Here is a 47,485-nt window from a genome sequence, read left to right as displayed (position 1 = left end):
CGAGCGAACCAGGCAGCCGCGTGAGAGAGTATGTCGCGCTCCATCTCGAGTTGGCGGACTTTACGGCGTAGCCGCGTTAATTCCTGCCTCTCGGCCGTGGTCAGTCCGTCCTGGCGCATTCCCGAGTCGCGATCGGCCTGAGCGACCCAGTTGATGATGCTCTGCGCCGTCGGCTCGAACTCGCGCGCCAATTCCTCAGGCGTACGTCCTGCCTTCACCAGCTCTACCATCTGCGCCCGGAACTCCGCCGGGTACGGCTTCCGATGCTTGCCCATGACGGCACCTCCTCTTCAAAAAGAATAGGTGTCCGTTGAAGCGGGTCAACTTCACCCCGGTTCCAAGCGCCCCATCGTTACCGACGCCAACGGTACGCCGCTCGCCGCGATCCTGACCGGTGCGCATGTCAACGACGTCACGCAATTGCTGCCTTTGATCGACGCGATTGCGCCGATTCGCGGATTGTGCGGTCCCCCATTGTGCCGACCGCGTGTGGTCTACGCCGATTGAGGTACAACTCCGAGCGACATAGACGAGCGTTGCGCAAGCGCGGTATCGAGCCGGTGGTCGCCAGGCGCCGTACCGAACACAGCGGTGGCCTTGGCAAATATCGTTGGGTCGTTGAACGCACGCATGCCTGATTGCATCACTTCCGCCGCGTCCGTATTCGTTTCGAGCGCCGTGCTGACATTCACAGCGCGTTCCTCAAATTCGGTTGTTGCCTGATTCTGCTGGAATACCCTCCAGTGCGCCGAGCAGCATTTTCGAAACCGTCTCTATGACTGGTGCCGTGATTTAAACCTCGATGACGAGATCCGTGTATTTCGCTAGATTCCCGTCTGCTGTTACGAGCCGCAGCGGCTCCGTCATGGCCTGCGCGATGAGAAGCCGGTCGAACGGGTCGCGATGAAGGTCAGGCAGGTCCCGAACCATTGCAGCGTGTGCGACGCGAACCGGCAGCTCTACGAAGCCGGCGGCCGCGATCTCGGCGACAAGTTCGTTCACGTCGACGTCGAGCTTCCCGAGGCCAGCTTTGATCGACGCTTCCCATATTGTTGCGGCGCTGACAAAGACCTCGTCGGCTTCCATGATTAGCTTGCGCGCGCGCTGGGACAGCTTAGGGTCGTCAAGAACAGACCAAAGGTAGACGTGCGTATCCAGTAGCAGGCGCATCACCGGCCCTCGAACGAAGCCAGCATCTCGTCAGGCAGCGGCGCATCGAAGTCGTCCGCGATCTGCATCTTGCCCTTGAGGCCGCCGAAGCGCCGTTGCGGCTTTGCCGGTTCGATGGGAACAAGGCGGGCGGCGGGTTTGCCAGCCTTGGCAATCACAATCTCTTCGCCGGCGGCCGCAGCGTCGACGAGCCGTGAGAAGTTGGTTTTCGCGTCATGGATATTGACAGTGCGCATGACATGCTCCGTGTGGACTAGTATGGACTAACAGCGATGTTGGTCCATATTAGTCCAATGGTCAATAAGAGCGATCCTTCCGTCATGCTGGACTTCCGCGGGGGGGTCTCGATCTTCTTTGGTGTTCTGCAACTTCATGATTTTGCAAGAATTTTGCGGGTAATGACGTGCCTGCGACGTCAGACCTCGTCCCCCAATTTTCCGCTCGAGAAGGTACGCTTATCCGGTGATCGGTACCATCTGGGTGCGTGACATCGACACGGCGGTGACCGTGCGGATCCTTCAGCCGATCTGGACGAAGAAGGCCGAGACCGCGCGGCGGGTACGCGGGCGCATTAAAGCGATTCTCGACGCGGAAACGGTGTTGGGTCATCGCACGGGCAGCAACCCGGCACGGTATGTCGACCATCTCGAACTCGTGTTACCTCGGTCGAAGACGCGTTCACACGTGAAACACCATGCCGCGCTGCCTTGGGAGGATCAGCTGGACATTGTTCGAGAACTCGAAACCCGTCCGCGCCGCGAGAGTTCTGCACCTGCTGATTCTCACGGCAACCCGCACGAACGAGGTGCGCTTCGCGCGACCGGATGAGTTTGACCCGGCCAACCGCATCTGGACGATTCCCGGCGATCGGACGAAAAGTGGCCGACCGCTTCGCGTGCCACTTTGCGAGCGCGCCGTTGAAATCGTGCGCAGCGCGCTGCCCCGATCGAAATACGGCTACCTGTTTCCCGGCTGCAAGGAGGGACGTCCATTATCGAACATGGCGATGCTTACGCTGTTAAGGCGCATGTCGCGGCACGGGATGACGGTCCATGGTTTCCGTTCGACGTTCCGCGACTGGGTGGCTGAATGCACGGAATATCCCGATTCGCTGGCTGAAGAGGCGCTGGCGCACACGATTGCGTCGCTGACCGTGGCGGCTTACCGGCGTCGCGATCAACTCGAGCGTCGACGCCGAATGATGGAGGACTGGGGGCAGTATTGTGGTAGTGGTTGCCAGACGAGCACGCCGATGGCGTTGTCGCTGCGAGAATCGGTCGCCGCATAGCGGCGCGTTTGAGCGCCGGAGGTCGAAACGCTCGCCAGACTCTCAACCATCGTTCGCGGGGATTCGATGATGGTTAGGGTTTCGTGCGTTGTTCAGATCGTCACTCGCACGATTCGATCGAACTTGACTCACCACGCCAGTGATGGCCGACTGCCGCAACCCTACTGGGTTTCATAGTTGACATTGCGCCTGACAGGGACGAAAAAATAGACATGCAGATTCAGGCGAGCAGCACGTTGCTGCTGCCTGGGCCCGCTGAAACCGTGATTCGAGCTTGCGCAATAATGGCCGCCTATTGTCGGTTGGTGTGGCCTGCGCACTCGCGGCTAAAGTTCTTGCGGCGATGTATGCGTTGTGTGCAAGGCGAGGCATACCATGGACGAATGGCAAGCGAGCAATACGACAACCTGCTCGGCGCCATCGTGTGATTGCGCGGCTGTGCAGCATCGGTTGCGGGGCGCGGAGGCCGAAATCCGTCGCCTCACAAGATGCCTGCAACTGAAGGATCAGAAACTGTGTGAGCTCAGGAAAGTGCTGGCGCATTCGGCGACCGTGCACTATTGCGTCGAAGATCGCCTGCAGCGCGAGCTCGACGCGCTGCGGATCAACATGCCAGCCGATGGGATGGACACTCCTTTCGATCGGACCGACCGTGGTCCATCTATAGATGGCGTGGTTGTCAAGCTGCCTTACATGACCGCGATTCTGTCGGTGTTGTTCGATACCATGGTGACATTTTGGGCGGATTGTGACCGTCATCGGCTTCCGAAATCGTCGACCGTCGCGCGTGCAATCGACGAGCGTCTGGGACTGAGCGGGCAGTCAAATGGTGACGCGTCGCGCAGTAGCCAGGCATACGCGTCTGCAATCAGGCCGGACTGGGTGAAGGACGCGGACATGCGTCATCATCGAAACACGAGTGTGAGGCGGTATCCATGATCAGCGGGATCATGGCGGCACTCTAGGCGTTCGATGTGAACGCGTGATTTGCGCCGTCGCATTCGGAAAGGTCGGACAGAGATGGCGGCATTGCGGCTAATCCTATTCCGGGCGGCGTTTCCGATGCGTCCGGTCCAAACCACGTGACCGTACTCAATAGCGCGTTAGGATCAAGATCGAGTTCGACGAACGTTGTGGATGTGAGGTCAATCGTGCAAACCAGAAACGGAAATCCGGATATCTCGGGTTCAGGTCCAATGCATTGGAGATCGAGCCCGAATCGACGATACAGTCGCGCGATGGCGCGCGTTACGACACCGATGATGCGTGTCGCGCCCAGTGACATCGCGATGGCCAATACGTGGGGAAATAGCAGCATGCCAGACGTCATATCCGTCGACCGGTTATGAGCAATCGATCCCGCGAAGCGCGAGAGTTCCCACACTGTCGGCGAAGAAGGTAGCGTGAGGCCCGATGAGATGGGGAGCAAATGCTGGAGCAGATATGGAGCCGAAGTGGGCAACAGCCGGGCGCTGCCGCATATCTGGCGCCTGGCATCGAGCGCCACAACCTGAACCGTATCTCCGTCGTCGAATTGATCCCATTCAGCGGTGGCGTGTTCTATCGCGTTTGGTAATGCCCATCCAAGTCGCCGCATGAATACATCGTAACGGTATGCGCCCAATGTGTGGCGGATCTCGAATGGCAGATCATTTAGTTTGCCGGCGACAATGACGAACATGGCACATTCTCCCGTATATCGATGAGTGCCACGCTAGCAACGCGAAGCCTTGGGAGAAACTAGTCCGTATGGGAGGGGGCGCTACCGGTCGACTCGGATGCGAACCCGCCGGCAACAGGCGAGGCCGCTCGTGATAGGGCGAAGCGATCTGATCAGGTTGCGGTGCACACTACTTTTCGGACTCGGGTAGAGCAGGGGTAATGGCGGTTGAGTAGGTTGTTTGTAGCGGCCAAGCTTATTTCGGGACAGGAGTATGCGGTCGTCAGTGCGGGATCAATCCATAAACCGAGGCGTAAACAGCAGCCTTCGTTCGACTATTGACGTTCAGGATTTTCATGGCTTCAGTGATGTGATAGTCGACCGTGTGGTGCGATATGCCCATAATGATGCTGATTTCCGGCGACGTTTTTCCTTGTCCCACCCAATAAAGACATTCCTGCTGACGGGAGGAGAGGCGAAGGGTCGGCGGCTCAATATGTGGGATCGACGTAAGGCGCTGCAATTCGACATGGAAGAGCGAACTGGTCAAATGGGCCAGTCGTGAATTCAGGGGAGCGTTGACGCGAGACGACGGGCCGGAAAAGTTGAAGAGCAGCACGCTGCCGTCCGACTCGTGAATCGGAATGCTGAGACCGTGCGTCAGTCCAGCATCGTGGGCTTCCCAAAGCACACGCCGCTCGAGCTCGCTCAAACCAAAAATCTCGCTCCAGCGATAAGGCGAATCGTAAGTAAAAGCCGCTCGGTGCACCGGGTCAATGAATCCGTAGTCGTGTTGCTGATAGTGCTTCGTCCAACTATTGGGATAATGCGCGTAGATTGTCTCAGCGAAAATGCGAGGGCTGGAGCGGGAGCGAAGTCTTGATACTCGGCTGATGGCATAGCAAGGAAAACCCAACGAATGTGCAGTGTTGGAAAACGAGTTGATGAGCGATCGAAAACTATTGGCCTTTAAGAAAGGGCCAAGAAAGGGAGCAATGCGAGTCGTCAATTTCTTGTTTGGCGGTAACAATTTCGATGATATGCCGCTCGCGCGATATCGGAAAACGCGACACACTTTTACCACCTCGAACCTGCCGCATGGCATTCGGCGAGCATGATACCCAGCCTAGACAGTGAATTTGTCATCTCGGTCGATTCTCTGTGGGACGCCATAATCGTGGAATTTACCATTTTAATTTTGATGTCTTGAGCGGTGATCAATTAATTGTAATTTTTTAATACTGAAATCTGCTTGCAGTTCATGTTTTTTGAACTGGTGGTCCGATCCAATCCCGGTGGACGTCGCTTGTGCAAGCGGAGAGTGCGACGCAGACCTGCTCCCGGTATCCGACAAAATTAGCGCATTAGTAGGGCTGCCGCAGAAAATCCGCCCACTCCTTGTGCGAAGAGCAGGAAAGATTTGCCTGACATCAGATCATGGCAGTCGGCGAGATTGATGAAGGGATCGCTCACGGTCACATGTGCGACGCGTGGAAAATTGTCGACGAACAGGCATGTCGATGCCAGTCCGAGGGATTCGACGATGCGGCGCCACGCGGGCAGGTCGAGATGGGATGGCAGAACACGCTGTACCTCGGCCAACGGGACGTGTGCTTCGTCAGCAACTCGTTTGATCAGTTGTCGAGCCGCAAGAAAATACTGGGCCGCAAAGCGCGGCTCTCCTTGTCCGAGCGTCCCTCGCCAGCCGTTTCCGGTTGCGTGGCTCGCCAACGCGAGCACGCGATTGACCCTGGCGTCGCGCTCGACAAGCGCGGCGAAAGCGCCATCGCTCAGTAGTCCGGCTGCTTCGATGCGTCGGTCGATGTCGATCGGCATGACATCGGCCCCGACCAGCAACACCCGATCGATGACCGGGCGCGCGATCAACATTGCACGAATAATGCGCAAGGCGCCGAGCGAGGATGCGCAATGCTGCTGAGCTAACGAAAACGCCGCAGCTTTCACGAAACCGAATCGTTTGCACAGGAGCTGTGGCAGGGAGAGCGGAGGCGGTGCAATGCTGCCTTGAAGCGTATGGACATAGACGAGGCAATCGATCGTGTCGGACGAGAACGTGCCAGTGTCCAGTAGCGTCTTGATCGCGTTCGTCGCGAGCGACAACGCGGTCTGTCCGGCGGCGTCATGGAAACATCGCACACCGGCTTGTTCGAGGCGCGTAATGGTCGCATCCGACTGTCCCGTTATCCGACCCCAGTGTCGAACGTCGTTGACTTGATCGGGCAGATAGTAGGCGACATACGGTATGCCGAATTGCATGGTCACGATGACGGATCTCGGGTGTTGAGATTGTGATGCAGAGACACGGTGCCCCGGATCGCGAGCAACGCACAGCCGAGGTGACCACTGAGTCCGATTCCCCACACAAGCAGCCGGGATTGCGGGGGCGGCGCGTTTGTGCGGAGGGTGTCGACCAGTTGCACGATGGATTCAGCTGCGCCCAGATACACGTGGTGGCCGCGGCCGGTTGGCGGGAAACCGAGATATCGAGACACAAGGTCATTCAATCGACGGTCAACGTTGTGCCCGACCACGGCCGAGAGATCAATTGAACGAAGGTGGTGCCGCGTCAATATGTCGTCGATCATGGTCAGAAGCGCAGACGCCCAGTTCGCGTCGAGCGCTGCACCGGCGTATGTCGGCTGAATCGGGATCGGGTGAAGCGAACAGGTTGCCGCGTCGATTATCGCCAGTCCGCTGACGGCATCGGCGTGCCGCTCCACCAGGATGGCCCCGGCTGCGTCACCGTGCAGGATGCCGGGGCCGATCCAGCGCGAAAATGGTGGGCACCACTTCTCGGCTGCGACGATCAGAATGGCGTGGGTATCGGGTTCCGCGGCCAGGATGTCGGTGGCCAGTTGCAGCGCTGTAAAGAGCGATGCGCCCTGCTGTTGCGACACGGAGCACGGAAAGGACGCGGCGCCCACCAATGCGCCCAGGCGGCCGGCCGTTGTCGTTGAAACATGTTCGTTGAGACTGCAATGGCAGAACATCACGATGTCGATGGGCGCCGCACGCGGATCTCGCCTGCTGCAGATCACTTGCGCCACGCGCGCTGCGAGCCCTGATTGATCGACGTGTTGTTCGACCGGGATTCGAAATGTCCGAGGTTTTTTTGATCGTCTGGTGGTGAGATTATCTATCGCTGTCGCTGGCGATTCTTCGACCGCATCGTATTCCGGATGCCACGATTGGATCCACGCTGTCCAGCCAGAGGGTGCTGTCGCGAGAAGCGTGGCCTCGATCTTTTGCCAACGCTTGAGTGAGATGGCGGGGGGCACGTAGGCAGCGAGCGCCGTGATGGCGGGCGCATTCACGATACACCTGACGAGTCAGCTAAATCGTCTGGCAACAAATCGTAAAGGAGCCGACCGACTCGTACATCGTTGACGAGATGGCAGTCACGTTGCAACCCGATCAGGCGAAAGCCGAGTCGTGCGAGCAGACGCTGAGACGGTACGTTACTGTGGACGGCCCACGCCGTGATGCAATGCAGTTGATCGCGGTCGAACGTTTCATGCAGGAGTTGTCTTGAAGCATCGTACGCCATATCGGGGTAGGCGGGACGTTGCTTGTCCCGCAGTACCCAGAACGAACCCGTCGCGAAGCGGTGCGTGACATCGCTTACAGCGACCAGGCCACTTGGCGAGCGGCATCCGTCTGGCCCGAACATGCGTATGCGGTGTCGTCCAGTATTGAGCATCGCGTGCAGCGCAAGCGATGGCAAATCCTGTCGACCGAGCCCGAAATCGAACCATTGATTGATATCAGCTCGCGCAAACCACGCGGCGATTGCACCGACATCGTCGGAATCGGGTTCGCGCAACCAGCATCGCTCCGAGGCGTCGTTCGCCGCGTTCAGGCGAGGCCTTGGCGCGCTCATGCGATCGTTCATGCGCATGCTCCGTTCGCTCATCATGACTGCGCGGATGTCGTAAACGGCGCCAGTGCCGAATCGATTCGCATCAGCAACCACGCAAACCAATGATTGGTCTGGAAACGCGCGGCAGGCGGAAGTCCTTCGACGTACCCATGACCGCCGCAGAACTGGACCAGTTTGCGATTGACATCAGCCGATGTGGCGACGATGTGCCGCACGAGCTGGCGCACCAGCGATACCGGCAGCGGTGCACGCGCACTGGCCACGGAACGCAGAAATAGATGACTGCCGTGGGTCGCGATCAGCATATCGGCCAGGCGCGTGGCGACGAGCTGATGCGCCATCAGCGGCTTTTTAAAAGCTTGGCGAGATGTGCCATAGTCGAGTGCGAACTGCACACTATGCTGCATCGCGCCGATGGACAGTGCGCACAGGTAGAGGCCGATTTCGGTGAGCCATGTCTGCACGGGGCAAACGCCGTGTGGATCGCGTTGTTCGAGTGTCATGAGCGTCATGCACGGCGCGGTGGCCCCAAGCTCATCGACGCCGACTCGTTCGAGACAGAGCGTGCCCAGCGTCGCGACGCACTTGCCTTGCGAAAGCTTCGGATCGTTGAGTTGCTCGATCAGCGCGAGCTTTTGGCCATCGATACTGCTCCACAGCGTTTGCCCCCGTGTTACGGCTTTCGAGCGCAACCGCCAGAGTGTGGCGGATGCGCTATCCGGTACGGTCCATGCGATCGATGATTTGCCGTCGAAATAGTCCTGGATGTCGTGTACGGCAAGCCAGCCGAGCGCGTCATGCGCGCGCATCGTCATCAGTGCGGGCACACTTATGGTCAGCTCGGCCGCCCGCTCCAGGGGGCCCGCCGCGAGTGCGCTCACCACGAGTGCCAAGTCGTGGCGATCGATTGCCATGCCCCCGAGGTGTGCAGGCAGGATCATCGTGCCGAGTTCGAGCGTCGCGGCGAGCCGGATGGTTTCCTGCCACACCTCGTCCGATGCAGGCGCCGACAACAGAGGGACCAGTCGATCGCGCGCGAAGCGCTGGCTGGCTGCATAGAGATCGCGTTGCTCGTCGGTCCATGCCCACGATTCGGGTATCGGCTGCGGCGGCCGGGATGCAAAAGGCTGCATGGTGATTCTCCACGGGAGTGACGGCTGTCAGACGAGCATTTCGATCGCGTCGGGATGACCGAGGAAGCGGCTGGGGCTGGCCGAGCGTCCGTATGCCCCGGATTGCAAGACGACCACGAGATCGCCGATGTGGGCCTCGGGAAGCGGCACGTCGTGGGCGATTCGATCCAGCGGCGTGCACAGGCATCCGACAATGTGGCATCGCTCTCGTGGTGCTTCGCCCAGGCGATTGCCAAGCATCACGGGAAAATTGCGGCGCAGTACTTGCCCGAAATTCCCCGAAGCCGCGAGATGATGGTGCAGGCCGCCGTCGGTCACGAGAAACGTTTTGCCGCGGGAGACCTTGCGGTCGATGACGCGGCACACATAGATGCCAGCTTCGCCAACCAGATATCGACCCAGTTCGAGGATGAGACGGGTTCCCGGCAGATTTTCCGTGAATTGCGGCAGCCAGCTGCGCATCGCTTCGGCAATCGCCCCCAAGTCAAGCGGTGTCTCGCCCGGGAAATAGGGAATGCCGAAGCCGCCGCCCAGATTCACGAATCGCGGGGCGACGCGCCGCTCGGCCGCCAGTTTCATCACGAGGTCCGCACTTTGTCGTTGGGCCTGGATCACGGTTGGGGCGTGCAGGCATTGCGAGCCCCAGAACACGTGAAAACCGGCGAGGGCCGCATCGCGCGCATCGAGTTCACGCAGGAGCGCGGGCACTTGCTCCACATCAACGCCGAACGCAGCGGCGCCACCCCCCATGCGCATCCCGCTGCGATCGACGTGGAAGTCAGGGTTGATGCGAATGGCGATGTTGGGCTGCACACCGAGCTCCCAGCCGAGCGCTGTGACGAGATGCAATTGGGTGAGGGATTCGACGTGGACGTTCACACCGCTTGCGACGGCGCGACGTAATTCATCGCTCCCCTTGCCTGGACCCGCAAAGCCGATCCGATCGGCCGGCATGCCTGCATCGAGCGCAAGTGCCATTTCGGCTGCCGAGGCCACATCGAACCCGTCGATGCGTGTCGAAAGATGGTGGACAACAGCGGGCATCGGGTTGGCTTTGATCGAGTAGTGCAACAGGACGCCAGGCGGCAGCGCGTCGCGCAATGCGCGCACGCGAGCATCAATCGTTGCGCGATCGTACGCGAAGAAGGGCGTGCGTCCTGCGCGATCGGCAATGCGCCCGATCGTTGCGCCGCCGACGACCAGCACGCCGTCGCGCTCACTGAACGGATGGTTCACGAGCGCCTCCCTTCAATTCCATTGTTCGCCGCCGAGAATGAGGCGCGAAGGGCGCTGCGATCGAACTTGCCGTTCGGGTTGCGCGGAATGCTTTGCCGCACGACGATCTGATGCGGCACCATGTAGCGCGGCAGGTGCTGCGTGCACCAGTCTAGAAGCTTTTGGGCATCGAACAAAGCGTGAGCAGGCACGACGAGCAGGACGATTGCTTCGCCGAGTTCGTCATCGGGAACGCCGATGGCCAGCGCTTCCGCCACGAGATCGCTACCGTGGACGGTGTTCTCGATCTCTTCGGGGCTGATCCGGTATCCGGAGCTCTTGATTTGCGCGTCGTTGCGCGCGACGAAGTAGAGAAACCCCTCTTCGTCGCGCCGGACGAGGTCGCCGGACCAGACGGCGATGTCGCGTGGCGCGCCGCCCGGTTTTGGCTCTGGAGAGGGGCGATAGCGCTGCGCCGTGCGTGCTGCATCATTCCAGTAACCCAGTGTGACGCACGCGCCGACATGCACCAGCTCGCCGGTCTCGCCGGGTGCACAGGGCGAGCCGTCGGGACGAACGACCAGGATGCGGGCGTTCGGCACGGCTTTGCCGATCGAGTCGGGGCGGTGGTCCACCTCGCCAGGATCGAGAAACGTCGAGCGAAACGCTTCTGTCAGGCCGTACATCAGATACGGCAGTGCCTGCGGAAACAGCGTGCGCAATTGCTGCAGGACAGGGACCGGAAGCCGGCCACCGGTATTGGCGAAATAGCGCAGCGTGCTGCGCGCCGTTTCTGGCCACGTGGCGCGCGCCAGTTGCATCCAGAGTGGCGGCACGCCGGTGATGGCCGTAATGCGCTCGCGCTCACACGCGTTGACGACATCCTGCGCGCTCAGATAGTTGACGAGAACGGTCGCGGCACCGGCGGACCAGGCCGACGTGAGTTGACTCAGACCCGCGTCGAAACTGAGCGGCAGCACAGCGAGGATGCGGTCGGTGGCGGTGTGGTGAAGATAGTCGGCGACGCTCCAGGCCCCCTCGAGCAGGTTGCGGTGGCTGAGCATCACGCCTTTGGGAAGCCCGGTTGAGCCCGACGTATAGAGGATCGCGGCCAAATCGGTATCGATGCTGGATACCGCAGGAGCCACCGGCGCCGCCACGTCGATGTCCGTGTTTTCAGCGTCGCGCATGAAGTCGGGCCAGCGATGGACGTTGCTCGTGCTCGCCATGGACGGCTCTGCGGCGCCTGGGGGATCGACGATGATGATGTGTGGGACGTCGGGAACGCCGTTGTCGTGCAGCATGCGCGCTCGTAGCGCGGTCGTCACCAGGCAGCCCGCATCGCAGTCGCGTAGCACGTGCGCGACCTGCTCGGGCTTGAGCAGCGGATTGATGGGCACGAACACATGTGCGGCGGCAGCGGTGCCGAGCATCGATACGACGGTTTCGATGCGCTTGTCCAGAAAGATCGCGATACGCGCACCGGGCGCGCTGTCAAGCGACCAGAGCATACGCGCGAGCGCGTGCGCACGGCTTGCCAGCGCTCGATAGGTGACGCGCGTCGACCCGTACACCAGCGCCTCGGCATCTGGCGTCCGATGCGCGGCTGCATGAACAAGATCGAGGATATTTTTCATGGCGGTATAGGGGGAGCGTTGAAGGGACCTGCTGGACGGTTAGTGCCGTATCACCATGGCACCGAAGCAGCCGGAAAGACCGCAGGAAAACAGCAGCGACCAACCTCCGACATCCCGGTCGGCACAGGTGTGGAAATTGATGAATGGATCGGCGCCAAAGACGTGACCGATGCGGGCGAAGTTCGCGGTGTAAAGCCACTCTTCGGGGATGGAGAGCATTGCCATCAGTCGTGTCCATCCGGGCAGATTGACGTGATGGGGCAGTACGTGAGTGACATCGCCGGGCGTGATGCCGGCTTGCCGAATCGCGCTGCGCATGGTGGAAAATGCGGACCAGTAGTAGCGGTCGTCGGGTATGGGCTGCAGTTCGTCATCTGTGCCGCGAAAGAAGCGACCATCCGTGTACAGGTGCAAACCGGCAATGACGTCGTGAGTACCGTTTCGCTCCAGCAGCATGGCGCATGCGCCGTCGCTGTGCAGCGCGAGGTCCTGGATCGCCCGCAGTCGATCACATTCGGAGCCGATCACGTCGGCACACACGACGATCGCGCGCTCAACGGGGCGCGGCCGGGCACTTAGCGCATGGAGGACATGGATAGCCGCCATCGGCGAAACACAGTGCTGCTGTGCAATCGAGAAGGCCAGCGCTTGGCGCAGGCCCGTTTCGGACTGAATCTGTTGCAGCGTGCTGGCGGGCGGTGCGATGACGCTGGTCTGGATCGTGTGGGTATAGACGAGCGTGTCGACGGTCTCGGGTGCCGTGCCGGGTTGGCGCAGCAGGGCGGCAACAGCGCGGACGGCCAGCGCCACTGGCGACTCTCCCATCGCATCATGGAATTGCATCACACCGTTATCGATCAGGGCGCGGGCTCGGGCATCCGCATCCGGCAAGCGGCAGCGGGCCGCCCAGCGGTGCGTGTCGACGGTCTTTTCCGGCAGGCTGACCGCGACGCCGGAGAGCGAGAACTCGCAGGTTCCTACCGGCGCCATCATGGCGCATCTCCGCAGAATTCGAGCAGGGCGCAGCCGACCTGCCCCTGAAAGCCCGCCGACCAGACGAGCATGTGCTGGTGGCTCACGGGTGCGATCGAGCGCAGCAGACCATCGAGACGCACGGGAAGGTCCGCGACGCCGAAGCAGCCTGGCGCGTCCTCGTCGGCCCAGACGCGTTCGGCAGGCAGTGCGCAACGTACGCTGACTTCATGTATCAGTCGTGGGTTGATGGCGGCGGGCACAATCCAGTCAAGTTCCGCGGGACCCAACTCAACACGCGCGCAGGTCTCGCCGATGACGTGCGCGAGCGTCACCGTGTCGACGTAATTCGTTTCTGTCGCCAGCGGGTAAGCGCCGCATGGTGTCTGTATCGACAGGTGGCGCACGCACCATCCGGGACCCGGGCGCCGTGCGACCAACAAGGCCGCGGCACCGTCGCTCAAGACGGCGAGCGCGCCGACCCGGCGCGAGAAGGGTGCGCGCCAGCGCTCTGCCGCCACGATCAGGATCGTGCTCAATTGGGTGTCGGCCGCCATGAGAGCCATGGCTGCATCCAGCGCCATCAAGGGCGATACGCCATGAAGCAGACCGATGGCGAAGGGTGATCGGTTGGATCCGAGCGCGTGATGCAGGCGGCACGCACAGGAGAGCGCCAGGTCGTGTTCAAAACTATTGGCGCATACGATAATTTGGTCTGGCGGCGCGGTTTGCGCCGGAGGCAAGGCCGCGATCAGCGTCTGGGCGGCAGTGAGCGCCATGTCCGAGAGCGACAGGCAAGGCTCCGCGGCGACTACGCCCCCGGCTGCGAAACCGGCTCCGGATCGCGAGTCGCTGCTTGTAGCGGCCGGCGCGACACTATCGCGCCAGCGCAGCGTATCGGCATAGACGGCCTGCATGACGGTTTCCCGAGCCCTGTGCGTCGACGCGTGCAATTCGATGCGTGTGTCTGGCGAGAGGCGCGTGGACGGGATGTATCGCGCTGTCGCGACGATGCGCGGCTCGATACCGGCGAGGTCAATGGGATGAGACATGGGATTGGACGAACGCGACCAGATTATCGAAACGCAGGAACAGATCCGAGGACAGATCCTCCGGATTGAGCGTGAAACCGAAGCGCTGCTCGAGTTGCAGCAGCAGTTCCGTCATGTTCATCGAATCGATGCCGAGGTCGAACAGATTCGTGTCGTCGACGACGAGATCGGCGCTCAGGTTGCTGCCGAGCACCGACAGCAGGCAGGCTTTCACGGCGGCAGGAACGTCGGAGCGGGATGAGGCAGGATTCGAAGCCATGAACGATCTCCGGTAAGGGCATCAAAAGGTCGGGGACGTGCCGGATGGTGCGGGACACTGGGAGGTACCGGAAGCGACGTCCCAAGGCAGAGCGCTTGCCCGCTGCAGGGCACGGGCGATCATGAGTCGCTGCAGATCGCCGGTGCCTTCCATGATGTCGAAGGCCTTGGCGTCGCGATAACTTTGTTCGAGCGACGGGTAGGCGGCGATGCCGTCGAGGCCAGCGAGCTCAAGGGCTGTGTGGGTAATGCGGGCGGCCACGCGCGAGGCATAGGCCTTGGTGATCGACGCATCCATCGACGAAGCGACGCCGTAATCGAATTTCCAGGCAGCGTGGTGGCACAGCAAGTGCGCCGCGGTAATTTGCCGGTCGATGTCAAGAAGATGATTATTGACGTCCGCGGCGCGTAGGTGGATGTCGCGGGGATATCCGTCGGCGTCGAAGTAAGCCGCCAGGTCGTCGCGTACCCGTCGACATGTGCCGATCATGATCGACGAGAGTAGCGGCCGGAAATAGTCCCACGCATGCTGGGCGCCCGCGAATGCGTCGTCGAGCGGTCTTTCGTCGCCTCGGCAGAGAAGCGCGTCGTCCGGCACCTCGCAGTCGGCGTAAGTGAGCACGGCGAGCTGGCTCACGCGCAGGCCCGCCATTCGCTCGATACGGGTAACGCAGAAGCCGGGGGTATCGCTATCGACGCAAAATGCGCGAATGCCAAAGCGGCCCAATTGCCTGTTGACCGTGGCGAATGTGATCACGTAGTCGGCGCGGGCGCCATTGGTGATGAAGCACTTGGTACCGTTGAGCACCCAGCCGCGCGCGGTTTTGCGTGCCGTAGTCCGCATGGCTGTTGCATCGGATCCGCAGTCGGGTTCCGTGATGGCAAATGCTCCCCAGCGCGGGGTCGGGCTGTGAAAACGCTCAAAGAAGCGCGCCTGTTGCTGCGGGTGGGCAAGGGCCACGACCGGTGGCATCGCGAGTCCCGGCCCAGGCAGCGCGAGGGCGAGGCCCGCATCCGCATAACCGAGATACGCCATGACTGCGGTGCGCGACACCAGCGACTGAACCTCGGGACAGCCGCCATACGCGGACGGCACGAGGTTCAGGTTCAATGCGTGGATCTCGTCCGGCACCCAGAACGCGTCCGGGATGTGCCCGGTCTGATCGGCTTGCGTGCCATGCGCGCGCATGCGGGCTGCGAGCTGATCGAGGTGCAGACCGTGGGCGGCGAGCTTCGTTGCGAGTGCCGCGCACTCGGGATGCAGTCGTAGCGGTTGCACATACTGGGACATCGCGGATTCCCCCAAACATCGCGCGCGAGCGCCGGATGATCGACCTGCACGGGAACCCAGCGGGAGCCGTACCGATCGTTTGACCAGCAGCGTAGGGGGTTGCCGCGGGCATGGCTACCTCCGAACATGGGGAGGGTGCGGCTGGTAAGGCGCGGTTTGCTGCTCGCGTGGGATGCGGATATCCGATAATGGCGCCGGGATCAAACGAAGCACGACCAACGACGGACGTAACAATATGGCAGGGCGAAAGAAGACAACTGAGACGACGCCGCCGGTGCAGCCGAACAAACGGGGGCCGCGCGCCGTCAAGCGTGGCGATCAGGTCGCCGAGATGATCAAGCAATGGATCAATGATGGGCAGTTGCGGCCGGGCAAGCGCCTGAGCAAGGAGGCTGAACTGCAGCAACTATTCAATGTCAGCCGAGGCTCGATGCGTGACGCGCTCAAGGCCCTGGAGGTGCAAGGACTGGTGAGTCTGAGCACGGGCCCCGAGGGTGGTGCAACGATCACCCGCGTGCCTATTGCCCGAGCGTTTCAGTCGCTCCAGAACTTCCTGTTCTTTGAGAACATCACGCTCGAGGATCTCTACGCGGTGCGCCGCGTACTCGAGCCGCTGATGGCCGCCGGCGCAGTTGGTCATCTGACCGATACGGATTTTGAAGCACTTGAGCGTAGCGTTTCAGTTTGCGAGCCATTCATGGCCCGCCATGAGGACGCGCTCGATCAGCGCCACGAGGATATTCACTTCCATGATGTGTTGGCGGCGGCGCATCCCAACGCGTTTTTGCGTAGCTTGTGCCAGATCATCAATCAGATGCTTCACTCGTTGGTGATCGTCGCGGGGAACGTGACGCAAGCCGATTATCAGGCGTTTGGGCGACGGACCGTTGTTGCGCACCGTGCGATTCTGGATGCGGCGCGGCGGCGGGATGTCGAAGCCGTCCAACAGCTTATGGCGGCACATATGGAAGAAGCGGAGGCGCAGCTGCGCAAGGTTCATGCTGCTTTGCGGCAAAAGCTGGTGCTGGATTCGGAACTGGATTTGAATGCAGGGCGCGGTGCGGATTGAATGTTTCGGGAGAGTCGTTCGATCCGTCCCGAATATCGATGCTTCGCTTGGACGGGCAGACCCACGATCCGGCAAATTTCCGTACAAATCTTGATTTGACCGGCAAATTTCCGTACAATCGGACCAAGGAGGTGCTTTGTTATGGCAACAACCAGGTTTGAAGCTCGGATCGAATCGGACGTGCATGCCACGATCCGGCGCGCCGCCGAAATGCAGGGACGTACGATGACGGATTTTGTCATTTCCGCGGCTCGCGAGGCTGCTCAACGAGCGATTGCCGAAGCGGAAGTCATCCGGCTGTCCTTGTCAGATTCGCAACGGTTCGCCGATGCGCTCATTTCGCCGCCGGAGCCAGCAGACGCGCTCAAACGAGCGATCGCTAGTCACGACCGACTGTTGCGTGACGAATGAGTGGCGATCAATTCGTTGTCTCGGCTCTGGCTTCTCTTCATGACCGCTCTCAGTTCGAGTGCGGGTCAATCGCGCTCGATCGTTACCTTCGAGAACTGGTCACGCAAGATGTTCGTCGTCGGGTAGCAGCGTGTTTCGTGATGCTCGATGACAACGTGGTGGCCGGCTACTACACACTTTCCGCAGCAAGCATTGCACTTGCCGATTTGCCGCGAGACGTGGCTCGAAAGTTGCCGCGCTATCCCGCGGTTCCGGCGATACGCATGGGGCGACTGGCCGTCGATCTGAAATATCGTGGTCGCGGGTTAGGTGCCGCGCTACTCGTCAACGCATTGCGTCGCGCGGCGCAATCGGAGATTCCGGCTGTTGCATTGGCGGTCGATGCGAAAGACGAACGGGCCGCGGATTTCTATCGGCATTTCGGGTTTATCCAACTCGGTAGCGACCCGCTATCGCTCTTTCTTCCGCTGGCGACCGTCCGATAACAGCGACCGCATGCATGGACGGAGCGCGGGCGACCGGTTTCGATTCGCCCTTGATCAAGTCGAGGTCGCGCCGACGACGGACGTGGACAGAGCGCGCGTCATTTCCGAGAGGGGGGCACGTCCGAATGCGAGTTCGAGCACGTGACTTGCCCATAGGACTAATGCGTCTGCATGGCGCCCCCCGATAATCTGGATGCCAATGGGCAGATGCGTGGCTGTCATGCCGGCATAGAGGCTGGCAGCGGGTAGCCCCAACTGGTTACACCATGCCGTGAAGTGAGGAAACAGCTCGTTGCCCGACGACACTTCGGCGAGCGGCATGGCCACACGCGGATACACCGGGCAGATGAGGATGTCGTGTAGGTCGAAAAATGCATTGACCGCGGCACCGAGGTCGCCGCGCTCGATCAGCGCGCCTAGCAGGGCCTCCCGTGAGACGTCGTCTCCCGCGCGAGCATACGCCTGCAGCGACGGATCGAGCTCATCCCCGCAATTTGACAGATTCGACACGAGTTGCCGGCAACTCGCGCGCCACAGGGTGGTGTGGACGGCGTTGCATCGGTCGACGCCAGGCGGGTCGGCCGCCTGAACCTGCGCACCCAGTTCGCGGAACGTTGCTGCGGCGCGTATCACGGCGTCGTGAACCTCCGCTTCTACCGTGACGGGTAGACCAAGTGTGGAACTGCACGCAATGCGGATGCCGTTGGGGACTGGCTGGCACTGCAGCGCGCGTGCGTAATCGCCGCCGTCGTATGGCAGCGCGTACCAGTCGCGGCTGTCCGGGCGGCTGATCACCGTCAGGATGCGGGCTGCATCGTCGACGCAACGGGTCATGGGCCCGACATGGCTGAGCAACCCGAATGGGCCGCGGGGCGCATGGGGCACGCGCCCAAAGCTGGGTTTGAATCCGAAGATTCCGGTGAATGCGGCGGGGATGCGAATTGAACCACCGCCATCTGTTCCGATGGCTGCGGGGCCCATTCCGAGCGCGACTGCCGCCGCGGCGCCGCCACTGCTTCCGCCGGGCGTACGAGTGAGATCCCAAGGGTTGTGCGTGGTGCCCGTGAGCGGGCTGTCGGTGACGATCTTGTGCGCGAAGTCGGGCAAGGTGGTCTTGGCAAAACAGATTGCGCCAGCCTCGCGCAGTCTGGCAACGCAGGGGCTGTCCGACTGGGCCGCTTCGCGGGTGGTAGCGCGCGAACCAAAACGCGTTGGTACGCCGGCGATGGAAATGTTGTCCTTGATGCTGACAGGGATGCCGTCGAGTGGACTGAGCGGCACACCTTGTCGCCATCGGGCTTCCGATGCGCGCGCCATATCTAGCGCGGTGTCTGAAAGCTGGCAGAGCGCGTTGACTGCGGGATCGAGCAACTGGCTGCGTTCGAGCACGTCGCGCATGACCTCGACCGGCGATATCTCGCCGTTTTCGTAAAGCATGCTGAGCTCACGCACAGTCAGCTCGCAAAGGTTACCGTCCATGGGATCTCAAATTAATTATAATAAATTAACGGTAGGCGCGATCGCGACGGATGTCAAGCGAAGGTGTAGCTTGGTCATTCTACGGAAATTATGGGGTAAACGCGATGCAGGTTCGCGTTGACAGGAGATTTCTGGGCTCGTAGATTGATGATAATAAATTGGAGTTGATTCGGAATCGCTGGATGATGGTTTGCGGTGCATGAGCATGACCGGACGCTCCATTTGCGATGGGGCGGCGAGTGTTATCGTTTCGGATAGGGGCTTTGATGCGCGTGCGACGCGATGGCCGCGGGAAATGCCGATGCGCTGAGGCAGCTGATTAGACGCGTACGAAACTGACCGATGAGTGTGTCACTCTTGCGTGAGTGCTTCAGCACTGGCGATGAGTGCTCGTTTCTTTTCCTTGCTGAGTCGACCCGCGATGGCAAGCAGACTGGCGAGCAGGTCGTCTTCCTCATAGAGGAAGCTCGTGGGTACAAGCAATGCGCGGGCGAGACGCTGGCTGGTCTGAATCGTAGGGGTATGCTTGCCCTTTTCGTACTGGTTGACTCGGGCGCTAGCAGAAAACTCGTCGATTCCTGCTTGGATGCCGAGCTGTTCCTGCGTGAGGCCCGAGCGCAGGCGCGCCTGTTTCAGGCGCTGGGAAAACACGGAGGGTATCGTTGTGTCGCCGGGCATTCTCGAAGTTTCCAAGAATTGCTCGCCGTTTTTGCTAAGTAACTCTTAGTCTGTGTGCTAAGAGTTACTTGATCTTTGTAGGAGGAACAGGAGCTTGTACTAATGCTTCAGCGCATTTGAGAAGGGCTTTCTTTTTTTCACGGGGCAACTTTGCTGCCGTGGCGAGGAGATTCGCGAGCAGGTCATCGTCTTCGTAAAGAAAGCTGGTCGGGACGTGCAGCGCACTGGCAAGCCGTTGGCCCATCTGCAACTTGGGCGTATGCTTACCTTTTTCGTATTGATTGATACGCGCACTAGCTGAAAATTCGTCAATTCCCGCCTCGATACCGAGCTGCTCTTGAGTGAGGCCCGAGCGTAGTCGAGCCTGTTTCAGGCGCTTTGAGAAAGTCGAGGATGTCGATGTGTTCCGAGGCATCCTAAGAGGTTCTTTGTTTTTTTTGTGCTTTTTACTAAGCTTTTCTTAGTCTATAAACTAAGAAAAGCTTAGCTTTGGGGCGGAGGTATGGTTCGTCGATCTGATATGGCGATCGTCAGGCAGCTCTTCGAGCCGGACAGGATTGGCGCAGCGGACACGGAAAGAGGACTGGTAGCGATGACAACAATCTTCAACATTCTTGGTTATGTAAGCATTCTGGCTCTGGTGGCGCTCGGGCTCGCGATCATATTCGGCATGATGGACATCGTGAATCTTGCGCATGCCGAATGGGTCACGATCGGTGCCTATACGTTAGCGATTGTGCAGTCGATAGGCGGGCCGCAGGCATTCTGGTTCGCCTTGTTTGCGGCGCCTGCGGTCGGTGCAGTACTCGGATGGTGCCTGGAGCGCCTGGTCATCCGATTGCTCTATGAAAGGCCCCTCCATACGCTGCTGGCGACGTACGCGGTCAGCTTGATCGTTCAGAAGGCGCTGGAGCTTGTGTTCGGCACGCAGCCGATGCGGGTGTATGCGCCAATCAACGGGGCACTTGCCGTGCCCGGCGGCAGCTACCCGATGTATCGGCTGTTCGTAATTGGCGTGGCGTTAACGGTGACTGCGGGATGCTGGCTGATTTTTGCTTGTACGCGCTTCGGTACCCAACTACGCGCCGTGATCCAACATCCTGCGATGGCCGAGGCAGTCGGCATCGATACCCGGTACCTGAATCGAATGGCCTTTTGCGGTGGCGCTGCGCTGGCCTCGCTGGCAGGCGTGCTGGTCGCTCCAATGGTTTCCGTGGAGTCCCATCTCGGCGTGGCCTATCTCGCCAAGGCATTTTTCGTGATCGTTCTGGGCGGCATCGGATCGATCGTTGGCAGTCTGGTCGGCAGTGCGTTCGTCGGCACCGTGGAAACGTTGCTTAGCTATCGCGTCGACCCTTCACTCGCCTCGGCTCTGGTGTTGGTTCTGTCCATCGTTTTGATCCGTTTCAGGCCGCAGGGTCTGGTTCCTGGATTCAGCGCCGCTCATCAGCTCCTCGGTAAAGGTTAAGTCATGCTTCGACATTCCCTTGCTCAAATACGCCTCATGCAGCGTCATCGGACGCTTGGCCGCGACGACTTCTCGCCTATCACAACATGGGTGGCAATTGCCGTAGCGGCGGTGATCCTCCCGCTGTGTTTGGGATCGTATCAGCTATCGACAGTGCGAGATGCACTGATCATGGGGCTCCTCGGACTCAGCTATGACTTGCTCTGGGGTAGAGCGGGTGTCCTCACACTGGGGCACACCACGTTCTTCGGCTTGGGTGCCTACGGTTTCGCGGTCGCCACGACGCAGTTTGGCCAGACGCCGGCCGTCGGGATGGCTGTTGGATTGGTATGTGCGATGTCGGTCGCGGCGGTGCTGGGGTACTTCCTACTTTTTGCGGGCGTCAGGCTGCACTTTTTCGCGATTATCAGCATGGCGGTCCTGATCATCGCCCAGCAACTGGCGACGAGCTGGCAGTCGGTGACAGGGGGCGACACAGGCATGCTGGGCATTCCGGGCTTGTCCTTCACGCTGGCCGGCTTCGCGGTTGATCTGAGCGGCTCAAGGAAATCCTGGTACGCCGTTGCGACGGTTCTCTTGGTGGGCCTGTTCGTGACATGGTTCGCCTGCCGCAGCCAGTACGGCAAGATCCTCGCTGCGATCGCAACCAACGAATGGCGTGCGCAAGCCTGTGGGTATCACACATCGTGGCATTTGTTGCGTGTGTTCGTCGCATCGGCGGCGATGGCGGCTATCGCAGGAGCGCTGATGGCCGCATGTTCGGGCGTGGTGGCACCGGACGTGTTTTCTCCGGTGCTGGCCACCGAGGTCATTCTCTGGGTCGCCGTCGGTGGTCGCGGCACCCTCGGCGGCCCGATGGTGGCGGCAGTAGCGCTCACGCTGTTCAAACAGTCCGTCTCGAGTTTCAGCACCGAGTGGTGGCCCCTGATGCTCGCGGCGCTCTTCCTCGGTTGCATTCTGTTCCTGCCGAACGGTGTGCGCATGCGCGGCATAGCCACACACGCATACCGGATTGCTCGCCGGTGCGCGGCGCGTATGACCTTGCGCCGCACAAGCCACGTAGAAGGGGGACGAGGATGAGCGAGCCGTTGATGAAGGGTGTTGGGCTGCAGCGCGCATTTGGCGGCATCCACGCGGTCGACGATATCGATGTGTCGATCGGAGCGCGTGACCTGCTCTGTGTGATCGGGCCGAACGGTGCCGGCAAAAGCACATTGGTCGGGCTGTTGTCAGGCGCAATCCGCCCCGGGGCAGGCGAGCTGTATTTCGACGGCGAACGTATGACGGGTCGACCGATGCATCAGTTCTGCCGGCGCGGCGTCGTGCGCAAATTTCAGGGGACCAATACATTCCTGTCGATGAGCGTGCGGGACAACCTGCTCGTGGCAGGGCTTGGGGTGACGCGTTACCGGAAGTCACCGATGCCCGATCCCGAGGCGATCCTCGAAGAAATCGGGCTATCGGTTCAGGCAGACCTGCCGGCCGCAACTTTGCCGCACGGTGAGCGACAGTGGCTCGAAATCGGCATGACATTGATGTGCCAGCCGGCGTTGCTGCTGCTCGATGAACCGGCTGCAGGCTTGTCGGGAAACGACACGAAACGCCTGGTGCGCCTCATTCACCGATTACGCGAGCGTTGCGCCGTGCTGGCCATCGAACACGATCTGGCGTTTGTGCAGGCGCTTCAATGCGAAACCTGGGTCATGCATCGCGGGCAGATCGTGCGGCAGGGTACTTACGACGATATCGCGCGAGACGAGGAAATCCGACGAATCTATCTGGGGCAAGGGGCGACGTATGCTGCACATTGAGCAACTGTCTGGTGGCTATGGTGATGCGGATGTCCTTCACCAGATCGACCTCGACGTGCTGCCCAACGAGGTCGTGGGCGTGCTGGGATGCAATGGAGCGGGCAAGACGACGCTGGTCAAGGCAATCATGGGCTTGCTACCCCGCGTGAGCGGCCAGGTGGGCTTTCTCGGGCAGTCCATCATCGGCCTGCGTACCCATCAGATTGCGCGTAGCGGGATTGGGCTGGTTCCCCAGGGGCGCTGGATTTTTCCGAAACTGACCGTGCGAGAGAATCTCGTGATGGGCACGCAGGCTGCCGGCGGCGGCGACATCCTGGACGAGGTGTTCGAGTACTTTCCCGTGCTGAAGTCCCGGCTTGCCCAACAGGGCGGCACGCTATCGGGCGGCGAGCAGCAGGTGCTGGCCATTGCGCGCGCCTTGTGCGGCAGACCGAAATTGCTGCTGCTCGACGAGCCCTCTGACGGCGTGCAACCAAATCTCGTCGAACTGATCGGCGAGATCATTCCGACGCTGTGCCGCCGATCGCAACTGGCCGTGCTGCTGGTCGAACAAAACCTCGATCTCGTGCTGCGCAGCGCGCAGCGATGCATCGTACTCAAGAGCGGGCGGCTCGTTCACGCTGGCGACGTCGGGCCTCGGCGCGGTGACGTGGATGCGCATCCACTTGCCCAATATCTGGCGCCGGCCGGCGACACTGAACCAAATTTCCACCTGGACGAGCTCCGATGAAGACCATCCTGACCCGCCGTGACTTTTCTAGAACCATATTACGAGGTGCTGCCAGCGCGCTGGCAGTGTCGGTCGTCCCGTCATTCGCACGCGCTGCGACGCCGCTCAAAATCGGACTGCTCGCGCCATTAAGCGGTCCATTGACACGAGTGGGTGAAACGAACCGTAATTGCGCGGGGTTGGCCATTGACGAGATCAATGCAGCAGGCGGATTGCTCGGCCGGCCGCTGGAGCTGAAGATCGAAGATACGCAGATGTCGACAGCTGTCACACTCCAGAAAGCGCAGCAACTCTTCATGCGCGATGAGGTGGCAATGGTCACCGGCATGGTGTTGCCATCGGAGCGGGAGGCTGCGCTGCAGGCGGCCAAAGCCGCCGGCCGTCTCGTCGTCTATCCCAATTTCGACGAGGGGCGCTGTCATCCTCAGCTCATTACTACTGGCTTGACTACCAACCAACGGGTGGATGCGTTGATCGCGTGGCTGATGCGTGGGGGCGGACGAACCGTGTGTGCAGTGGTGTCGGATATCGGCAGCAACCGCAAGGTGCTGGTGCCCCAACTGCAAGCCGCGGTGGCACGTCACGGTGGGCGGGTGCTCAGCGTGTATTGGCTGCCTTTCGGCACGCGCGACTACGGGGCGGTTCTTCAGCAGGTCGCCAATCAGTCGCCCCAGGTCGTGTGGCATAGCATTGGCGACGATCCCGTGACCTTCGTCAAGCAATACCGGTCTTTTGCGATGAAGCCGCAGCTCGTGACCGATATCGCACACGAGTCGCTGTCAATTGCAACCACGGGGGCGTCAACCGACATCATCGGCGTGTCCTCGTACTTCATGAGCATCGACAATCCCGAAAACCGGAGTTTCCTCGCACGCTATACCGAGCGCCATGCGAGTGCACGGGACCCGCGACTGGGGCGGTATGCGGTCGTCATGCCGCACGGCGAAAACACGTATGCGGGTATTTGCCTGTTTGCACAGGCAGTGCGAATGGCAGGCAGCATCGATGCCGCTCGCGTGAAGGCGGCGCTGCCCGGCGTTTCGCTTGCCCTGCCGCGCGGGAAAACCGGTGTGAGTCAGGACGGAGGCCACGTGCTGTGTCTGACACGCATCGGACGAGCATTGGCGGATGACAGCTTTGCGCTTCTTGACTCGATGGGGCCCATCAAGCCGATTTGTCAGGGATAGGGGCAACGAGAATACGAGATATTTTCTTTCAATCGATATATTTAGGAGTACGTATGGATGATTTGCTCTCGATGAGTGGCAGTCAGTTGATTGCGGCATTCAGGCGTCGTGCGCTGTCGCCGGTCGAAGTCATGGCTGTCGTGCTGGATCACGCGACGCAGTTTAATCGACAGGTCAACTGCTTATGTTGCATTGACGAAGAGGGCGCGCTTGCGACCGCACGTGAATCAGAGCAGCGCTGGATGCGAAACGAACCGTGCGGATTGCTGGACGGTGTGCCGGTCTCGGTCAAGGATTTGGTAGCAGTGCGGGGCATGCCGACACGGTACGGCTCGCTGGTGTCTTCGGCTGGTGCCGAGCAGGAGGATGCGCCTGCTGTCCGACGGCTGCGGCACGCCGGCGCGTTGTTGTTCGGTAAGGCTACAACGTCGGAATACGGCAACAAGATCGTCACGGACAGCCCGCTCACCGGCATCACCCGCAATCCGTGGAACACGCACGTCACGTCAGGCGGCAGCAGCGGTGGGTCGGCGGTGGCCGTCGCGTTCGGCATGGGGCCGCTTTCGCTGGCAACGGATGGCGGTGGCTCCATCCGTGTTCCTGCTTGCTGGAGCGGTGTAGTGGGATTCAAACCGTCCTTCGGGATGGTGCCGACAGGCACCGAAGGGTCATGGACGTCCTTGTCGACATTGGGACCGATCGCCCGCAACGTCAGCGATGCGGCGCTGATGCTCACCGTGATGGCACGCGCGCAGCACATGCAGGATCCGCTCATGTCGTGCTGTCGAGATTGGCGCATCGGGCTCGACGCCGGTGTTGCGGGGCTTCGTGTCGCGTACTGCGCCGCACCGGCCGGCGTTCGGGTTGAGCCGGCGATTGCCGACTGCGTTGGGCAAGGCGTTGCCGTAATTGAAACGCTGGGGGCGCACGTCGAGGAGGCGGAGATAGCGCCACTTGGCGGCTATCTGAAGAGTCGCATGCATTCGATTCAGTGGTCCGTGTTTTTTGCTCAACGGATCCGACAACTCGACGAACACGCACAGGCGCAACTTGATCCGGATGTCCGTACATTAGCCGAGAGCGGTGCACGGGAAACGACGTTCTCCCTCGTCGATGCGTTGCAAGCGCGTCATGCGCTGACTGTCGCAATGACCGAATTCTTCGAGCATTACGACCTGTTGGTGACGCCAACCTTTCATTGCGGTCCACCACCCGTACCGGGGCTGCCTGAAGAACTACGTGGAGCGCCGCCGCTGACGTCGTGGTGCAACCAGACTGGTTTTCCGGCGGTGAGCGTGCCTTGCGGGTTGCCGGCAGGAATGCCGACCGGACTGCAGATCATTGGGCCCCGTGGAGCGGACGCGCGGGTGCTGCGCGTCGCGCGTGCTTATGAATCGGCGAGAGGACCGTTTCCGATGCCGGGGCGAGCACGCGATCGCCAGATCGCCGAGGTAGAGGCGCAACCATGACGGCACAGATCGAGAAAATCATCGTCCACCTGGTTGGGCGTCATCGGGAACTCGGGGTGCCAATTGAGCCGATACACCGGCAGGCGGTGGCGGCGGCCGTCCTGCGGCTCAACGATTTGCGCGTGGACAGCGCCCTCGAGCCGCTCTATGACATCGGTGCGGAGCTCGGCACGCTGCTGACGGCGCGCGCGATACAGGCACTGGCTGTGACGCCGGAGGTCATTCAGGGCTACGGCAAGGCCGCGATCGTGGGCACGGCCGTGCCGCTCGAGTGTGGTGCAGCACTGTTGCATCCGCGTCTCGGCAAGGCAGTACGTGCTCGCCTGCCCGGCGCGACATCGATCATGCCGTCGGTTACCAAACGTGGGGCGCCGGGCGCGAGCGTTGATATTCCGCTGCACGGCGTCGCAGACATGTGGAACTTCGATCTCTTCGACACGGTGTCGCTGACGATAGCGGATTCACCCGCACCAGACGAAATCGTGGTGGCAATCGCGTTGTCAGACCGTGGCCGGCCGCTGGCTCGCGTGCGGCCGGATTGAACCGTACCTGATACCAGCACCGCAACAAAAAGAACATCGACGAAAAGGAGACAATATGCAGAAATCGCTTCGGGGTACAACGACGGTGCTGACGTTGGCGTTGGCCACGACAACCGGCATGGCACACGCACAATCATCGGTAGCGCTTTATGGGCTCGCCGACGCCTTTGTAGGTGAGTTGCATCCGGCCGGCGCATTGGGCAGTGCCTGGCAGGTCGGATCGGGCGGCATGACAACGTCTTACTGGGGGATGTCCGGTTCAGAGGACTTGGGCGGTGGTCTGAAGGCCGTGTTCACGCTGGAGAGTTTTTTCCGGATGAACGGCGGTCAGATCGGTTCCTTCAACGGGCAGGCATTTTTCGGGCGCAATGCCTTCGTTGGTCTGGGTGGCCATTTCGGGGAATTGACGCTCGGACGCAATACCGCGCCGCTGTTTGTGTCGACGTTGCTTTTCAATCCGTTCGTGAATTCCTTCGTTTTCTCGCCAATCGTCGTGCATAGTAACCTCGGCTCGGCCATGGGCAGCGCATCATTACAGAGCGACACGGCGATCGATAACTCGGTGCTTTACCAGACGCCGGAGGTTGGCGGTTTGTCGGGAAGCGTGCTTTACAGTAACGCCGGTGTTGCCGGCCATGTCGGCCAGGCGAACTACAGCGCGAACGTACTGTATTTCGCGGGCCCGTTTTCGGCGACGGCTGCCGTGCAGAGCCTACATACGGCCTCGCTGTTTCTTAACGGCGCGACGGCGCAGACCGCGTGGCTAATCGGTAGCGCATATCGATTCCGCGCAATCAAGGTGTTTGCGCAGTACGAGCGCGTTGACAACAACAATCACGTCACGGACGACACCGTGCAAGTGGGCGCGAGTATTCGAACGGGGATCGGGAGCGTCCTGGTATCGTGGGCCGGAACTCAGCGACGACCCGCGGCGGGTGATCATATCCACTGGTCGACGGCAGCGCTGGGTTACGACTACCCGCTCTCGAAGCGGACCGATATGTACGCGGCCTGGCGTTACGACACGATCTCCCATGTGTCGTCAGGCAACAGCGTGGGTGCTGGGATACGAATGAAATTTTGAGTAGCGCCGGCTGTTCTGGTCGAAAGCGGCCGGGTGAGGCATCCGGCCGCAGCAGCGGTAAGCCATGATCGTTCAGTTTGCTCGAACCCAAATCTCAGCCTGAATGCTTGGAGGCGCGACCGATGCGATCGGTGGTTTGCGCCGCGAGACTTCGAAAATCCGACGGGATGTCCCGTCGATAAGACGGGTTTGGAAGTTCGTCATCTCGTCTGCTTGAATGCCTTTCAGTTCCGGCCACGTATGTGCCGGGTATGGAGGGCGAATCATGTCGTGGAATGATGACGGAACGCTGACGATCTTACGTCGGCGGCAAGTCGAGCAGTGCACGGGTCTGTCACGCTCGACGATCTACAAGCGCATGCGGGACGGAACGTTTCCGCCTGCCATTGCGTTAGGTGGACGGATGGTCGGGTGGCGGGCAGCGGACATCGAGCGATTCCTGTCAAACCCCGCGCGATACCGTGCTCCGCAGACGTGCGACGAGCAAGCGCGCGGAGACGACAATGAAGTGCGATGAACATGGGTTGTCACTCGATGAGCGTCTTCGCAACTGGGGGCAGTCCAATCGCGGCGCGTACGACCCAGTTGACGCCGAGCGTGTGACACGGGCGTGGAGAATGCTTCGGCCACGAGATCGGGATGTCCTGCGGATGGTTTACCTCTGGCATGCAAGCCGGGAGGTCGTGTGCCGGCGGCTGAAGATTCCTCGATACCCCCGCCACCGATTCGATCTCGAACTGCACGCTGCGTGTTCCGCACTCGCCCGTATCCTGAATGAAGACGATGTTCAGCAATGACGTCTGCACGTGCAATTGGCGATGTACTCGTGTCGATGCAAGTGAACCGAAGCCGCATTGTGTCGATGTCATCGTTGGAAAACTCGCACACGCGTCGGACGAAAAAAATTTTAGGAACTGCCCGGAATACAGCAGAGCAACAGGGATCTCGATTGCCTCGATTACCGGATGCCGACGCTTGAATCGACGCGATGACTGCCCTACAGTGAAGCCAACAATCTGATCCGGTCAACGTGCGTAGCACGACCGAGTACGCGTTAGCGGCCCCGTAGTATCGATGTTGGTGTGATGACGTGGTGCGCCGTAACGCGTGTGAGAAGGCCTGCAATCGCAGGCCTTCTTGCTTTTTAGTGTGACGCCTGATTCCCCGTTGAACCCGCGGTAGGCCCCCGGCGCCGCGGGTTCTCTTTTTCCGCCAGAACGTCGATGCCCGGAGCCCCATCCGAGGAAAGACGGTCATGAAATCGCTTCTGGTGACTTCGTTTCGTGGCGGTACTGGGAGAGCGATGCTGTCGCGTCAGCTCGCCCATTATCCCCGTCTCGCCTCTGTATATCGGCTATTCGTGAGGGTTTTGGCCGAGATCAGATCCAACGCGATGTCGGCTGCATATCCTCCGTGCATCAGCACGATGACGCGTGGGCCGCTCAATGTTGCGAGTAACCGAATATTCGATATGGCGGCCGCCCACATCGATGCGCTGGCCGTCTTCATGAACTGGGCGAAGCGGTGCTGCAGTTCGGCCGCGACAAGGCGTGTCAGGCGTCATGCCGCATGGCAGCCGGGCATGCGGAAAACCATATGGCGCCGGATGGCACCGCTTGCCGCTGTTCTCGTTCTCTCATTGAACGGACCAAGTACGGCCTTGGCGGACGACTGGGGTTGCCAGGTCATGCTGTGTTTGTCGAACCCCGGTGGCCCTGAACAGTATGGTGAGTGTGTGCCGCCGATCGAGAAACTGTGGCGTGCGCTGCGGCACGGTGACCCGTTTCCGAGCTGTGATTTCGGTGAAGGCCAGGCACAGGGCACGTCTGCAACCAACACGTTCGCGAGCGCTGGCTATTGCCGTGAGGACCTACTGGTGTGGGGAGGTCCGGAGCAGAGCGAACTGCTGTGTCGGACAACTGGTGCAATCAACGTCGAGATCGACCATCGCCTGTATACGCGTGTCTGGTGGGGCATCGGAGGGCGGTGGCCAACGGTCACCGAATTCTACGGTGCCGGCAGTACACAGGTTCCCTATGATCCTGCGCAGTCGGCCACGCTCTTCCTCAAGCGTAACGAACAACAGGAGGATCGTTTCGGAGGAGGGAACTGATCATGCCGCTCGATTTTGCGTCGCTGGCGCAGCAGTGTGCGCCGCAGATCCCTTCGATCATGATGGCAGCCATCGTGCGAGTCGAATCAGGATTCAATCCCTATGCGATCGGCGTGGTGCGTGGTCGACTGCTGCGGCAGCCGTCAAATGGCGCTGAAGCAGTGGCAACGGTGCGCGCGCTGGAGGCGGGCGGATGGAACTTCAGTGTCGGACTGGCGCAGATCAATCGCGCAAACTGGTCAGCCTACGGCTTGACCACCGAGAACGCGTTCGAACCGTGCCGCAACCTGGCAGCGGGCGCCGCGATCCTGCACGACTGTCTCACTGCTGCTCGAAATAGGCCGATTTGGCGGTTCGATGCCCAGGCGGCGTTGCTTGCCAGCTTGTCTTGTTATGCGAGCGGTAACTTCTCGACCGGCCACCGAACGGGCTATGTCCAGCGCGTCATGAACGCCGTGGCGCGTCAGCCGCCATTGGCCTCGAGCGTAACTGGGACCAAACCGATCCCCGTTGTTCCGATTGATTCAGCGATTCCCACTCTGTCGCCTCGTGCTCCATCGGCCGATAAACGGCGACCACGAGAGAACAGCAACGGTGTGGCGACCGTACCCATCGCGGATCCAAAGAACGACCCGGGTGACAGCGCGGTGGTGTTCTAGTTCGGCACTTTTGACAGAGAAGGTAGGCATTCGATTCAGTTGGAGTCGATCATGAAGTTAGGAATACGACATAAATTTGAAAGCTATCCAGGACGCGTGACTCAGTTGCTGTTCGAGCGGAAAGTGGCGAGATCAGCCGCCGTTGTCGCACCGGTTCTGATGGTCACGGACTCTGCGTGGGCGCAGCTTTCTCAGGTCAATACGCTGCTGAACACAATCCAGACGACATTGCTTGGTGTCGGTGGCGTCATCTGCTCGATTTCCATCATATGGGCGGGCTTCCGGATGATGTTCCAGCACGCGCGCTTCGGTGATATCGCCAACGTGTTCATCGGCGGCCTGTTCGTCGGTTGTGCGACCGTCATCGCCGGCATGCTGATCCCGACGAGCTGATCCCGAGGCGCCTGGCCATGTACTCGCTCAAGGATCCCGTATTCAAGGGCTGCACGCGTCCCGCGATGCTTTGGGGTGTGCCGCTCGTACCGTTGCTGATGATTGGCGGTGGTACGCTGATTCCAGCCATCTGGGCACTGCTCGCAAGCCCGCCGTTGGGCGTCGCGATCCTGTTGTTGCTGCTCCCCGTGTTTGTCGCGATGCGCGTGATCACGCGCCACGACGACCAGCGCTTGGCGCAATACGCGCTTCGGGTTCGCATGGTCCTGCGCCAGGGTAATCGCCGCTTCTGGGGCGCGCACGCCTATGTGCCAGTCCGCCTGAAGAGGATGGCGTGACATGTGGGCCGAGCCGCAACTCGTGTCTGTCGCGAACCGGGAAGTGCCGCTTGCGGCCTATATCCCGTACTCGACACACGTGAGTGACCACGTCATTAAGACCCGTGAAGGCGACTACCTGCAGATCTGGAAGATTGCCGGCATCTCGTTCGAGGCAGCTGATCCGGCCGACATTCTCGCGCGGCACGATGGATTCAACCAGTTCGTGCGTGGGCTCGCGGGCGGGCATGTGGCGCTGTGGGCGCATCGCCTGCGTCGGCGCGTGTCGGATCACTTCCCGACGCAGTATCGCAACCGTTTCTGCGAGGAGTTGGCCACGCGCTACTACGCGAGCTTCGCCGGCTATCGGATGATGGCCAACGAACTGTACCTGACGGTGGTGTACCGGCCAAACCAGACCCGGCTCGGCCGCCTCTTCAGTCGGGCCGCACGCCGCACACGGGACGATATCGAGCGTGACCAGCTCGACGCGCTGAAGGTGATGGCCGAACTTGCCGCCCAAGTTGAATCAAGTCTCAAACCCTACGATCCGGTCGCGCTCGGCGTCTATACCCGGCCCAGTGCCTTTGCGTCGAGTGCACGCCGCTATTCATCGGCGCTGGAACTGCTCGGTTATCTGGTCAATGCGGTTTGGGAGCGACAGCCGGTGCCCACCGGCCGGATTTGCGAGGCGCTGCCGACCTCGCGTCTGTTCGTCGGAGCCGAGAAGGTCGAAATCCGCATGCCGGCGGAGACGCATTTCGCCGCGATGCTCGATCTCAAGGATTATCCGGAAGACACCGAGCCGGGCATGCTCAATGGCCTGTTGTATGGCGAGTTCGAGTATATCGAAACGCAGAGTTTTACGATCCTCGACAAACCCACGGCGAAGGAGGCGCTCGAGCGGCAGCGTAACCAGCTCATCGCGGGTGAAGACGTCGCCGTGTCGCAGGTCGAGTCGATAGACCTGGCACTCGATGATCTGATCAATGGTGATTTCGTCCTGGGCGAATACCACTATTCGCTGGCCGTGCTCGGCGACACGCTGGGCGAGGTGTCGCGCAGCGTTGCGAAAGCACGCACGCAACTGGCCGATGCGGGCTTTCAGACGGCACTGATCGATCTCGTCGCGGACGCGGCGTGGTTTGCGCAACTGCCGGCTAATTGGCGCTACCGGCCGCGCGCGGCGAAGCTCACGTCCCGCAACTTCTGTGGTCTCGTGGGCCTGCACAACTTCGCGACGGGCAAGCGCGAAGGCAACCCGTGGGGCGAGGCGATCACGATCGTCAAGACGCCCAGCGGCCAGCCGCTCTATCTGAACTTCCACGCGACACCGGACAAGCAGGACTCGCTCGACGAGAAGGCACTCGCCAATACCCAGATCATCGGTCGCGCTGGCGCGGGCAAGACGGTGCTCGAACTGTTCCTGCTCGCGATGGCCACCAAGTTTGGCGTCACGATCGTGCTATTCGACAAGGACCGTGGCACGGAGATCGCGATCCGCGCGATGGGCGGCACCTATACCGTGTTCCGCCGGGGTGAGCCGACCGGCCTGAACCCGTTCCAGATGGCGCCGGGCGAGCCCGTGATCGACTTCTGGGAGCGCCTCGTGCGCAAGCTCGTCGACACGGGCGCGGCAGTGACCGCGCGGGAGGAGCTGGATATCTCGCGCGCTGTGCGCGAAGTCGCGCGCATGGACAAGCCCTTGCGCCGATTGTCGATGGTGCGACAGATCCTGCCGAATGTGGGCGAGAACAGCCTGCACGCACGGCTTGCCAAATGGTGCGCGGGCGGGCGGCTCGGTTGGGTGCTCGACAATCCGACCGATCGGATCGATCTGGGGCACGCGGAGCTGTTCGGCTTTGACGACACTGAACTGCTCGACGACGCGGAGGTGTCCACGCCCGTCACGATGTACCTGCTGCATCGGACCGAAAACCTGATCGACGGGCGGCGCTTTATCTACGTGATGACTGAATTCTGGAAGCGCCTGGGCGATCCGGTTTTCACGGACTTTGCGAAGAACAAGCAGAAGACGATCCGCAAGCAGAACGGGCTCGGAATTTTCGATACCCAGTCGCCGGCTGATGTGCTGCGCAGTGAGATTGCGCGTGCGCTCATCGAACAAAGCGCGACATTCTTTTTCCTGCCGAATCCGCGCGCCGATTACGACGACTACGTGCATGGCTTCAAGCTGACCGAGGCCGAATTCAATATCGTGCGCAACCTGGGCGAGAACAGCCGATTGTTCCTCGTCAAGCAGGGGCATCACTCGGCCATTGGCCGCCTCGATCTCGCGGGTCTTGGCGACGTGCTGGACGTGCTGTCCGGCACGACCGACAACGTGGAGCTGCTCGACACGATCCGCGCCCAGGTTGGCGACACGCCGCAAGACTGGTTGCCCGTCTTCCATGAACAACTGGCGAAGCGTCGGGCCGCGCACGTCAGCACGCGCCGCGCTTCATTGCCGGGGCAGGGAGGCGCGCGATGAACGGTCTCTTTACTGCCGTGGGCGGCACCCTCGAAAACGGCATGTCAGCCTACGTCACGAACGTGTCGTCGGCGCTCTCCGCAGCCCTCGTGCCTGTCGTGACCACCGCCGTCACGATCTGGGTACTGGCCTATGGCCTCGCGGTGGTGCGCGGCGAAGCGCACGAGGCGGTGCCGGCTTTTGCCTGGCGGGGACTGAAAGTCGCGATCACGCTCGCATTCGCGCTGAGCGCCGGAATCTACCAGCAGCAGGTCGTGACCGCCGTCAACGGTGCGACGTCCGGCTTGGCCCAGACCATCCAGCACGCGGCGAACGCGTCGAGCGGTGGCAATCCAGGGTGCGGCTTGGCCGACGCAAGCAGCGTGACGGCACAGGGTGCTGCGACCAGCATCTACCAGACGCTTGATTGCTACGACCGGCAAATCGCGCTTGTGATGGACGCCTATTTCAACAAGGCGACGCACGAGGGAATCGGTCCGAGCGGTCTGGGTGCCGCGATTGGCGATTACCTGTGCGGGCTGGTTGCCGCGTTCGGGGGGGCGATCTTTCTGGTTGTCCTGGCCTTCGAGGTCGTCATGGCGCGAATGCTGCTCGATCTCGTGCTTGGGCTCGGTCCGATCTTTATCGCGTGCGCCGCATTCGCGCCAACCGCACGCTTTTTCGAGGCGTGGACCGCGAAGCTCGCCAACTACGCGTTGCTACAGGTCCTTGTTGCGGCCTTCCTTGGCATGGCGCTTACGGCGTTCTCTGCCGATCTCGCCACGCTTCATGCGACGAGCGGTTCGCCCGGCGCCGATGCATCGGCCGCGATGCAAGCCATTTCCGTGGCCCTTGACGACGCTGCGCCGGCGGCCGCCGCAATGGGCCTTTTTGCGACCGGCGTGCTTCTCGCGATGGTCGGCTGGCAGTTGCCGTCGGTCGCGGCGGGCCTGTCCGGTGGCGCGACGCTGAGCGGCTTCGGTGCGTTCGTCGCGGGTGTGGCATCGCGAAGTCTCGTGAGTGCGATGGGACGTGCGTTCATCCGCGGCAGTCGGGCACCACGCACCGGTGGCGAGATTCGCGGCCTGACGGGCTCAGATAGTCGTGCGGACGGCCGCACATCAGCGGGTAGTACGACGCCGGCTTACCAGCGCGCCGCTCACGCGCGTCTTGGGCGGCAGGGCAGTTGACGAGGAGGGCATGATCATGAACGGGCAAAGCAGATGGATGGGCGTCGGATTGCTGTGGGCGGCATGGTGCGTGGGTGTACAGGCGCAGGGCATTCCCGTCTATGACGCGCAGAACGTTGTGCAGGCCATTGCCACCGTGGGTCAGCTCAAGCAGCAAGTCCAACAGGAAATGCAGATCTACCAGTCGACGGTGGGCTCGCGCGGCTTTGGTGCGCTCTTGAGCAATCCGGTCGTCGCCAACTCGTTGCCATCGAACTGGCAGAGCGTCTATGCCGCGATCCAGAACGGCGGTTATGCAGGCCTGACCGGCAGCGCGCGGACGTTGCGCTCGGCCAGCCAGATCTACAACTGCGAGGACCAGACGGCGATCGGTCAGCAAGTGTGTCAGCGCGCGCTCAACAAGCCCTATCAGGACAAGGTGTTCGGCCTGCAGGCATATCAGACGGAGTTGCAGGAACTGAATCAGATCGAAAGCCTGGCTCAACAGATCGACGCGACGCAGGACCCGAAGGGCATCGCGGAGTTGCAGGCGCGTATCCAGGCCGAATCCGCGGCGGTTGGCAACGAGATGACGAAACTGCAGCTCTTCCGGATGCTGGCCGAAATCGAGGACAAGCTCGTGGCCGAGCAGCAAAGCGAACTGGTATTGAGTCGGGCCGGCAAGACCCGTCGGCTGCAGGACGACATGGTGCCGGCATCGTTCGGCAACTGAGGGAGATCGCCATGTCCACGCTGCTCTCATTGACGCTGACCCTCTGTCTCGCATCGAGTCTGGCCGCGTGCAGCAGCGGACGGCCGGTGCCCGTGCTGCCTGATGGTCTGCATCGTGTGCCGGTCAATCGCGTGCTTCCCGTGCCCGATTCGCCGACGACGGTGCAGACCGAACTGGATCCGCCTGTCTCCCTTGATGGAGGCCGGTGATGAGCACGTCGCACGACTACGGCCGCGTGCTGGACATTGAGGTATCGCTGACTCATCTGCAGGAGCGTTCCGAACGGCGCGCGTGGCATGTCGCCTACGCCGCCACTGGCGTTGCCGTGCTCAGCTGCGCGGCACTTGCGGTGATGGTGCCGTTCTATCGCGTGGTGCCATTGCCGATCGAGGTTGATCGTCTGACGGGGGAGTCCCAGGTGATCGACGTACTGGACGCGCGCCATGTCCATACGAAAGGCATCCAGGACAAGCACTGGGTCGAGACCTACGTGCGCGCGCGCGAGCGCTACAACTGGGGGCTGCTGCAGATGGACTATGACAGCGTGCTCGCGATGAGCAATGACGTGGTCGCACGCGATTACCGCAGCATCTACAGCGGTCCCGATGCACTGGATAGGCAGTTGGGGCCCGGTATCGAGCGACGCATCCGGATTGTTTCGATCACGCTGCCACCTGACGAACCGGGCCATGCGGTCGTGCATGTCGAGCGCACGTCGTTCAAGAACGGCGAGGCGCATGGCGAGCCCACACAGCGTTTCGTGATCACGATGGCTTATACCTATCGGCCTCCTGTGTTCACGCGCGAAAGCGTGGCGATTGCCAATCCCTTCGGCTTCAAGGTCACAGCGTATAGCCGGGATGCGGAATATACGCCACCAGCGTCCGCCGCGGCTGCGGGAGGTTCGCCATGAAGATGCTGATTTTGGATGCCGCGCTGGCGAGTCTGCTGTGCTGGGGCCGGGCTCACGCGTTCAATGTCCCCGGATGGCATGACGACCCGCGCGTTCGGGCGGTGATCTATCGCGCGGATGGGGTGGTACGCGTTCAGGCGCAGCGCGGCTTTGCCACACACATCGCGCTCGATCCGCACGAGCACATCCAGGTTGTCGCACCGGGAGACCGGGACGGGTGGCAGGTGGTCGCGAACAAGGGCGATCATGACGTCTACATGAAACCCCAGCTCGCGGCGCACAACTCGAATCTCGAAGTCCGCACTGATCGGCGCAGCTACAGCTTCGATCTCGTGGTGTTGCCGCTCAAGACGCGGTTTGGCAACGATCGCGTGATGTACCGCGTGAGCTTCGTCTATCCGGACGAACTGGCCAAACAGGCATATCAGGCTTCGGAAGCCGGGCTGATCGCGAAGCGCCTGGTGCAGCCGCCGGTGGTGCGTAACGCGCGGTACTCGATGCAGGTCATACCGCATTCCGACGACATCGCGCCGACCGCAGCGTGGGACGATGGGCGGTTTACCTATCTGCGCATCCCGAACAATCGACGCATGCCGGCAATCTTCCGCGTGGCGGATGACGGCACGGAAAGCGTGGTTGACAAACACGTCGAAGGCGACGTGATCGTCGTACACGAGATCGCGAAACGTTTCGTGCTGCGGCTCGCAGGGGAGGTCGTGGGAATCTGGAACGACGCCTACGACATGGACGGCGTGCCGCCCCATGATGGCACGACGGTCAACGGTGTGAAGCGTGTGCTGCGGAGTCACGGCGATGAATGACGATACTCCGCGCAATGTCATCGAGCCCGACGATGTCCCTGGCTCTCGGCCTGGCCGCGGCCAGAACGATGCGGTATCGGGCACTGCTGCGGACCGCGGCATGCCGGCGCTCGGGCTATACCGCGGGACTCGCCCGCGAGCCTCGTGGCTGACGCCGATCGCGGTCGTGCTGGTGATCGGCGCAGGTGCAGTCTGGACCGTGCACGGTTTTCTCGCGCGGCATGACGCCGAGGCGAAAGCGCGGCGCGATTCGGTGGCCGATACGTCTTCTCAGGGGCGTGTGTTCAAGGATCCACCTGCGTCGGCGGTCGGTCCTGCGGCCACGGCACCGCTACCCGCAAGCGTTGTCGTCCAGACGCCGGTGTCCGGTACGGCAGGGCCGGCTGCCCCCCGTCGCGCCATGCCAGCCGTAGCGCCCCGCAGCTATTACGATGCGCCGCTGCTGGTTGGCGGAAGCGGACAGGAATCCGTGGATGCGATGGCAGGCGCGGCCTCGTCGGTTACAACCGTCTCCCCCGGCGGAGCAGGAGCGTTAGGCCAAGGGGCGGGACAGGCGGGCGGTGCGCTTGCCCAGGCGCTCACGCCGACCGTCACGCCGCGCATGCAGGCCGCAACGCTGGGCAACCGGAGTCTGGTGCTCGCGCAGGGGGGCAAGATCGACTGCGTAGGTGACACGGCATTCGATTCGACCGAGGCAGGCTTTTCGACCTGCACGGTGACAAAGAACGTGTATTCGGACGATGGCCGCGTGGTGCTGATCGAGCGCGGTTCGCAAATCAACAGTCAGTATCGTTCCAACCTGTCGCCGGGTCAGAGGCGGGTGTTCGTGCTGGCCGCACGCATCAAGACGCCTAACGGTGTGACGGTCGAGATCGATTCGCCCGCAGCCGATGCGCTGGGCCGCATGGGCATTGATGGGGACGTGGACAATCATTGGCGCCAGCGTATCGGCGCGGCGATGTTGCTCGGCATCACGCAGGACGCAATCGGCTATCTGTCGACGCGCGGTGGCAATACCAACGCATCGGTGGTGTTCGAGAACACGCAGCAGCAGGGCAATGACATGGCCACGCGCGTGCTCGACAGCACGATCAACATCCCGCCGACGCTCACGCAGAACCATGGTGCGGAATTCACGATCGTCATTGCGCGCGATCTGGACTTCGGATCGGTGTATGCCCTGCAGCCGGAGGGCACGCGATGACGCCGCATGCACACCTGCCGGATGCTTCCTGCGACCCGGTACTGGCCCGACTACCCGACGACGCGTCGGTACGCGAGCTGATGCGACCGTTTGCGCCGCTGCTGGACGATCCCGATGTGACGGAACTGGTGATCAACCGACCGCAGCGTGTGTTGACCGAGGACCCGCTCGGCTGGCACAGCCACGATTGCCAGGATCTCGACTTCGACAGACTGATGTCGTTCAGCGTGGCGGTGGCCACGTTGACGAACCATGAAATATCGGCCCAGCATCCAATCTTGTCGGCGCTGCTGCCGGGCGACGCGCGCATCCAGATCGTCGTGCCGCCGGTTGTACCGCCGCGAACGGTGTCGGTGACGATTCGCCGTCCGTGCGCACGCGAGAAAACCCTCGATGCGTACCGTGACGAAGGTCTGTTCGACGACACGGTCTGGCGCCGCCCGGATGGGCTTGATGTCGCTTTGCCGGGTCTCCGGGCCGACGATCGAAGGCTCGTTCAGTGTCTGGATGCGCGGGACTGGGGCGCATTTTTTGACGGGGCGGTCACCGGGCGACTGAACATCGCAGTTGTCGGCAATACGGGCTCTGGCAAGACCAGTTTCATGAAGACACTGTGCCGCTCAATCCCGGCGACCGAGCGGATCGTGACGATCGAGGATGTCCGCGAGCTTTTCATCCGGCACATCGAGAACTGCGTGCATTTGCTGTACAGCAAGGGCGGACATGGCCAGGCGCGCGTGACGCCCGCGGACCTGATTGCGAGCACGATGCGCATGCGCCCCGATCGCGTGCTGCTGGCCGAGCTGCGCGGCGCCGAGGCCTATGACTTCCTGAAGCTCCTGACGACGGGACACGCGGGCTCGATCACAAGCTATCACGCACCGAACGCCACAGTCGCGATCGAGCGCTTCGCGCTGATGGCGAAGGAACACCCGGAAGCCGCCGCCTGGGACAATGCCGCGCTCAAACGACTGCTGTTTCTGACCATCGACGTCGTCGCGCACATGGATGCGCGCCCGGTCCTCAATGCCAAAGGCGAGCAGACCGGCAAGTGCTGGGGCATGACGGAGGTCTGGTTCGATCCGGTGCGCAAGGCGCGCACCGCGTTCGTGTAGGGAAGCGGCCATGAACCAGTCGCCTTCTCCTTTGCTTCAGCATACCCGGGCGGCCGCGATCACATTGATCGTACTGGCATGCCTGATTGGAGGACTGGCGGCGGCGCTCTGGCTCGCCTCGTTCTTCCTCTATGCAAGCCTGCGGATCAATCCGTTGCATGCGGGGCCGTGGGGCTGGGTCGACGCGGTACTTGCCTGGCGGCATGGGGGGATGCCTAACGCCGGTCGGAAACTTGCCGGTGCCGCGCTCTTTGCCGTGTTTCTGTCCTTCGGCGGCCCCGTGTTTGGCCTGCTGGCATGGCGCGATCGACTGGGACGCCGCCGCCTTTACGGCAATGCGCGTTTTGCGAGCGAGTCGGAAATCCGTCAGGCGGGGCTGCTATGACGGTGCGCGCGCACTTCGATTCCACGCCGGCGATTGTCGTCGGGGTGTGGCGCGGACGTTACCTGCGCTTCACCGGTCAGCAGTTCGTGCTGCTGGCAGCGCCCGCCCGCTCCGGCAAGGGTGTCGGCATCGTGATCCCGAATCTTCTCACCTTTCCTGATTCGGTGGTGGTACTCGACATCAAGCAGGAAAACTATGCGGCCACGGCCGGCTTTCGGCGCGCGCACGGGCAGGATGTGTACCTGTTCAATCCGTTCGCCGAAGATGGCCGAACGCATCGCTACAACCCGTTGTCGGCGATCTCGGATGGCGTGTTTCGGGTGGGCGACATCGTCGCGATCGGCTACGCGCTCTATCCGCCAGGCGGTCACGACGATTTCTGGAAGGATCAGGCGAGAAACCTGTTCCTCGGCATCGTGCTGCTGCTGTGCGAATGGCGTGACGCCCACCGCGCCGGCAAGGGGACATCGATTCCCGACTTCCCCGTCACGATGGGCGAAGTACTGCGGCAATCGTCGGGTAACGGCATGCCGCTCAAAACCTACCTGCAGCGCGCGTTGGTCCAGCACCGTGACGTGCTGACGGGGCCGTGCGTCGATGCGCTCAATCGCTTTCTGTCGAACGACGACAAGGTGTTGGCGAGCGTGCTGGCGACCTTCAACGCGCCGCTCACGATCTGGGCCAATCCGATTGTCGATGCGGCCACCAGCGCCAATGATTTCGACCTGCGCGATGTGCGCCGCCGTCGCATGTCGATCTATATCGGCATCACGCCCGATCATCTGTCGGAGGCCGCGCTGCTCGTCAATCTCGTGTTCTCGCAGCTCGTGAATCTGAACACGAAGCAGCTGCCCGAAGCCGATCCGACACTGAAATTCCAGTGCCTCATCCTGCTCGACGAGATGACTTCGATCGGGAAGATCCACATCATTGCGCGCGCGGTCGCCTACATGGCGGGCTACAACCTGCGTCTGCTGTCGATTGTCCAGTCGATCGCGCAGCTCGAGTCGGTTTATGGGCGAGCCGATGCGCGCACTTTCATCACGAACCACGCGATGCAGATTCTCTATGCGCCGCGCGAGCAGAAGGATGCGAACGACTACTCCGAAATGCTCGGGACATTCACCGACCAGTCGCGCAGCGTGAGCCGCTCGAATGCGATTTTTGGCGGTCGGAGCGGATCGAGCGAAAGCGTCTCGGAACAGCGTCGGCCGTTGTTGCTGCCACAGGAGCTGAAGGAGCTCGGCCGCAATAAGGAAATTATCGTGCTGGAGAACACCAAGCCGATTCTGGCCGACAAGATCTGCTACTGGCGAGATCCCGAATTTGCGTCGCGCGTCGTGGCGGCGCCATCCGTGCCGGCGATGAACCTGGCCCATTTCAGTGCGGTGGTCGAGCGGCGGTTGCGCGATCTGCATCCCGATGAGATCGACCCGGATGGCGCCGGTTTGACGCATCTGCCGACCGAGTATCTGGAAGTCCTGCAGGCATGGGATCCACGCGAGTTGCCGCCGAACCTTGCCGACATTAGCGAGGAGGAAGCCGCGGCCTACGTGGAGCGTCACTTCATGCTGCTGGGGTTGTCCGCCGGGCAGGTCGGGCAGGCGAGACGCCGCCTGAGCGTGGACGATCTGGACGTGGCGGACCTCGATTTCGTTGAGCCGGCGCGGCGTGCCGTCGCGAGCGGCCCTGAAGCTACGGGACCCTTGCAATGACGAGCTCGAACCTGGACGAAGCGGATCGTGTGCGTGCTGCGCTTGCCGTGATTCCGGCTGACGACTACGAGACCTGGGTCGATATGGCGTTTGCGCTCAAGCAGGGATTCGGCGACGAGGGCTTCGAGATCTGGGATGCATGGAGTCGCACGGCCGCGAACTATAACGAGCGCGCTGCCCGGACCACGTGGCGCTCGGTCAGCGCGTCGGGCGGCAAGACGCTCGCGACGCTGTTCTGGCAGGCGCGCCAGCATGGTTTCGACCTGAAGCGAACGAATTACCCGGACCGTATGAGCGCCGCACTCGCACCGTCTGCCGAAGTGCTGGCACAGCGCGCGCACGAGGAAGCGCAACGGCGGGCGCGCAACGCGGCGGTGGCGCGTGAGGCCACGTCGATCTGGCAGTGGGCAAGACCGGTGGGACCTGAACACCCATATCTCGTGCGCAAGCACCTGGAGCCGACGGATACGCTGCGCGAGCTGGATGCACTGGAGCTGCGCGCACTGCTGGGCTATATGCCGACCAGCGAGGAAGCGCCGCTCACGGGACGCCTGCTGATCGTGCCTGTCTGGAATGGACCGATCTCGACTCTGGAGCTGATCGACGAACACGGCAGGAAGTCGTCGCTGGCCGGCGGCGTGAAGAAGGGCGGTTACTGGATGACGGGATCGGTACCGGTTCGAGCCAACGATGCATCGCCAATTCTGATTGCTGAAGGCATGGCGACGGCTTTGTCCGCATCACGCGCGACGGGCTGGTTTGCGGTGGCGGCGCTGTCGAGCGGAAATCTGGCGTTGGTGGCGCAGAGATGGCGAGAACGGTATGCCGATGCGGAGTTGATCGTCCTGGGCGAACTGGGCCGCGGTGAGGTGCAGGCCCGGCGCGCGGCGCAAGACGCGAAGGCGCATCTGGCCTGGCCACGGTTTGCCGCCGATGCGCGCATCGACGACCACGTGCCGAACGACTTCAGCGACATGGCGGTGTTGTCGGGCTTCGGTGCCGTGGGCGAACACCTGCGCGCCGTGGACCGTTTTGTCGCAAAGGTGAATGGTCAGCCGGATGTCTCCACCGCATTCGACGTGACCGTAGTTGAGGTGGATCAGTGTGAGGAGGGTGGAGCAATGGGCAATGTCAAGGAAAAGCTGCTGGCCGACGACGAAGGCACGCCGCGTCGTCGGGCTTCGAAGCGCGGTGTATCGAAACAGGCCGAGCTGGATGCGCCTGATGCGCTGGCGAAGGACTCGGGATCTGCCCAGGCGTCACCCTCGGTGGATCGGCCTTCCACTATGTCTACGGCCGAAGTTACGGCCGAAGTCGCGCCGGTTACCGAACCCCCGCGGTTTGCGTCGACGCGCCCACCCGTTGGCGATCCGCTCTTTGGCGTGAGTGATGTTCCCAATGAGGTCAGAGCGGTTGCGGAACATCGGTTCGGTTCGCCGCTCAGGATGGGCACGCCGCGTGAGAACGGTGGGCCGTATCGTGGTGAGGTCTTCAATACGGAACACTATTTGATCCAGGAAGTCGCGACGCGCAGCGTCGTGTTTCACCGCAAGGATCGGATGATGTTCGTGTCCGAGCGTCTGAAATGGATGGACGAAAACGCACGGCTGAACGGCTCCGAGCTGCAGGTGGGGTACGACGGTGTCCAGGCGAAGGTTTATCCGTGGGACCGTGCGCGCGATCTGCTGGAGCGCACGGTGGGCTCGCTGAAGAAGTCCGCCCGCGAGCTGAATTACAGCCCCAATCTGGAGGGGATGCTCGATCAGTTACAGGCGAGATCGTGGGCGCGCATCCGGGAGGCACGAGCGGCCGCGCTGGAGAAATCCAGGGAGCAGGATGCTCCCCGCGAGGTAGGTTCGAAGCCTGATCGATAAAGCACGGCGGCGTAGCGCCCACGTGCGAAGCCGAACTCGAGGATGCGAGGTAGCGACATGGCTCAGACAACGCCCACTCACGAGGCCGATCCGGTCATCAACGTGATCGAACAGGATGTGCCCGGCAGCAGTAGCGGCCCGGCACCGTCGGATGATCACCGGGACAGGCTGGAATCGGCTGCAATGGATGCCGTATCCGCTCGGCGCCGGCGCGAATTCGATGCGGCTCGCGCCAGACTGCGCGAACAGGCGATGCGTGACGACGCAGTTAAATCACGACAGGCCGACACCCCGTCCCTGGCCGAAGTGACAGCCGATGCTGATCCGGGGCGTGCGCCGCTCGACCAGCCGCCCGAACGTGTGCGCAAGCGCTATCTGCGCGCAGGCAATCAGTATTTCATGAAGGACGCCCCGTATCAGCTGGCATTCGAGGATCTGGGACCATACCTCGTTACCGAGCACAACCGGCCGGATGTCGTCGAGTCGATGATCGACATGGTGCGAGCGAAGTCGTGGCCGCGCATTCGCGTGTCGGGCCACACGGCATTTCGCAGTGAGGTTTGGCTGCAGGGTACGCTGCTCGGTATCGAGGTGAGCGGCTACGAGCCGAAAGCGGTGGACCTGGCACGTCTGGCGAGTGCTCGGCAGGCACGGCTGGACAATCGTATCGAGGTTGCGGCGCAAGGCGTGGCAACGGTTGCCGCAGGCACGCAGGGTCGTGTAGATGATCGGGCCGCGGCTTCGTTTGTGCCTCGGGCCGAAGCGGGCGCGGCCGTCAGCGGCAGTTCTCCATCCGCGTCGGTGCATGTGCCCGCACCGCAAGCGCCTGTTCCCGACGCAAACCGGAACATCGGCAACGACGAGGCAGACGTCCCTCGGAGGTACGTTGGCAAACTGCGTGACCATGGTGACGCTCCTTACCAGCACAACCCGGCGCGCAGCGAGTCGTACTACGTTGTGTTTCGCGATGAGGCAGGAGTCGATCAGGTGGTGTGGGGTGTGGATCTGGAGCGCGCGCTGCGCGAAGCGAATGCTCAGATCGGTCAGCAGGTGACGCTTGAAAATCTCGGCAAGCGTTTCGTGACCGTACGGACGCCGATTCTAGATGACGACGGCAAGGTGATCGGCGAAGAGGAGAAAGACGTTTATCGCAATACCTGGCAGGTGGAGGTTATGCAGCGGGACCGTGGCGCTCCAGTTTTGCCGAAATCGGACGGGCCGCCGGATGGTGAAGCTCGTTCTGCTGATTCACATGGCCTGCCGGGCGTCGGGAGCGAATCGAATCATCCTCGTGATGAGCAATATCCGGAGAGCGAACGCGCGTTGCATCTGGCCGTGCTGACGGCGGCGATGCGTGCGCAGGGCTTCAGCGAACGTTCCGTTGCCCGCGTGCACCAGCGTGCCGAACGCATGTTGGTGGCGTTCGCGCGTGCAGGCATTCCGGTTCCGGTACCGAAGGTCTTCGATCCGAGCGCGCCATCGGGTCGGGATCGTCGCAAGCGTTCAGTTCCGGACCGAATACCCTCGCGCGAGATCGACCGTACGCGAGCCGAACCCTCTCCCTCGTCACCGTCCCGTTGAGGTGAATCGTGGTCGTGCGCGAGCGCTTGTGCGTCGAACTCGGGGCGGTCAAATTTGGCTGGGACGACTGGTGTGCGCGCCGTGGTTTGACGGCAGGCGAAGGTGTACGTCAGTTGATCGCGGTTGCGATGCGAGACGACGGAAATGGGGAATCCGGCGCGTTCTCGTCGGGGCTGCCTCGGCCGTTCATCGGGGAAGCGCGCCGTCGCGTAGAGATTCGGTTAACCATTGAGGAACTGAGCGCGGTCGAACAGCGTGCGGCTGCTTTGGGCCTGAGTGGTAATCGCTGGATCGTGTCGCTGATCCGTGCGCAATTGACGCGCGAGCCTCAACTGGGTGTGCACGAGATGCGCGTGCTGGCTGAATCCAGCCAGCGGCTCGCCGAGGTCGGCCGCGGGCTGAGCCAGCTCGCGCGTGCCGGCGGGATCGGGCCGGCGCATCGGGATCTGATGAGCGATTGGTTGGATACGCGAAAACACATTGACGACCACCTGCGTGCGACGGCGGACGTCATGCGCGCGAACCTCGATCGGTGGAGCCGCTGACATGCCGTATCCGAAAATCTACATCGACGCGATGCTCCTGAATTGGGGCGATCGATTGTTTCACGAGCCGTTGCGGCATGCGCGCGCATCGCGGCTTTCCCATGCGGGTATTCGGGACGAGGCTGTCTGCATGCGTGTGCAAGTCGACCGCACGCTCAGGCGCGTGCCGGAAGTCATGGTCAAGATCACGAACAAGGCAGCCAGCGCGCAGGGCATGGGTGCAGTACGTCGGCACCTGCGCTATATCTCCCGCAATGGCAGGATCGAACTGGAAGACCAGAGCGGCGACAGTATTGTCGGAAAGGACGCACTGCACGATCTTACGAAGACCTGGCAGCTCGGCGGGTGGGGCATCCCGGAGACCAGTACGCGTCGCGAGGTATTCAACATCTTGTTGTCGATGCCGCCAGGAACGGACCGGCAAGCGGTGCGTGATGCGGCGCGGGACTTCGCAGCGCTCGCGTTCGGCGATGGTCGCGCGTATGTCTTCGCGGCGCACGACGACGAAGCGCATCCACATGTACATCTGAGCGTGCAGGTTCGGGGTCCGGACGGTCGTCGTCTGAATCCGCGCCACAAGGATCTCCAGCGCTGGCGGGAGCAATTTGCGGAGAGGCTGCGCGAGCACGGTGTCGAGGCGAATGCGACGTCCCGGCGTGTGCGAGGCGTAACGCAACGCTATCCGAAGCCTGCGGTCGTCCATATGATCGCGCGAGGCGTAACGCCGATGCATTGGAAGCTGCTGGCTACCGATGCACAACGCGATGCAGGGTGGGTCGCACACGGCGGCGTATTTGCCGCTTGGCGAGAGATGGCCTACGCACTGGCGAGGTCGCGAGTGCGTGAGGATCGCGCGATGGCTGTAGAAATCGCGTACTTCGTTGGGGCCATGCCGGTGCAACGAGACCGACCGATGGTGGCGCGTGAACACGGTGTCCGGCGCGAGCAGTCGGATCGTCCGGTGGTGGATACCGTAGATCACTCAGAGGGTGCCCGACCGGATGTGGATCGTTGAGCGCGATGGCCGTACTTATGTACCTATCTCGTACCGTGGATAGGAGGTCATGCTGAGCAACGTGGAATGGCGAAAAGCATATTTACGTAAAACGTAAAGATTCGGAAATAAATATGCTCATAGTTGTACTAACCTAGGGAAACGCTGATTAATCAGGTTCGGCGGTCATCGCTGACGTCGCCGAGGACGTTGTAGAAGGAAGCTCACGGAACGGACTCATAGTGATGAAGCGGCAGATCAGCTTTGCAGAAGCGGAAAGTGCAGGCAAGAAGCGAGTGACCAAACGTCAGCGCTTCCTGGCGGAGATGGAGAAGGTCGTACCGTGGCCGCGCTTGCTGTCGGCGATCGAGCCGTACTACCCGAAGGGCAAGCGGGGCCGTCCGCCGATTGGCCTGGAGCGGATGCTCCGAATCTACTTTCTGCAGCAGTGGTACGGCCTGTCGGACGAAGGTCTGGAAGACGCGCTGTACGAC

At 61.7% G+C, this 47,485-nt stretch carries 52 protein-coding genes and 1 pseudogene; 35 read left to right on the top strand and 18 right to left on the bottom strand.

The window, feature by feature from the left end; all coding sequences use genetic code 11:
* On the bottom strand, positions 1-275 hold a 275-nt coding region (locus BT264_RS34575; protein WP_143156757.1), incomplete at its 3' end, for a transposase.
* 55 nt (positions 276-330) lie between these two features.
* Here BT264_RS34575 and BT264_RS34570 point away from each other — a divergent pair.
* Positions 331-762: pseudogene (locus BT264_RS34570) on the top strand (IS5 family transposase); the annotation flags it as partial.
* Positions 763-792: 30 nt separating this feature from the next.
* Here BT264_RS34570 and BT264_RS34565 read toward each other — a convergent pair.
* Positions 793-1,170, bottom strand: a complete 378-nt coding sequence (locus BT264_RS34565) for a type II toxin-antitoxin system VapC family toxin (RefSeq protein ID WP_072445085.1) — start codon at positions 1,168-1,170, stop codon at positions 793-795.
* Entirely contained in the window at positions 1,170-1,406 is a 237-nt protein-coding gene (locus tag BT264_RS34560) for a type II toxin-antitoxin system Phd/YefM family antitoxin (RefSeq protein ID WP_072445083.1), read from the bottom strand. Before BT264_RS34560 ends, BT264_RS34565 begins: the two co-directional genes overlap by 1 nt.
* A gap of 226 nt (positions 1,407-1,632) precedes the next feature.
* On the opposite strand from BT264_RS34560, the gene BT264_RS40280 reads away from it, so the two are divergent.
* From BT264_RS40280 to BT264_RS34550, 3 genes are all read left to right on the top strand, one after another.
* Positions 1,633-1,998, top strand: a complete 366-nt coding sequence (locus BT264_RS40280) for a phage integrase central domain-containing protein (protein WP_244137469.1) — start codon at positions 1,633-1,635, stop codon at positions 1,996-1,998.
* Positions 1,898-2,458 carry a tyrosine-type recombinase/integrase gene (locus BT264_RS34555; protein ID WP_256260759.1) on the top strand — a complete coding sequence of 187 codons (561 nt, stop codon included), beginning with the start codon at positions 1,898-1,900 and terminating at the stop codon, positions 2,456-2,458. Before BT264_RS40280 ends, BT264_RS34555 begins: the two co-directional genes overlap by 101 nt.
* 375 nt (positions 2,459-2,833) lie before the next feature.
* The gene (locus BT264_RS34550) at positions 2,834-3,397 is read left to right on the top strand and encodes a hypothetical protein (protein ID WP_072445081.1); all 564 of its coding nucleotides are present in this window, start codon (positions 2,834-2,836) and stop codon (positions 3,395-3,397) included.
* A 22-nt stretch (positions 3,398-3,419) separates the two neighbouring features.
* Here the strand turns inward: BT264_RS34550 and BT264_RS34545 are convergent, their stop codons facing one another.
* From BT264_RS34545 to BT264_RS34490, 12 genes are all read right to left on the bottom strand, one after another.
* Positions 3,420-4,139, bottom strand: coding sequence for an acyl-homoserine-lactone synthase (locus tag BT264_RS34545; protein WP_072445079.1), 720 nt, complete (start codon positions 4,137-4,139; stop codon positions 3,420-3,422).
* Between the two features lie 262 nt (positions 4,140-4,401).
* Positions 4,402-5,223, bottom strand: a complete 822-nt coding sequence (locus BT264_RS34540) for an autoinducer binding domain-containing protein (protein ID WP_083534342.1) — start codon at positions 5,221-5,223, stop codon at positions 4,402-4,404.
* Between the two features lie 251 nt (positions 5,224-5,474).
* On the bottom strand, positions 5,475-6,395 hold the full coding sequence (locus tag BT264_RS34535; RefSeq protein WP_072445075.1) for a beta-ketoacyl-[acyl-carrier-protein] synthase family protein: 921 nt from the start codon (positions 6,393-6,395) through the stop codon (positions 5,475-5,477).
* Positions 6,396-6,397: 2 nt separating this feature from the next.
* Complete coding sequence (locus tag BT264_RS34530; RefSeq protein ID WP_072445073.1) at positions 6,398-7,453, bottom strand: hypothetical protein; 1,056 nt, start codon at positions 7,451-7,453, stop codon at positions 6,398-6,400.
* Positions 7,450-8,031 carry a GNAT family N-acetyltransferase gene (locus tag BT264_RS34525; RefSeq protein WP_371287141.1) on the bottom strand — a complete coding sequence of 194 codons (582 nt, stop codon included), beginning with the start codon at positions 8,029-8,031 and terminating at the stop codon, positions 7,450-7,452. The genes BT264_RS34530 and BT264_RS34525 overlap by 4 nt, the downstream gene beginning before the upstream one ends.
* Before the next feature lie 20 nt (positions 8,032-8,051).
* The gene (locus BT264_RS34520; protein WP_072445069.1) at positions 8,052-9,152 is read right to left on the bottom strand and encodes an acyl-CoA dehydrogenase family protein; all 1,101 of its coding nucleotides are present in this window, start codon (positions 9,150-9,152) and stop codon (positions 8,052-8,054) included.
* A 27-nt stretch (positions 9,153-9,179) separates the two neighbouring features.
* The gene (locus tag BT264_RS34515) at positions 9,180-10,388 is read right to left on the bottom strand and encodes a pyridoxal-dependent decarboxylase, exosortase A system-associated (protein WP_072445067.1); all 1,209 of its coding nucleotides are present in this window, start codon (positions 10,386-10,388) and stop codon (positions 9,180-9,182) included.
* Positions 10,385-12,004 carry an acyl-CoA ligase (AMP-forming), exosortase A system-associated gene (locus BT264_RS34510; RefSeq protein WP_072445065.1) on the bottom strand — a complete coding sequence of 540 codons (1,620 nt, stop codon included), beginning with the start codon at positions 12,002-12,004 and terminating at the stop codon, positions 10,385-10,387. Before BT264_RS34510 ends, BT264_RS34515 begins: the two co-directional genes overlap by 4 nt.
* Positions 12,005-12,043: 39 nt before the next feature.
* Positions 12,044-12,997 carry a 3-oxoacyl-[acyl-carrier-protein] synthase III C-terminal domain-containing protein gene (locus BT264_RS34505; protein ID WP_072445063.1) on the bottom strand — a complete coding sequence of 318 codons (954 nt, stop codon included), beginning with the start codon at positions 12,995-12,997 and terminating at the stop codon, positions 12,044-12,046.
* Positions 12,994-14,028, bottom strand: coding sequence for a 3-oxoacyl-[acyl-carrier-protein] synthase III C-terminal domain-containing protein (locus tag BT264_RS34500; RefSeq protein WP_072445061.1), 1,035 nt, complete (start codon positions 14,026-14,028; stop codon positions 12,994-12,996). Before BT264_RS34500 ends, BT264_RS34505 begins: the two co-directional genes overlap by 4 nt.
* Positions 14,012-14,287 (bottom strand): acyl carrier protein, encoded by a 276-nt coding sequence (locus BT264_RS34495; protein ID WP_072445059.1) that lies wholly within the window; start codon positions 14,285-14,287, stop codon positions 14,012-14,014. Before BT264_RS34495 ends, BT264_RS34500 begins: the two co-directional genes overlap by 17 nt.
* A 21-nt stretch (positions 14,288-14,308) precedes the next feature.
* Complete coding sequence (locus tag BT264_RS34490; RefSeq protein ID WP_072445057.1) at positions 14,309-15,577, bottom strand: acyl-CoA dehydrogenase family protein; 1,269 nt, start codon at positions 15,575-15,577, stop codon at positions 14,309-14,311.
* A gap of 235 nt (positions 15,578-15,812) precedes the next feature.
* Between BT264_RS34490 and BT264_RS34485 the strand changes: the two genes are divergently transcribed.
* The 3 genes from BT264_RS34485 (at position 15,813) to BT264_RS34475 (ending at position 17,542) form a co-directional block, all read left to right on the top strand.
* A complete protein-coding gene (locus BT264_RS34485; RefSeq protein WP_072445055.1) occupies positions 15,813-16,646 on the top strand; it encodes a FadR/GntR family transcriptional regulator in 834 nt (277 codons plus the stop codon).
* Between the two features lie 141 nt (positions 16,647-16,787).
* Positions 16,788-17,057 (top strand): type II toxin-antitoxin system TacA family antitoxin, encoded by a 270-nt coding sequence (locus BT264_RS34480; protein ID WP_072445053.1) that lies wholly within the window; start codon positions 16,788-16,790, stop codon positions 17,055-17,057.
* Complete coding sequence (locus BT264_RS34475) at positions 17,054-17,542, top strand: GNAT family N-acetyltransferase (RefSeq protein ID WP_072445051.1); 489 nt, start codon at positions 17,054-17,056, stop codon at positions 17,540-17,542. The genes BT264_RS34480 and BT264_RS34475 overlap by 4 nt, the downstream gene beginning before the upstream one ends.
* A gap of 54 nt (positions 17,543-17,596) precedes the next feature.
* Here the strand turns inward: BT264_RS34475 and BT264_RS34470 are convergent, their stop codons facing one another.
* From BT264_RS34470 to BT264_RS34460, 3 genes are all read right to left on the bottom strand, one after another.
* On the bottom strand, positions 17,597-19,021 hold the full coding sequence (locus tag BT264_RS34470) for an amidase family protein (RefSeq protein WP_072445049.1): 1,425 nt from the start codon (positions 19,019-19,021) through the stop codon (positions 17,597-17,599).
* Positions 19,022-19,372: 351 nt separating this feature from the next.
* Complete coding sequence (locus BT264_RS34465; protein ID WP_072445047.1) at positions 19,373-19,699, bottom strand: helix-turn-helix domain-containing protein; 327 nt, start codon at positions 19,697-19,699, stop codon at positions 19,373-19,375.
* Positions 19,700-19,763: 64 nt separating this feature from the next.
* Positions 19,764-20,114, bottom strand: coding sequence for a helix-turn-helix transcriptional regulator (locus tag BT264_RS34460; protein WP_072445045.1), 351 nt, complete (start codon positions 20,112-20,114; stop codon positions 19,764-19,766).
* Between the two features lie 177 nt (positions 20,115-20,291).
* Between BT264_RS34460 and BT264_RS34455 the strand changes: the two genes are divergently transcribed.
* The 28 genes from BT264_RS34455 to BT264_RS34315 all read left to right on the top strand — a co-directional run.
* Entirely contained in the window at positions 20,292-21,167 is an 876-nt protein-coding gene (locus BT264_RS34455; RefSeq protein ID WP_072445096.1) for a branched-chain amino acid ABC transporter permease, read from the top strand.
* A gap of 3 nt (positions 21,168-21,170) precedes the next feature.
* Positions 21,171-22,247 (top strand): branched-chain amino acid ABC transporter permease, encoded by a 1,077-nt coding sequence (locus tag BT264_RS34450; protein ID WP_072445043.1) that lies wholly within the window; start codon positions 21,171-21,173, stop codon positions 22,245-22,247.
* Entirely contained in the window at positions 22,244-22,978 is a 735-nt protein-coding gene (locus tag BT264_RS34445) for an ABC transporter ATP-binding protein (protein ID WP_072445042.1), read from the top strand. The genes BT264_RS34450 and BT264_RS34445 overlap by 4 nt, the downstream gene beginning before the upstream one ends.
* Positions 22,965-23,708 (top strand): ABC transporter ATP-binding protein, encoded by a 744-nt coding sequence (locus tag BT264_RS34440; protein ID WP_072445040.1) that lies wholly within the window; start codon positions 22,965-22,967, stop codon positions 23,706-23,708. The genes BT264_RS34445 and BT264_RS34440 overlap by 14 nt, the downstream gene beginning before the upstream one ends.
* 8 nt (positions 23,709-23,716) lie before the next feature.
* Positions 23,717-24,895: an ABC transporter substrate-binding protein gene (locus BT264_RS34435; RefSeq protein ID WP_072445092.1), complete on the top strand. Its 1,179-nt coding sequence runs from the start codon at positions 23,717-23,719 to the stop codon at positions 24,893-24,895.
* Positions 24,896-24,948: 53 nt separating this feature from the next.
* Positions 24,949-26,364 carry an amidase family protein gene (locus BT264_RS34430; protein ID WP_072445038.1) on the top strand — a complete coding sequence of 472 codons (1,416 nt, stop codon included), beginning with the start codon at positions 24,949-24,951 and terminating at the stop codon, positions 26,362-26,364.
* Positions 26,361-26,906, top strand: coding sequence for an amino acid synthesis family protein (locus BT264_RS34425; protein ID WP_072445036.1), 546 nt, complete (start codon positions 26,361-26,363; stop codon positions 26,904-26,906). Before BT264_RS34430 ends, BT264_RS34425 begins: the two co-directional genes overlap by 4 nt.
* A 55-nt stretch (positions 26,907-26,961) precedes the next feature.
* Entirely contained in the window at positions 26,962-27,990 is a 1,029-nt protein-coding gene (locus tag BT264_RS34420; RefSeq protein WP_072445034.1) for a porin, read from the top strand.
* A gap of 265 nt (positions 27,991-28,255) precedes the next feature.
* Positions 28,256-28,507, top strand: a complete 252-nt coding sequence (locus BT264_RS34415) for a helix-turn-helix transcriptional regulator (RefSeq protein ID WP_072445032.1) — start codon at positions 28,256-28,258, stop codon at positions 28,505-28,507.
* A 738-nt stretch (positions 28,508-29,245) separates the two neighbouring features.
* Complete coding sequence (locus tag BT264_RS40620) at positions 29,246-30,103, top strand: hypothetical protein (RefSeq protein ID WP_371287140.1); 858 nt, start codon at positions 29,246-29,248, stop codon at positions 30,101-30,103.
* A 2-nt stretch (positions 30,104-30,105) separates the two neighbouring features.
* Complete coding sequence (locus tag BT264_RS34400) at positions 30,106-30,762, top strand: lytic transglycosylase domain-containing protein (RefSeq protein WP_072445028.1); 657 nt, start codon at positions 30,106-30,108, stop codon at positions 30,760-30,762.
* A gap of 51 nt (positions 30,763-30,813) precedes the next feature.
* Entirely contained in the window at positions 30,814-31,155 is a 342-nt protein-coding gene (locus BT264_RS34395; protein ID WP_072445026.1) for a TrbC/VirB2 family protein, read from the top strand.
* Positions 31,156-31,172: 17 nt separating this feature from the next.
* Positions 31,173-31,493, top strand: coding sequence for a VirB3 family type IV secretion system protein (locus tag BT264_RS34390; RefSeq protein WP_072445024.1), 321 nt, complete (start codon positions 31,173-31,175; stop codon positions 31,491-31,493).
* A 1-nt stretch (position 31,494) separates the two neighbouring features.
* Complete coding sequence (locus BT264_RS34385) at positions 31,495-33,963, top strand: VirB4 family type IV secretion/conjugal transfer ATPase (RefSeq protein ID WP_072445022.1); 2,469 nt, start codon at positions 31,495-31,497, stop codon at positions 33,961-33,963.
* Complete coding sequence (locus tag BT264_RS34380) at positions 33,960-35,132, top strand: TrbL/VirB6 family protein (protein WP_072445020.1); 1,173 nt, start codon at positions 33,960-33,962, stop codon at positions 35,130-35,132. Before BT264_RS34385 ends, BT264_RS34380 begins: the two co-directional genes overlap by 4 nt.
* Positions 35,133-35,148: 16 nt before the next feature.
* Positions 35,149-35,844 carry a P-type DNA transfer protein VirB5 gene (gene virB5 / locus BT264_RS34375; RefSeq protein WP_072445087.1) on the top strand — a complete coding sequence of 232 codons (696 nt, stop codon included), beginning with the start codon at positions 35,149-35,151 and terminating at the stop codon, positions 35,842-35,844.
* Positions 35,845-35,855: 11 nt separating this feature from the next.
* A complete protein-coding gene (locus BT264_RS34370) occupies positions 35,856-36,053 on the top strand; it encodes a hypothetical protein (RefSeq protein ID WP_072445018.1) in 198 nt (65 codons plus the stop codon).
* Positions 36,053-36,757: a VirB8 family type IV secretion system protein gene (locus tag BT264_RS34365; protein ID WP_072445017.1), complete on the top strand. Its 705-nt coding sequence runs from the start codon at positions 36,053-36,055 to the stop codon at positions 36,755-36,757. Before BT264_RS34370 ends, BT264_RS34365 begins: the two co-directional genes overlap by 1 nt.
* A complete protein-coding gene (locus tag BT264_RS34360; protein WP_072445015.1) occupies positions 36,754-37,578 on the top strand; it encodes a TrbG/VirB9 family P-type conjugative transfer protein in 825 nt (274 codons plus the stop codon). The genes BT264_RS34365 and BT264_RS34360 overlap by 4 nt, the downstream gene beginning before the upstream one ends.
* Positions 37,571-38,782 (top strand): type IV secretion system protein VirB10, encoded by a 1,212-nt coding sequence (gene virB10 / locus BT264_RS34355; protein ID WP_072445013.1) that lies wholly within the window; start codon positions 37,571-37,573, stop codon positions 38,780-38,782. Before BT264_RS34360 ends, virB10 begins: the two co-directional genes overlap by 8 nt.
* On the top strand, positions 38,779-39,897 hold the full coding sequence (virB11, locus tag BT264_RS34350) for a P-type DNA transfer ATPase VirB11 (protein ID WP_072445011.1): 1,119 nt from the start codon (positions 38,779-38,781) through the stop codon (positions 39,895-39,897). The genes virB10 and virB11 overlap by 4 nt, the downstream gene beginning before the upstream one ends.
* Positions 39,898-39,907: 10 nt before the next feature.
* The gene (locus tag BT264_RS34345) at positions 39,908-40,282 is read left to right on the top strand and encodes a hypothetical protein (RefSeq protein WP_072445009.1); all 375 of its coding nucleotides are present in this window, start codon (positions 39,908-39,910) and stop codon (positions 40,280-40,282) included.
* Positions 40,279-41,997 (top strand): type IV secretory system conjugative DNA transfer family protein, encoded by a 1,719-nt coding sequence (locus BT264_RS34340; RefSeq protein ID WP_072445007.1) that lies wholly within the window; start codon positions 40,279-40,281, stop codon positions 41,995-41,997. The genes BT264_RS34345 and BT264_RS34340 overlap by 4 nt, the downstream gene beginning before the upstream one ends.
* Positions 41,994-43,871, top strand: a complete 1,878-nt coding sequence (locus BT264_RS34335) for a PriCT-2 domain-containing protein (RefSeq protein ID WP_072445004.1) — start codon at positions 41,994-41,996, stop codon at positions 43,869-43,871. The genes BT264_RS34340 and BT264_RS34335 overlap by 4 nt, the downstream gene beginning before the upstream one ends.
* A gap of 57 nt (positions 43,872-43,928) precedes the next feature.
* Positions 43,929-45,452, top strand: coding sequence for an LPD7 domain-containing protein (locus BT264_RS34330; protein ID WP_072445002.1), 1,524 nt, complete (start codon positions 43,929-43,931; stop codon positions 45,450-45,452).
* A gap of 8 nt (positions 45,453-45,460) precedes the next feature.
* Positions 45,461-45,997, top strand: a complete 537-nt coding sequence (locus BT264_RS34325) for a plasmid stabilization protein (protein WP_072445000.1) — start codon at positions 45,461-45,463, stop codon at positions 45,995-45,997.
* 1 nt (position 45,998) lies between these two features.
* Positions 45,999-47,012, top strand: coding sequence for a relaxase/mobilization nuclease domain-containing protein (locus tag BT264_RS34320; RefSeq protein WP_072444998.1), 1,014 nt, complete (start codon positions 45,999-46,001; stop codon positions 47,010-47,012).
* Between the two features lie 224 nt (positions 47,013-47,236).
* A partial coding sequence (locus BT264_RS34315; protein ID WP_143156756.1) for a transposase occupies positions 47,237-47,485 on the top strand: 249 nt, incomplete at its 3' end.

The sequence above is a fragment of the Burkholderia sp. NFPP32 genome (assembly GCF_900119325.1).
Taxonomy (GTDB): domain Bacteria; phylum Pseudomonadota; class Gammaproteobacteria; order Burkholderiales; family Burkholderiaceae; genus Burkholderia; species Burkholderia pyrrocinia_C.
The sequence above is the reverse complement of the archived record's forward strand: the minus strand, read 5'-3'. Positions and strand labels throughout refer to the sequence as shown.

Excerpts from the sequence above, each read along its gene's own strand:
- BT264_RS34475 (WP_072445051.1), top strand. The coding sequence starts at position 17,054 with ATGAGTGGCGATCAATTCGTTGTCTCGGCTCTGGCTTCTCTTCATGAC.
- BT264_RS34415 (WP_072445032.1), top strand. The coding sequence starts at position 28,256 with ATGTCGTGGAATGATGACGGAACGCTGACGATCTTACGTCGGCGGCAA.
- BT264_RS34495 (WP_072445059.1), bottom strand. The coding sequence starts at position 14,287 with ATGGCTTCGAATCCTGCCTCATCCCGCTCCGACGTTCCTGCCGCCGTG.
- BT264_RS34480 (WP_072445053.1), top strand. The coding sequence starts at position 16,788 with ATGGCAACAACCAGGTTTGAAGCTCGGATCGAATCGGACGTGCATGCC.
- BT264_RS34565 (WP_072445085.1), bottom strand. The coding sequence starts at position 1,170 with ATGCGCCTGCTACTGGATACGCACGTCTACCTTTGGTCTGTTCTTGAC.
- BT264_RS34485 (WP_072445055.1), top strand. The coding sequence starts at position 15,813 with ATGGCAGGGCGAAAGAAGACAACTGAGACGACGCCGCCGGTGCAGCCG.
- BT264_RS34455 (WP_072445096.1), top strand. The coding sequence starts at position 20,292 with ATGACAACAATCTTCAACATTCTTGGTTATGTAAGCATTCTGGCTCTG.
- BT264_RS34430 (WP_072445038.1), top strand. The coding sequence starts at position 24,949 with ATGGATGATTTGCTCTCGATGAGTGGCAGTCAGTTGATTGCGGCATTC.
- BT264_RS34365 (WP_072445017.1), top strand. The coding sequence starts at position 36,053 with ATGAGCACGTCGCACGACTACGGCCGCGTGCTGGACATTGAGGTATCG.
- BT264_RS34420 (WP_072445034.1), top strand. The coding sequence starts at position 26,962 with ATGCAGAAATCGCTTCGGGGTACAACGACGGTGCTGACGTTGGCGTTG.
- BT264_RS34370 (WP_072445018.1), top strand. The coding sequence starts at position 35,856 with ATGTCCACGCTGCTCTCATTGACGCTGACCCTCTGTCTCGCATCGAGT.
- BT264_RS34465 (WP_072445047.1), bottom strand. The coding sequence starts at position 19,699 with ATGCCCGGCGACACAACGATACCCTCCGTGTTTTCCCAGCGCCTGAAA.
- virB11 (WP_072445011.1), top strand. The coding sequence starts at position 38,779 with ATGACGCCGCATGCACACCTGCCGGATGCTTCCTGCGACCCGGTACTG.
- BT264_RS34540 (WP_083534342.1), bottom strand. The coding sequence starts at position 5,223 with ATGCCATGCGGCAGGTTCGAGGTGGTAAAAGTGTGTCGCGTTTTCCGA.
- BT264_RS34320 (WP_072444998.1), top strand. The coding sequence starts at position 45,999 with ATGCCGTATCCGAAAATCTACATCGACGCGATGCTCCTGAATTGGGGC.
- BT264_RS34510 (WP_072445065.1), bottom strand. The coding sequence starts at position 12,004 with ATGAAAAATATCCTCGATCTTGTTCATGCAGCCGCGCATCGGACGCCA.
- BT264_RS34490 (WP_072445057.1), bottom strand. The coding sequence starts at position 15,577 with ATGTCCCAGTATGTGCAACCGCTACGACTGCATCCCGAGTGCGCGGCA.
- BT264_RS34385 (WP_072445022.1), top strand. The coding sequence starts at position 31,495 with ATGTGGGCCGAGCCGCAACTCGTGTCTGTCGCGAACCGGGAAGTGCCG.
- BT264_RS34505 (WP_072445063.1), bottom strand. The coding sequence starts at position 12,997 with ATGATGGCGCCGGTAGGAACCTGCGAGTTCTCGCTCTCCGGCGTCGCG.
- BT264_RS34400 (WP_072445028.1), top strand. The coding sequence starts at position 30,106 with ATGCCGCTCGATTTTGCGTCGCTGGCGCAGCAGTGTGCGCCGCAGATC.
- BT264_RS34460 (WP_072445045.1), bottom strand. The coding sequence starts at position 20,114 with ATGCCTCGGAACACATCGACATCCTCGACTTTCTCAAAGCGCCTGAAA.
- BT264_RS34545 (WP_072445079.1), bottom strand. The coding sequence starts at position 4,139 with ATGTTCGTCATTGTCGCCGGCAAACTAAATGATCTGCCATTCGAGATC.
- BT264_RS34390 (WP_072445024.1), top strand. The coding sequence starts at position 31,173 with ATGTACTCGCTCAAGGATCCCGTATTCAAGGGCTGCACGCGTCCCGCG.
- BT264_RS34450 (WP_072445043.1), top strand. The coding sequence starts at position 21,171 with ATGCTTCGACATTCCCTTGCTCAAATACGCCTCATGCAGCGTCATCGG.
- BT264_RS34335 (WP_072445004.1), top strand. The coding sequence starts at position 41,994 with ATGACGAGCTCGAACCTGGACGAAGCGGATCGTGTGCGTGCTGCGCTT.
- BT264_RS34330 (WP_072445002.1), top strand. The coding sequence starts at position 43,929 with ATGGCTCAGACAACGCCCACTCACGAGGCCGATCCGGTCATCAACGTG.
- BT264_RS40620 (WP_371287140.1), top strand. The coding sequence starts at position 29,246 with ATGAAATCGCTTCTGGTGACTTCGTTTCGTGGCGGTACTGGGAGAGCG.
- BT264_RS34340 (WP_072445007.1), top strand. The coding sequence starts at position 40,279 with ATGACGGTGCGCGCGCACTTCGATTCCACGCCGGCGATTGTCGTCGGG.
- BT264_RS34500 (WP_072445061.1), bottom strand. The coding sequence starts at position 14,028 with ATGTCTCATCCCATTGACCTCGCCGGTATCGAGCCGCGCATCGTCGCG.
- BT264_RS34425 (WP_072445036.1), top strand. The coding sequence starts at position 26,361 with ATGACGGCACAGATCGAGAAAATCATCGTCCACCTGGTTGGGCGTCAT.
- BT264_RS34440 (WP_072445040.1), top strand. The coding sequence starts at position 22,965 with ATGCTGCACATTGAGCAACTGTCTGGTGGCTATGGTGATGCGGATGTC.
- BT264_RS34550 (WP_072445081.1), top strand. The coding sequence starts at position 2,834 with ATGGACGAATGGCAAGCGAGCAATACGACAACCTGCTCGGCGCCATCG.
- BT264_RS34445 (WP_072445042.1), top strand. The coding sequence starts at position 22,244 with ATGAGCGAGCCGTTGATGAAGGGTGTTGGGCTGCAGCGCGCATTTGGC.
- BT264_RS34345 (WP_072445009.1), top strand. The coding sequence starts at position 39,908 with ATGAACCAGTCGCCTTCTCCTTTGCTTCAGCATACCCGGGCGGCCGCG.
- BT264_RS34560 (WP_072445083.1), bottom strand. The coding sequence starts at position 1,406 with ATGCGCACTGTCAATATCCATGACGCGAAAACCAACTTCTCACGGCTC.
- virB5 (WP_072445087.1), top strand. The coding sequence starts at position 35,149 with ATGAACGGGCAAAGCAGATGGATGGGCGTCGGATTGCTGTGGGCGGCA.
- BT264_RS34470 (WP_072445049.1), bottom strand. The coding sequence starts at position 19,021 with ATGGACGGTAACCTTTGCGAGCTGACTGTGCGTGAGCTCAGCATGCTT.
- virB10 (WP_072445013.1), top strand. The coding sequence starts at position 37,571 with ATGAATGACGATACTCCGCGCAATGTCATCGAGCCCGACGATGTCCCT.
- BT264_RS34380 (WP_072445020.1), top strand. The coding sequence starts at position 33,960 with ATGAACGGTCTCTTTACTGCCGTGGGCGGCACCCTCGAAAACGGCATG.
- BT264_RS34360 (WP_072445015.1), top strand. The coding sequence starts at position 36,754 with ATGAAGATGCTGATTTTGGATGCCGCGCTGGCGAGTCTGCTGTGCTGG.
- BT264_RS34535 (WP_072445075.1), bottom strand. The coding sequence starts at position 6,395 with ATGCAATTCGGCATACCGTATGTCGCCTACTATCTGCCCGATCAAGTC.
- BT264_RS34520 (WP_072445069.1), bottom strand. The coding sequence starts at position 9,152 with ATGCAGCCTTTTGCATCCCGGCCGCCGCAGCCGATACCCGAATCGTGG.
- BT264_RS34395 (WP_072445026.1), top strand. The coding sequence starts at position 30,814 with ATGAAGTTAGGAATACGACATAAATTTGAAAGCTATCCAGGACGCGTG.
- BT264_RS34525 (WP_371287141.1), bottom strand. The coding sequence starts at position 8,031 with ATGAACGATCGCATGAGCGCGCCAAGGCCTCGCCTGAACGCGGCGAAC.